Annotated in this window: 72 protein-coding genes, 1 rRNA gene and 1 other annotated feature (1 of these 74 cut by a window edge); of the genes, 3 read left to right on the top strand and 70 right to left on the bottom strand. The window is 48.0% G+C overall.

Annotated features, from left to right (window positions below):
• The 3 genes from FCN15_RS16100 to FCN15_RS16110 all read right to left on the bottom strand — a co-directional run.
• Positions 1–203, bottom strand: a 16S ribosomal RNA gene (locus FCN15_RS16100); the annotation flags it as partial.
• Positions 204–582: 379 nt separating this feature from the next.
• Positions 583–810 (bottom strand): hypothetical protein, encoded by a 228-nt coding sequence (locus tag FCN15_RS16105; RefSeq protein WP_138496019.1) that lies wholly within the window; start codon positions 808–810, stop codon positions 583–585.
• A gap of 140 nt (positions 811–950) precedes the next feature.
• Positions 951–1556 carry a stage II sporulation protein M gene (locus tag FCN15_RS16110; protein WP_138496020.1) on the bottom strand — a complete coding sequence of 202 codons (606 nt, stop codon included), beginning with the start codon at positions 1554–1556 and terminating at the stop codon, positions 951–953.
• 181 nt (positions 1557–1737) lie between these two features.
• On the opposite strand from FCN15_RS16110, the gene pdaB reads away from it, so the two are divergent.
• Both pdaB and gerD read left to right on the top strand, forming a co-directional pair.
• Positions 1738–2550, top strand: a complete 813-nt coding sequence (gene pdaB, locus FCN15_RS16115) for a polysaccharide deacetylase family sporulation protein PdaB (RefSeq protein ID WP_138496072.1) — start codon at positions 1738–1740, stop codon at positions 2548–2550.
• 117 nt (positions 2551–2667) lie between these two features.
• Complete coding sequence (gene gerD, locus FCN15_RS16120) at positions 2668–3471, top strand: spore germination lipoprotein GerD (protein ID WP_420819587.1); 804 nt, start codon at positions 2668–2670, stop codon at positions 3469–3471.
• A 66-nt stretch (positions 3472–3537) separates the two neighbouring features.
• Here the strand turns inward: gerD and FCN15_RS16125 are convergent, their stop codons facing one another.
• The 64 genes from FCN15_RS16125 to FCN15_RS16440 all read right to left on the bottom strand — a co-directional run bounded on the left by FCN15_RS16125 (position 3538) and on the right by FCN15_RS16440 (position 52329).
• Positions 3538–4653, bottom strand: a complete 1116-nt coding sequence (locus tag FCN15_RS16125; protein ID WP_138496021.1) for an Mrp/NBP35 family ATP-binding protein — start codon at positions 4651–4653, stop codon at positions 3538–3540.
• An 82-nt stretch (positions 4654–4735) separates the two neighbouring features.
• Positions 4736–5491 carry an N-acetylmuramoyl-L-alanine amidase CwlD gene (gene cwlD / locus FCN15_RS16130; RefSeq protein ID WP_138496022.1) on the bottom strand — a complete coding sequence of 252 codons (756 nt, stop codon included), beginning with the start codon at positions 5489–5491 and terminating at the stop codon, positions 4736–4738.
• A 70-nt stretch (positions 5492–5561) separates the two neighbouring features.
• On the bottom strand, positions 5562–6731 hold the full coding sequence (gene sat / locus FCN15_RS16135) for a sulfate adenylyltransferase (protein ID WP_138496023.1): 1170 nt from the start codon (positions 6729–6731) through the stop codon (positions 5562–5564).
• A gap of 16 nt (positions 6732–6747) precedes the next feature.
• A complete protein-coding gene (locus tag FCN15_RS16140) occupies positions 6748–7440 on the bottom strand; it encodes a phosphoadenylyl-sulfate reductase (RefSeq protein ID WP_138496024.1) in 693 nt (230 codons plus the stop codon).
• A gap of 286 nt (positions 7441–7726) precedes the next feature.
• Positions 7727–8119 (bottom strand): 30S ribosomal protein S9, encoded by a 393-nt coding sequence (rpsI, locus tag FCN15_RS16145; RefSeq protein ID WP_068698182.1) that lies wholly within the window; start codon positions 8117–8119, stop codon positions 7727–7729.
• Positions 8120–8139: 20 nt separating this feature from the next.
• Complete coding sequence (gene rplM, locus FCN15_RS16150) at positions 8140–8577, bottom strand: 50S ribosomal protein L13 (RefSeq protein WP_138496025.1); 438 nt, start codon at positions 8575–8577, stop codon at positions 8140–8142.
• Positions 8578–8890: 313 nt separating this feature from the next.
• On the bottom strand, positions 8891–9229 hold the full coding sequence (locus FCN15_RS16155) for a TFIIB-type zinc ribbon-containing protein (RefSeq protein WP_138496026.1): 339 nt from the start codon (positions 9227–9229) through the stop codon (positions 8891–8893).
• A gap of 92 nt (positions 9230–9321) precedes the next feature.
• Positions 9322–10101 (bottom strand): tRNA pseudouridine(38-40) synthase TruA, encoded by a 780-nt coding sequence (truA, locus tag FCN15_RS16160; protein WP_138496027.1) that lies wholly within the window; start codon positions 10099–10101, stop codon positions 9322–9324.
• Between the two features lie 129 nt (positions 10102–10230).
• On the bottom strand, positions 10231–10596 hold the full coding sequence (rplQ, locus tag FCN15_RS16165; RefSeq protein ID WP_138496028.1) for a 50S ribosomal protein L17: 366 nt from the start codon (positions 10594–10596) through the stop codon (positions 10231–10233).
• 40 nt (positions 10597–10636) lie between these two features.
• The gene (locus FCN15_RS16170; protein ID WP_138496029.1) at positions 10637–11581 is read right to left on the bottom strand and encodes a DNA-directed RNA polymerase subunit alpha; all 945 of its coding nucleotides are present in this window, start codon (positions 11579–11581) and stop codon (positions 10637–10639) included.
• 130 nt (positions 11582–11711) lie between these two features.
• Positions 11712–12107 carry a 30S ribosomal protein S11 gene (gene rpsK / locus FCN15_RS16175; protein WP_009226663.1) on the bottom strand — a complete coding sequence of 132 codons (396 nt, stop codon included), beginning with the start codon at positions 12105–12107 and terminating at the stop codon, positions 11712–11714.
• Between the two features lie 19 nt (positions 12108–12126).
• Positions 12127–12495, bottom strand: coding sequence for a 30S ribosomal protein S13 (gene rpsM, locus FCN15_RS16180; protein ID WP_138496030.1), 369 nt, complete (start codon positions 12493–12495; stop codon positions 12127–12129).
• A gap of 23 nt (positions 12496–12518) precedes the next feature.
• Positions 12519–12632 (bottom strand): 50S ribosomal protein L36, encoded by a 114-nt coding sequence (rpmJ, locus tag FCN15_RS16185; protein WP_003333770.1) that lies wholly within the window; start codon positions 12630–12632, stop codon positions 12519–12521.
• A gap of 194 nt (positions 12633–12826) precedes the next feature.
• Positions 12827–13042, bottom strand: a complete 216-nt coding sequence (gene infA, locus FCN15_RS16190) for a translation initiation factor IF-1 (RefSeq protein ID WP_007132547.1) — start codon at positions 13040–13042, stop codon at positions 12827–12829.
• Positions 13043–13044: 2 nt separating this feature from the next.
• Positions 13045–13350, bottom strand: a complete 306-nt coding sequence (locus tag FCN15_RS16195) for a KOW domain-containing RNA-binding protein (RefSeq protein WP_138496031.1) — start codon at positions 13348–13350, stop codon at positions 13045–13047.
• A gap of 12 nt (positions 13351–13362) precedes the next feature.
• Positions 13363–14115, bottom strand: coding sequence for a type I methionyl aminopeptidase (map, locus tag FCN15_RS16200; RefSeq protein WP_138496032.1), 753 nt, complete (start codon positions 14113–14115; stop codon positions 13363–13365).
• A gap of 5 nt (positions 14116–14120) precedes the next feature.
• Positions 14121–14765: an adenylate kinase gene (locus FCN15_RS16205; RefSeq protein WP_138496033.1), complete on the bottom strand. Its 645-nt coding sequence runs from the start codon at positions 14763–14765 to the stop codon at positions 14121–14123.
• A gap of 100 nt (positions 14766–14865) precedes the next feature.
• Positions 14866–16164 (bottom strand): preprotein translocase subunit SecY, encoded by a 1299-nt coding sequence (gene secY, locus FCN15_RS16210; protein ID WP_138496034.1) that lies wholly within the window; start codon positions 16162–16164, stop codon positions 14866–14868.
• Positions 16164–16604 carry a 50S ribosomal protein L15 gene (gene rplO / locus FCN15_RS16215; RefSeq protein ID WP_138496035.1) on the bottom strand — a complete coding sequence of 147 codons (441 nt, stop codon included), beginning with the start codon at positions 16602–16604 and terminating at the stop codon, positions 16164–16166. Before rplO ends, secY begins: the two co-directional genes overlap by 1 nt.
• Before the next feature lie 50 nt (positions 16605–16654).
• Positions 16655–16834 carry a 50S ribosomal protein L30 gene (gene rpmD, locus FCN15_RS16220; RefSeq protein ID WP_138496036.1) on the bottom strand — a complete coding sequence of 60 codons (180 nt, stop codon included), beginning with the start codon at positions 16832–16834 and terminating at the stop codon, positions 16655–16657.
• A gap of 13 nt (positions 16835–16847) precedes the next feature.
• A complete protein-coding gene (rpsE, locus tag FCN15_RS16225; protein WP_044482508.1) occupies positions 16848–17345 on the bottom strand; it encodes a 30S ribosomal protein S5 in 498 nt (165 codons plus the stop codon).
• 27 nt (positions 17346–17372) lie between these two features.
• Positions 17373–17741: a 50S ribosomal protein L18 gene (rplR, locus tag FCN15_RS16230; RefSeq protein ID WP_138496037.1), complete on the bottom strand. Its 369-nt coding sequence runs from the start codon at positions 17739–17741 to the stop codon at positions 17373–17375.
• A 79-nt stretch (positions 17742–17820) separates the two neighbouring features.
• The gene (gene rplF, locus FCN15_RS16235; protein WP_138496038.1) at positions 17821–18363 is read right to left on the bottom strand and encodes a 50S ribosomal protein L6; all 543 of its coding nucleotides are present in this window, start codon (positions 18361–18363) and stop codon (positions 17821–17823) included.
• 30 nt (positions 18364–18393) lie between these two features.
• The gene (rpsH, locus tag FCN15_RS16240) at positions 18394–18792 is read right to left on the bottom strand and encodes a 30S ribosomal protein S8 (RefSeq protein ID WP_138496039.1); all 399 of its coding nucleotides are present in this window, start codon (positions 18790–18792) and stop codon (positions 18394–18396) included.
• A 30-nt stretch (positions 18793–18822) separates the two neighbouring features.
• Complete coding sequence (locus tag FCN15_RS16245) at positions 18823–19008, bottom strand: type Z 30S ribosomal protein S14 (protein ID WP_009226651.1); 186 nt, start codon at positions 19006–19008, stop codon at positions 18823–18825.
• Between the two features lie 45 nt (positions 19009–19053).
• Positions 19054–19596 (bottom strand): 50S ribosomal protein L5, encoded by a 543-nt coding sequence (gene rplE, locus FCN15_RS16250; protein ID WP_138496040.1) that lies wholly within the window; start codon positions 19594–19596, stop codon positions 19054–19056.
• 32 nt (positions 19597–19628) lie between these two features.
• The gene (rplX, locus tag FCN15_RS16255) at positions 19629–19982 is read right to left on the bottom strand and encodes a 50S ribosomal protein L24 (RefSeq protein WP_068698219.1); all 354 of its coding nucleotides are present in this window, start codon (positions 19980–19982) and stop codon (positions 19629–19631) included.
• A 78-nt stretch (positions 19983–20060) separates the two neighbouring features.
• Positions 20061–20429 carry a 50S ribosomal protein L14 gene (rplN, locus tag FCN15_RS16260; protein ID WP_068698221.1) on the bottom strand — a complete coding sequence of 123 codons (369 nt, stop codon included), beginning with the start codon at positions 20427–20429 and terminating at the stop codon, positions 20061–20063.
• Between the two features lie 35 nt (positions 20430–20464).
• Positions 20465–20728: a 30S ribosomal protein S17 gene (gene rpsQ / locus FCN15_RS16265; protein WP_068698222.1), complete on the bottom strand. Its 264-nt coding sequence runs from the start codon at positions 20726–20728 to the stop codon at positions 20465–20467.
• Positions 20729–20777: 49 nt separating this feature from the next.
• On the bottom strand, positions 20778–20978 hold the full coding sequence (gene rpmC / locus FCN15_RS16270; RefSeq protein ID WP_108467047.1) for a 50S ribosomal protein L29: 201 nt from the start codon (positions 20976–20978) through the stop codon (positions 20778–20780).
• Positions 20968–21402, bottom strand: a complete 435-nt coding sequence (rplP, locus tag FCN15_RS16275) for a 50S ribosomal protein L16 (RefSeq protein ID WP_068698226.1) — start codon at positions 21400–21402, stop codon at positions 20968–20970. Before rplP ends, rpmC begins: the two co-directional genes overlap by 11 nt.
• 2 nt (positions 21403–21404) lie before the next feature.
• Positions 21405–22070: a 30S ribosomal protein S3 gene (gene rpsC / locus FCN15_RS16280; protein WP_094094345.1), complete on the bottom strand. Its 666-nt coding sequence runs from the start codon at positions 22068–22070 to the stop codon at positions 21405–21407.
• 13 nt (positions 22071–22083) lie between these two features.
• A complete protein-coding gene (gene rplV / locus FCN15_RS16285) occupies positions 22084–22392 on the bottom strand; it encodes a 50S ribosomal protein L22 (RefSeq protein ID WP_420819588.1) in 309 nt (102 codons plus the stop codon).
• Positions 22393–22450: 58 nt separating this feature from the next.
• Complete coding sequence (rpsS, locus tag FCN15_RS16290; RefSeq protein WP_094094347.1) at positions 22451–22729, bottom strand: 30S ribosomal protein S19; 279 nt, start codon at positions 22727–22729, stop codon at positions 22451–22453.
• A gap of 79 nt (positions 22730–22808) precedes the next feature.
• Positions 22809–23639 carry a 50S ribosomal protein L2 gene (gene rplB / locus FCN15_RS16295; RefSeq protein ID WP_138496042.1) on the bottom strand — a complete coding sequence of 277 codons (831 nt, stop codon included), beginning with the start codon at positions 23637–23639 and terminating at the stop codon, positions 22809–22811.
• Between the two features lie 28 nt (positions 23640–23667).
• Complete coding sequence (rplW, locus tag FCN15_RS16300; RefSeq protein ID WP_068698236.1) at positions 23668–23958, bottom strand: 50S ribosomal protein L23; 291 nt, start codon at positions 23956–23958, stop codon at positions 23668–23670.
• Entirely contained in the window at positions 23958–24581 is a 624-nt protein-coding gene (rplD, locus tag FCN15_RS16305; RefSeq protein WP_138496043.1) for a 50S ribosomal protein L4, read from the bottom strand. The genes rplW and rplD overlap by 1 nt, the downstream gene beginning before the upstream one ends.
• A 26-nt stretch (positions 24582–24607) precedes the next feature.
• The gene (gene rplC / locus FCN15_RS16310) at positions 24608–25231 is read right to left on the bottom strand and encodes a 50S ribosomal protein L3 (RefSeq protein WP_138496044.1); all 624 of its coding nucleotides are present in this window, start codon (positions 25229–25231) and stop codon (positions 24608–24610) included.
• A 43-nt stretch (positions 25232–25274) separates the two neighbouring features.
• Entirely contained in the window at positions 25275–25583 is a 309-nt protein-coding gene (rpsJ, locus tag FCN15_RS16315; RefSeq protein ID WP_068698242.1) for a 30S ribosomal protein S10, read from the bottom strand.
• A 425-nt stretch (positions 25584–26008) separates the two neighbouring features.
• On the bottom strand, positions 26009–27199 hold the full coding sequence (tuf, locus tag FCN15_RS16320) for an elongation factor Tu (protein ID WP_138496045.1): 1191 nt from the start codon (positions 27197–27199) through the stop codon (positions 26009–26011).
• 93 nt (positions 27200–27292) lie between these two features.
• A complete protein-coding gene (fusA, locus tag FCN15_RS16325; RefSeq protein WP_138496046.1) occupies positions 27293–29371 on the bottom strand; it encodes an elongation factor G in 2079 nt (692 codons plus the stop codon).
• Positions 29372–29420: 49 nt separating this feature from the next.
• Positions 29421–29891 carry a 30S ribosomal protein S7 gene (rpsG, locus tag FCN15_RS16330; RefSeq protein WP_138496047.1) on the bottom strand — a complete coding sequence of 157 codons (471 nt, stop codon included), beginning with the start codon at positions 29889–29891 and terminating at the stop codon, positions 29421–29423.
• A gap of 47 nt (positions 29892–29938) precedes the next feature.
• Positions 29939–30361 carry a 30S ribosomal protein S12 gene (gene rpsL / locus FCN15_RS16335; RefSeq protein WP_138496048.1) on the bottom strand — a complete coding sequence of 141 codons (423 nt, stop codon included), beginning with the start codon at positions 30359–30361 and terminating at the stop codon, positions 29939–29941.
• Positions 30362–30503: 142 nt separating this feature from the next.
• On the bottom strand, positions 30504–30755 hold the full coding sequence (locus tag FCN15_RS16340; protein WP_138496049.1) for a ribosomal L7Ae/L30e/S12e/Gadd45 family protein: 252 nt from the start codon (positions 30753–30755) through the stop codon (positions 30504–30506).
• 225 nt (positions 30756–30980) lie between these two features.
• A complete protein-coding gene (gene rpoC / locus FCN15_RS16345; RefSeq protein ID WP_138496050.1) occupies positions 30981–34592 on the bottom strand; it encodes a DNA-directed RNA polymerase subunit beta' in 3612 nt (1203 codons plus the stop codon).
• 36 nt (positions 34593–34628) lie between these two features.
• Entirely contained in the window at positions 34629–38174 is a 3546-nt protein-coding gene (rpoB, locus tag FCN15_RS16350; protein WP_138496051.1) for a DNA-directed RNA polymerase subunit beta, read from the bottom strand.
• A gap of 433 nt (positions 38175–38607) precedes the next feature.
• Positions 38608–39207, bottom strand: coding sequence for a class I SAM-dependent methyltransferase (locus FCN15_RS16355; protein WP_138496052.1), 600 nt, complete (start codon positions 39205–39207; stop codon positions 38608–38610).
• 104 nt (positions 39208–39311) lie between these two features.
• Entirely contained in the window at positions 39312–39674 is a 363-nt protein-coding gene (gene rplL, locus FCN15_RS16360; protein WP_138496053.1) for a 50S ribosomal protein L7/L12, read from the bottom strand.
• Positions 39675–39741: 67 nt separating this feature from the next.
• Positions 39742–40251 carry a 50S ribosomal protein L10 gene (gene rplJ, locus FCN15_RS16365; protein ID WP_138496054.1) on the bottom strand — a complete coding sequence of 170 codons (510 nt, stop codon included), beginning with the start codon at positions 40249–40251 and terminating at the stop codon, positions 39742–39744.
• A gap of 61 nt (positions 40252–40312) precedes the next feature.
• Positions 40313–40460 (bottom strand) — a sequence feature (ribosomal protein L10 leader region).
• Between the two features lie 83 nt (positions 40461–40543).
• Complete coding sequence (rplA, locus tag FCN15_RS16370; protein ID WP_138496055.1) at positions 40544–41236, bottom strand: 50S ribosomal protein L1; 693 nt, start codon at positions 41234–41236, stop codon at positions 40544–40546.
• Between the two features lie 137 nt (positions 41237–41373).
• Complete coding sequence (gene rplK, locus FCN15_RS16375) at positions 41374–41799, bottom strand: 50S ribosomal protein L11 (RefSeq protein ID WP_026263624.1); 426 nt, start codon at positions 41797–41799, stop codon at positions 41374–41376.
• Positions 41800–41864: 65 nt separating this feature from the next.
• Complete coding sequence (gene nusG, locus FCN15_RS16380; protein WP_138496056.1) at positions 41865–42398, bottom strand: transcription termination/antitermination protein NusG; 534 nt, start codon at positions 42396–42398, stop codon at positions 41865–41867.
• 23 nt (positions 42399–42421) lie between these two features.
• On the bottom strand, positions 42422–42613 hold the full coding sequence (gene secE / locus FCN15_RS16385; protein WP_068698266.1) for a preprotein translocase subunit SecE: 192 nt from the start codon (positions 42611–42613) through the stop codon (positions 42422–42424).
• Positions 42614–42634: 21 nt separating this feature from the next.
• A complete protein-coding gene (gene rpmG, locus FCN15_RS16390) occupies positions 42635–42784 on the bottom strand; it encodes a 50S ribosomal protein L33 (RefSeq protein ID WP_076176720.1) in 150 nt (49 codons plus the stop codon).
• A gap of 394 nt (positions 42785–43178) precedes the next feature.
• The gene (sigH, locus tag FCN15_RS16395) at positions 43179–43826 is read right to left on the bottom strand and encodes an RNA polymerase sporulation sigma factor SigH (RefSeq protein ID WP_138496057.1); all 648 of its coding nucleotides are present in this window, start codon (positions 43824–43826) and stop codon (positions 43179–43181) included.
• Positions 43827–43985: 159 nt separating this feature from the next.
• Positions 43986–44507, bottom strand: a complete 522-nt coding sequence (locus FCN15_RS16400; RefSeq protein WP_138496058.1) for an NYN domain-containing protein — start codon at positions 44505–44507, stop codon at positions 43986–43988.
• Positions 44508–44513: 6 nt separating this feature from the next.
• Complete coding sequence (gene rlmB / locus FCN15_RS16405) at positions 44514–45266, bottom strand: 23S rRNA (guanosine(2251)-2'-O)-methyltransferase RlmB (RefSeq protein WP_138496059.1); 753 nt, start codon at positions 45264–45266, stop codon at positions 44514–44516.
• 32 nt (positions 45267–45298) lie between these two features.
• A complete protein-coding gene (locus FCN15_RS16410; protein WP_138496060.1) occupies positions 45299–45766 on the bottom strand; it encodes a Mini-ribonuclease 3 in 468 nt (155 codons plus the stop codon).
• Positions 45763–47166, bottom strand: coding sequence for a cysteine--tRNA ligase (gene cysS / locus FCN15_RS16415; protein WP_138496061.1), 1404 nt, complete (start codon positions 47164–47166; stop codon positions 45763–45765). Before cysS ends, FCN15_RS16410 begins: the two co-directional genes overlap by 4 nt.
• A gap of 91 nt (positions 47167–47257) precedes the next feature.
• Positions 47258–47950: a serine O-acetyltransferase gene (cysE, locus tag FCN15_RS16420; RefSeq protein ID WP_138496062.1), complete on the bottom strand. Its 693-nt coding sequence runs from the start codon at positions 47948–47950 to the stop codon at positions 47258–47260.
• Positions 47951–48377: 427 nt separating this feature from the next.
• Positions 48378–49838, bottom strand: a complete 1461-nt coding sequence (gltX, locus tag FCN15_RS16425; RefSeq protein WP_138496074.1) for a glutamate--tRNA ligase — start codon at positions 49836–49838, stop codon at positions 48378–48380.
• A gap of 146 nt (positions 49839–49984) precedes the next feature.
• Positions 49985–50467 (bottom strand): 2-C-methyl-D-erythritol 2,4-cyclodiphosphate synthase, encoded by a 483-nt coding sequence (ispF, locus tag FCN15_RS16430; RefSeq protein ID WP_138496075.1) that lies wholly within the window; start codon positions 50465–50467, stop codon positions 49985–49987.
• Positions 50467–51168: a 2-C-methyl-D-erythritol 4-phosphate cytidylyltransferase gene (ispD, locus tag FCN15_RS16435; protein WP_138496076.1), complete on the bottom strand. Its 702-nt coding sequence runs from the start codon at positions 51166–51168 to the stop codon at positions 50467–50469. Before ispD ends, ispF begins: the two co-directional genes overlap by 1 nt.
• Positions 51169–51243: 75 nt before the next feature.
• Positions 51244–52329 (bottom strand): PIN/TRAM domain-containing protein, encoded by a 1086-nt coding sequence (locus FCN15_RS16440; protein ID WP_138496063.1) that lies wholly within the window; start codon positions 52327–52329, stop codon positions 51244–51246.
• Between the two features lie 188 nt (positions 52330–52517).
• Here FCN15_RS16440 and FCN15_RS16445 point away from each other — a divergent pair, with 188 nt between their 5' ends.
• On the top strand, positions 52518–52913 hold the full coding sequence (locus FCN15_RS16445; protein WP_138496064.1) for a nucleoside triphosphate pyrophosphohydrolase family protein: 396 nt from the start codon (positions 52518–52520) through the stop codon (positions 52911–52913).
• A gap of 101 nt (positions 52914–53014) precedes the next feature.
• Here FCN15_RS16445 and pssA read toward each other — a convergent pair whose 3' ends face one another.
• From pssA to radA, 3 genes are all read right to left on the bottom strand, one after another.
• Complete coding sequence (pssA, locus tag FCN15_RS16450; protein ID WP_138496065.1) at positions 53015–53737, bottom strand: CDP-diacylglycerol--serine O-phosphatidyltransferase; 723 nt, start codon at positions 53735–53737, stop codon at positions 53015–53017.
• A 149-nt stretch (positions 53738–53886) separates the two neighbouring features.
• Complete coding sequence (gene disA / locus FCN15_RS16455; RefSeq protein ID WP_138496066.1) at positions 53887–54963, bottom strand: DNA integrity scanning diadenylate cyclase DisA; 1077 nt, start codon at positions 54961–54963, stop codon at positions 53887–53889.
• 13 nt (positions 54964–54976) lie between these two features.
• Positions 54977–55816, bottom strand: the 3' portion of a protein-coding gene (gene radA, locus FCN15_RS16460) for a DNA repair protein RadA (protein ID WP_138496067.1). The gene runs 528 nt beyond the window's last position; the window shows 840 of its 1368 coding nt (coding positions 529–1368); the start codon falls outside the window, past its right edge; the stop codon is at positions 54977–54979.

Genomic DNA, 55816 nt, shown 5'->3' on the forward strand with positions numbered 1-55816 from the left:
GAATCATGCGACTCCCTTGCGTATCCGGTATTAGCTACCGTTTCCGGTAGTTATCCCAGTCTTGCAGGCAGGTTGCCTACGTGTTACTCACCCGTCCGCCGCTAAGTTAATCGGGAGCAAGCTCCCTCATAACTCCGCTCGACTTGCATGTATTAGGCACGCCGCCAGCGTTCGTCCTGAGCCAGGATCAAACTCTCCATAAAAGTAAAGTTTGTGACTCATTTTGAATCTGACGAGTTGTTACTCGTTATTTATTTCTCACTCGTTGTTCAGTTTTCAAAGATCAAGTTCACTTTCGCTCTTCACCGCATCTCAGCGGCGACTTTTATAATATATCACATTGCCGTTGATATTTGCAAGACTTTTTTTAAAAAGTTTTTTAGATTCAAAAAGCAAGGTTGCTTCTCTTCTCTTAGTTATGATCCTTACAAAATCAACGGTCATTAATTTATCATACAACCTGAATTGCTGTCAACCCCACGAATAGATTGAACTAAAAGAACAGACCCAGTTGTTAAATCAGCTATAAACTCTCCGGTGTAAGCCGGATCGATTCTTTAGTTCAGTCTATTTATTGTCGCCTTATGGCTTAGCTTGTGTACGGGTACGGCGGGCGTACTTGGATAACTCCTTAGAAGGTGCGAAACGGGCATACATGCGAAATACGGTATTATATCGTTTGGCAATTGCGCTGCGGATATCCTGATCGAGTCTCTGGTCACTTAGATCTAGGAGCATTTCGTCGAGTTCTTTGCGGAGCACGTAGTCGAGTTCTCTGCATTCTTTGTCATTAAACAGCATACCCAGCATGGTGTGAATTCCTCCTTAATTGTTAATCCCCGGTACGCTTTGTTTAACCTGCTTCTTGGGCAGATAAACCATATTCGGGAATCGCTTTACTGTTATGCTCATTTTCCTGGTAATTTATGAATCCTGAGGGAAAATTAAAATTAATTTTGCATCAAATGATAAGTAAACGTGCTTTCAATCAAGGCAGCGACTGCCAGCAGGACAACGACCCAAAGGGTGGTTCCGACAGCCGAAGTGAGGAAATTTTTCCACTCCTTGTTTAATGTTCCCGCCTTATTGGGTCTGCCGGAGACCAGCAGAGTTCTCCAAACTAATCCGCCAAATTTGATTCCGTAAGCGCTGGCAATAAGCAGAGCAGGTATTTCAATGATTCCATGCGGCAGCAGTCCTTTGACAATCAGCTGGCTGATGTTCACTCCCGCCTCCCCGCTTGCAGCTACCACAAATCCAAGCGCCATGCCATTCAGCAACAGAAACAGTGCAGGCAGCACACCAAAAAAGGCTCCCAGCCAAATAGCCAAAACACTCTTAGTAACATTGTTAATAAAAATAAAAACAAAAAAGTGCAGCTCAGGCTGAGCGCTTGCCTTCAGACCGCTGCTGACCTGTCTGAGTTTGTCAACTTCCCCTGAAATTAAAGACTGTAGGAAGGCTGTATTGACGGTTCCTAACACGATCCCTGCTGCAAATAAAAGAACTGCGATCAGCATGGACCGCTTATAACGGAGAAGAGGAAATGTAAGCATTTTTGAATTTGTACCTCCAATATTTATTTGGATTCACTGGCTTCCTAAGGATTAAACCTGTTTGGACCTACCTCTCACTCTTTGAAGACAGGACGAGGAGTCATATTGCCAGCCGGTACGAGCATACACTTGTACCAATTGATGTTGCAAATCTGATAACGAGAGGGTGCAGCCGCAGATGATGAACAACTTTTTTTATGTATTCAGCGGAAAAAAAATTAAGCGTTACTTCTTTATTGTCGCAGCCGCTTTGCTGGCAGCAGGGGTCGTCTACATGGAGAGCGACCATATTACGGTATTCTCTGAGAGCAGTCCTTCAGCCGTGTACAGCGTATCAACCGAAAAAAAGGTGATTGCTTTGACGTTTGATATCAGCTGGGGGGACAAGCGGGCTGAGCCCATTTTAAAGCTGCTCAAAGACAAAGGGGTGCAGAAAGCAACCTTCTTCCTCTCCTCGCCATGGAGTCAAACGCACCCTGAAATCGTCAAAGACATTCAGACTCAAGGATTTGAAATCGGCAGTCATGGGCATAAATATGAGAATTACAGCCAGCTCAGCGAAGAGGAGATCGCAAACCAGCTTAAGTCTGCCCATACCATTTTGACCAATTTGACGGGAGAGACACCCAAGCTGCTGCGTTTGCCAAACGGCGATTTCGATAAGAGAGTGCTGCGGATTGCTGACGGCATGGGATATAAAGTGATTCAATGGGATACCGACTCTCAAGATTACATGAACAAAGGCGCTGAAGCCATCGTAAACCGTGTTGTTTCAAAGGCCCATCCGGGGGATATCGTTCTGCTTCATGCCAGCGACATTGCCAAATACACCGAAGAGGCTCTCCCCGCCATTATTGACGAGCTTCGGGCGAAAGGGTATGAGTTTGTGACCGTTTCAGACCTGCTCGACCAGGCTAATACCAAAGGGACTGAAGTTAACGATGAGGCCTGGATCCGCCGTGAATTCGAAACCGCTGCCGGTTTTGGTCTTTAGATTTGATGATGCTTGAGATCCCCAGTCGCTGACTGGGGAGTTTTTTATTCTCAGGAATAATTCAATTTTCCCGTTCGCATACTATTCACAGCATGATGTAAAAAGGAGGAGCGAGCCTTGAAAGCGATCAGTTACTGCAGAACCTTTTGTCTTATCTGTTCCCTTATTCTACCTCTTGCCGCTTGCGGTTCCGAGCAGAGTTCATCCTCCCCCGCCCAAGGGGGATATAAAGAGACCAAGACCATGGTTATTGATATTCTAAAAACAGACGAAGGCAGAAAAGCGATCATGGAATCCCTTACCTCCTCTTCTGGGTCATCAAGCAGCAGCGAGGAATCGGGCTCAAGTTCAAGCTCAGATTCTGGATCCTCCGGAGATTCCGGGTCGGGTGAATCCGGTTCAAGCGGTTCATCTGGTAGTTCGGGGACTTTGGGGATTAAGATGCTGCTGCCTAATCAAAGCTACAACGACGTCCGGTTGGCAGTCAAGGAAACGATAACGGCTCCTGAATACAAGAAAGAAATTGAAAAAATCATGACAGATCCCCAGTTTGCGGGGGATTTTGCCAAGGTTATCAATTCTCAAAGCAAGGATCTTCATCTTCAATTGATCAAAGACCCGACTTATCAAAAGTCCGTGATGGACATCATGAAATCACCCGAGGTTGCCAAAATGTTTCTCGATTTGACCAAAACATCTGACTACCGCAAACAAACGATGACCATTATGCAGGAGGCCATGCAGAATCCGATCTTCAAAATGGAAATTATGGATCTGCTTAGAACGGTAGTTCAGGAGCAGCTGACGCCCGAGGTTGAAAAAAGCAGCCAGCAGAGCTCAGGACAGGAAGGAAGCAAAAGCGGCGGAGAAAGCGGAGGCAGCAACGGCGGCGGTGGCGGCGGAAGCGGGAGCGGAAGTTAGACAGAGGCCGCTTGTCGTTCGAGCTTGTCGTTCGATTATTAGAGAAGAGGAAAAAGGACCGACCATTCAGGTCAGTCCTTTTTTGCATTTTTCGATAATGCTGGCTGCTGCTTCTGCAAAAATCTTTGCTGTATGGGTATCCTCTTTATAGACGGACGGTGAAAAATCAGGCTCGGACAGATGGTTGTCCGGTGCGCCAAGGGGAACTTGAGCGAGCAGTTCAGTATGAAGCATTTCTGCCAAGCGCGCTCCTCCGCCCCGGCCAAAGATATAGTCTTTCTCCCCGCAAGAGGAGCACTCGTAATAAGCCATGTTCTCCACCACACCAAGCAGCTCGTGATCCGTCTGCAGCGCCATAGCCCCTGCTCTGGCCGCTACGAACGCGGCTGTGGCATGTGGAGTGGTCACAATGATCTCTTTGCTTTGAGGCAGCATTTGATGCACATCAAGCGCCACATCACCTGTTCCAGGCGGCAGGTCCAGCAGCAGGAAATCCAGCCCGCCCCAGTTGACATCCTCCAAAAACTGGCGGAGCATCCGCCCAAGCATCGGGCCACGCCAGATGACCGGATTATTTTCACGGACGAAAAAGCCCATCGACATCACTTTCACGCCAAACCGTTCTACCGGCATAATAACGCCGTCCTCAACGCTAGGAGCGTCTTCAATGCCCATCATGTCGGGAATGCTGAACCCGTAGATATCGGCGTCAATCAGCCCGACCCGCTGGCCTTGGCGGGCAAGCGCTACAGCCAGATTCGCGGTAACCGTGGATTTGCCAACGCCGCCCTTTCCGCTGGCCACAGCGATAAAGCTGACTCCGGAGGCTGGATCCATTAGCGGGAGCTTCTCAAGGCCAACTCCATGCCCCTTCAGGCTTCCCCCGCCCGGGCCTACCTCGTCGTCCTGAAGCTGGATTCCGGCCTTCTCACGCTCACTGGCGGAAGCCTCTCTATACCGGATATGAATATCCTCCACACCCGCCTGAGCCAGACGGCTCTTAATTTCATGGTCAAGTCTGCTTCTCAGCTCGTCCGTAAGGTCTGCTGTCACGACGGTCAAAGAAATTCGGTCCTCTTTAATCATCACGTCCCGTATCCACTGCATTTCTACCAAACTTTGCTCCAGATTTGGTTCTGCAACCGGCCTTAGGGCCGCCAATACCCATTCTTTAGTGATCATGAAAGCACACCTCGATTATTCTATAATTCAAGCCCAGGCTTGGTCTATCTGAATGTGCTTACATTATACATGATTCATTTGCTCAAGTGGTAGGTTTTGCTTTCTCGCCTGCTTCGTAGCGAAGAATGCCCTTATAGATGGAGGCAGCGACTTTGCGCTGATAATCCTCGTCACCCAGCAGCTTGGACTCGTCGGGATTGGACAGGAATCCTACTTCAACAAGAACAGAAGGGATCTTCAGCTCTTTAAGCAGGTATACATAATCCGCACTCTTGGCTATGCGGTCTGTATTTTCCAGATTGGTGCGCAGCTCTTCTTGTACCAAATCCGCGAATACCTTGCTCTCCGGATGGCTGGGATGGTAAAACGTCTGGGCGCCTCTCCATTTGTTCGAGGGAATGCTGTTCATATGAATGCTCACCATCAGCTTGGCTTCCTTCTCTTCGATTAACCGCACCCTTTTCTTTAAATCCTCCGTTTTGCGCTTGCTGTAGCCGCTGGTATCGGTATCGGCCAAATCTTTATCATCCTCACGCGTCATATAAACGATTGCCCCCGCCTGCTGCAGATAATCACGCAGATACAGGGCTACGGACAAATTAATCTCCTTCTCAATTGTCCCGTCTTTACTCGATGCCCCGCCATCAGGCCCTCCATGACCCGGATCCAGCGCGATCACTTTGCCAGCCAGCGGCAGACTCCAGTAGTTGGATACCCTCTTGACTGGAACTTCATAAAACAAAATGCCTGCCAGCAGAGTTAGGAGAACGGCCATAAATAGGATCCTTTTAACGTTGCTGACGGAAATCCACAGCGTAACTGTTTTTCTTTGTTTCATAAAAAAAACCACCTCCGTACCCATATAGACTCTAATCATCTATATGGGACAAGGTGGACGAATATACCGCTTAATGTGCGGCTTGCTGGGACATGCCGTTAATAAGCACTTCCGCTACTTCAGGACGTGTAAACTCAGGAGGCGGGCATTGACCGTCTCTAAGCAGAGCGCGTACCTTTGTGCCGGACAGGGTGAGGTGCTCTTCTTTGCCGTGAGGACATGTCTTGCTTGTCCCCATGTTGCCGCATTTCTTGCAGAAGAAGCTGTGTTCGAAGAACAGCGTCGTAATGCCGATCTCCTCAGGCGTGAAGTTGCTGAAGATTTCCTGCGCCTCATAAGTGCCATAGTAGTCGCCTACACCGGCATGGTCGCGCCCTACGATAAAGTGGGTGCAGCCGTAATTTTTCCGCACAAGCGCATGAAAAATAGCTTCCCGAGGGCCTGCATAACGCATGGCTGCCGGGAACACGCCAAGAAATGCACGATTCTGCGGGTAGTAGTTCTCCAGCAGAACAAGATAGCTGCGCATCCGGATGTCCGCAGGTACGTCATCGGATTTCGTTTCGCCGACAAGCGGATTCAGGAACAGCGCATCCACAATCTCCATCGCACTCTTCTGGATATATTCATGGGCACGGTGAACCGGGTTGCGGGTTTGGAAGCCCACAACGGTTCTCCAACCTTTTTCAGCGAAGATCCGTCTAGTCTCAGCAGGGTCGTAGTAGAACTCCTGAAACCGTTCAGGGGTTGGACGATTCAAGACGGTAACCGGACCGCCGACGTATAGAGGTGAGCGTTCGGAAAGCTTTTTCACACCAGGATGCTCAGGATCGTCCGTTTTGAACACCTTGCGCGCTTCTTCCTTCTGATCAACGCTGTAAATGCTTTGAACATCCAGCAAGCCGTAAATAACACCGTCTTCCTGGCCAACAAGAGCGGCCTGCCCGCCGATGGACAGTTTGCCCTTCTCCTCTTCTGTAATTGAAAGGGTAATTGGAATGCTCCACACTGTTCCATCCGCAAGACGCATGTTATTCACGACAGAATGGTAATCTTCTTCATTCAAAAAGCCTGTGAGCGGCGAAAACGCGCCTACCCCGATCAAATCCAAATCCGAAACCGCCCAGCGGCTGACTGCAATTTGCGGCAGGCCTGCTGCTTTGTTCAATAGTTCTTCTCGTTCTGCACCTTCGCTGATTCGATTAACCAATGTACCGCCATGAGGTAAAATTGCCGTCATTTTGTGGATGTCCTCCTTATTTATGCAATCCGCATTCTGTTTTCTCAAAGCCTGACCAGCGGCCCGCTCTTGGATCCTCGCCTGGCATTACTTGACGTGTGCAATGCTCACAGCCGATGCTTGGATAGTTCTGGTCATGCAGAGGATTGTAGAACACATTATTATCACGGATGTAATTCCAAACGTCTTCGGAAGTCCAGTCTGCGATTGGATTAAATTTAACCAGTCCAAACTTAACATCATATTCAATCTTCTTCGCATTAGCGCGTGTAGGCGCCTGATCGCGGCGGATACCCGTAATCCATGCATCATACTGCGACAAAATACGGGTAAGCGGCTCTACCTTACGGATGTTGCAGCAGTTTGTAGGGTCAACCGTCCAAAGCTCTGGTCCGTGCTGCTCAGTCTGCTGTTCAGGCGTAAGCAATGGAGATACACGCACAAAATCAATGTTATAGCGCTCAGCCAATACGTCACGTGTTTGATAGGTTTCTTTAAAATGATAATCGGTATCCAAATAGAAGATGTCCGTCTTCGGGCTAACCTTCTGCAGTAAATCCACCAAAACAACGTCTTCTGAGCCAAAGCTGCAGGCAAAAGTGATATTAGGGAACGTCTCCACAGCGAAGGCAATAATCTCTTCCGCGCTGGCCGTTTCGAGTTTAACCGCTTGCTCAGCGATAAGTTTCTCTTTCTCCATTAAGTTCATACTTCTCTCTCCTTCAGGCTAATTCTTGGCGATTCTATCATACATTAAAGCAAACAAGTCCGACTAAACTAATAAGAATTATAAAAGTAAAGTAACATTCGTATAAAATCCTGTCAATGCTATTTGATAAATTTATCCCAAATTGCAGCCACTCTTTCTCAATTGGGCCTTTGTTTATCTTATTAACGGGCATCCAAATTTGTAACTGTACACTTTAGTTTGTGAAAAACAAAAAAACCCTGGCCATAAGGCCAAGGGCTTTTGAATCCTTGATACACAAGGAATATTAACGTTTGGAGAACTGAGGAGCACGGCGAGCTGCTTTGAGGCCGTATTTCTTACGTTCTTTCATACGTGGGTCACGAGTCAGGAATCCGGCTTTCTTCAAAGCTGGACGGAACTCAGGGTCTGCTTTCAGCAGAGCACGGGAGATACCGTGACGGATTGCGCCGGCTTGACCGGAAATGCCGCCGCCGTTAGCGATAACGATAACGTCGTAGCTGTTCAAAGTTTCAGTAAGGTTCAAAGGTTGTTTTACGATCAGTTTGAGAGTCTCCAAACCGAAATATTCGTTGATATCACGTTTATTGATGACAATGCGTCCTTCACCCGGTACAAGGCGAACACGAGCTACCGAATGTTTACGACGACCTGTCCCATAGTATTGTACTTGTGCCATGAAACTGTCCTCCCTTTTAATTATCCGCGAAGTTCGTAAACTTCTGGTTTTTGTGCTTCATGTGGATGTGCAGTGCCTGCGTATGCTTTCAGTCTCAGCTTCATTTTCTCGCCTTGACGTGTTTTAGGCAGCATGCCGTGTACAGCAGACTCAATCATACGCTCAGGTTTAGTAGCAAGCAGGTCCTGAGCAACTGTCACTTTCAAACCACCTGGGTGCAGGGAGTGACGGTAATATTTCTTGTTTTGCATCTTCTTGCCTGTCAAAGTAACTTTGTCAGCATTGATAACAATTACGAAATCCCCAGTGTCAACATGAGGAGTAAATTGTGGTTTATGTTTGCCGCGGATCAGCGCAGCTGCTTCACTTGCCAAACGACCCAAAGTTTTGCCTTCAGCGTCAATGATGTACCATTTGCGCTCAACTTCGTTTGGCTTCGCCATATAGGTGGTACGCATGAAAAGATCCTCCTTCGTTCTCATCACAAATCGTCTTTTAGTATACGGTCAAATCAAGGTAACCCTTAAATTTTAAACCCGTATATTTATCTTCGTTCGTTGATTATTCATCGTTAGAAAAAGCATGTTGTTAAAACATTTTGTGCACTTCTTGACTCGGGGCCGTGGGATAGCCATCAAGAAACACAACTTATATTCTACAGGATAGAATATAAATACGCAAGTACTTTTAAGTATTTATTCCACCTCAAGAACCCACAGGCATAATCGGCCGATTCAAAAAGCAGAGACATTCTTTTTCAATCAAAAAAATTCAATCAAAAAGATCTCCGAACACATCCAAGACGGACTTTTTCTTCTTAGGCTTATAATGGCCTTGTCCGTGGGAAGAGTTGTATCCTTTGCCCTGCTGATAATAGGGATTCCCTGAACGGCGTTTGTACTCATCGTCATCATCATGGTCACGGTCATAATAACCGCGGCTTTCTGTCCACTCATTAAATGCAGGACGAATCTCGCGGATTCCGCCAAGCAGCTTATCCAGCTCCCCTCGGTCAAGCCAGACCCCTTTGCATTCCGGACACACGTCGATCAATACACCGTCTTTCTGAATTTCCTTCATCCGCACATCGTGACAAACTGGACATTTCATGTAATAGAGTCCTCCTTACCCTTTTTGAGGGAATACGTTAAGGTTAACGGGATGGTTTCAAAAGACTTGTATTGGGCCCCTAAGTTCATCCCTTACAGCTCTATTGCATCATACTCCACACTCCACAGCATTAACCCTTTGCTCTCAGCTGTAGGTCCTGCTGCTTTGCGGTTTACCGCCTCAAGAATGGTTTGTATATCCTCTGGCTTCCGTTTTCCTTCCCCAACCTCAAGCAGCGTTCCCACAATGATACGGACCATATGCTGTAGGAATCCATTACCAGTAAGCATGATATGAATGATCCCCTGCTCATTTGAGCCAGAATATAAAGGTGAGTTATCCACTTCAAGCGCTGCTTCATAGATGGTACGGACGTGGCTGGTTTTAGTGGAATGACGCGAAGCAAACGAAGTGAAATCATGTGTACCGACAAGATAACTGAGTCCTTGACGCATGGCTTCCGTGTCGAGCTTACCGGGATGGTGGAGCTGATAGTTCCTCCAGAACACATCGGGCACCCGGTTACCATTAATGGTATACCGGTAGGTTTTCCTTTTGGCTGAGCGTCTGGAGTGAAAATCAAGCGGCACTTCGTTTGCATCAATTATCCGAATATCTGCAGGCAGACGACCATTTAATGCCATCCTCCAACGTTCAAACGGAATCTTCGAAGACGTAATAAAATGAAACGGCTGCTGGCGTGCATGCACACCGGCGTCCGTCCGGCCAGAGCCATGGATTTTGATGCTTTCTCCCGTTAAGCCCTTTATCGCCTCTTCAATGCAATCCTGTACCGTATTTCCACCCGGCTGCGTCTGGAATCCATAGTAATTCGTACCGTCATAACAGACTGTCATCAGTAAATTGCGCAAATTTATGTCCTCCACAAATTGTTCATCCTCGCTTCAGAGGGAGGTTGAAACAGAAAAACTCTCCGATAGCTGAGCCATGCGGCAGCCGCTACAGAGAGTTTATCATCACAGCCAGGTTAGAAATACAACCTAAGCGCGGTCAACCAGTTCCAGGTAAACGATTGGAGCAGCATCGCCGCGGCGAGGTCCCAATTTCAGGATACGAGTGTATCCGCCTGGACGTTCGTTGTAACGAGGTGCGATATCAGCGAAAAGCTTTTGGATTGCATCCTGCTCTCCGTCGATAGATTCACGACGAACATAAGCAGCTACTTGACGACGAGCGTGCAAGTCACCACGTTTTGCCTTCGTAATCAGCTTCTCAGCGATCGAACGAACTTCTTTAGCTTTAGCCTCAGTAGTTTCGATACGCTCATACAAGAACAAATCTGTTACCAGGTCGCGAAACAAAGCTTTACGAGCGCTGGAGTCGCGTCCCAACTTTTGGTATGCCATCTGTTTTTCCCTCCCTTATCAAAGCTTAGACAGACGAGAATTAGTCTTCCGAACGGAGACCAAGCCCGAGCTCTTGAAGCTTCTCTTGAACTTCTTCCAAAGATTTACGACCAAGGTTACGAACCTTCATCATATCTTCTTCCGTCTTCGTAGTAAGCTCCTGAACGGTATTAATACCTGCACGTTTCAAGCAGTTATATGACCGAACTGAGAGATCGAGTTCTTCAATCGTCATCTCAAGCACTTTTTCTTTCTTGTCTTCTTCCTTCTCAACCATGATCTCTGCATCTTTAGCTTCATCAGTCAAACCAACGAACAGATACAGATGCTCAGTAAGGATCTTGGCACCAAGACTTACTGCTTCTTCCGGACGAATGCTGCCATCCGTCCAAACTTCCATGGTGAGTTTGTCGTAGTTCGTTACCTGTCCGACACGTGTGTTCTCAATAACGTAGTTCACACGGGAAATCGGTGTATAGATCGAATCGACAGGAATGACTCCGATCGGCTGATCCTCACGTTTATTCTTGTCGGCCTGTACGTAACCGCGTCCGCGGTTTGCAAAGATACGCATATGAAGTCTGGAACCAGGACCTAAAGTTGCAAGATGAAGATCCGGGTTCAGAATTTCAACATCGCTATCCGCACGAATATCACCTGCAGTGACAACGCCCTCGCCCTCAGCATCGATTTCGAGCACTTTCTCCTCGTCCGAATGAATTTTGAGCGAGAGAGCTTTCAAGTTCAGAATGATTTCCGTCACGTCTTCCTTTACGCCAGGAATCGTCGAGAATTCATGAAGAACACCATCGATTTGAACCGAAGTTGCCGCAGCACCAGGGAGAGAGGACAACAGAATACGCCGAAGCGAGTTGCCCAGAGTCGTGCCGTATCCCCGCTCAAGCGGTTCAACTACGAATTTCCCATAAGTACCGTTATCGTTAACTTCTACGGTTTCAATTTTTGGCTTTTCGATTTCTATCACTGCATTACCCTCCTTCGAAGCGTCGCTCCTAATGAAACTCTACCTGTGAGTTAAATTTCATGTAGTATGCCTAAACATCCATTGTTACCAAATGATGATGCCGTTATACCACACTAAAGGCTGGCTTCAATTAGACACGACGACGTTTTGGAGGACGGCATCCGTTGTGCGGAATCGGAGTTACGTCTTTAATCATGTTAACTTCGAGACCTGCAGCTTGAAGCGAGCGGATCGCAGCTTCACGGCCGGCGCCAGGACCTTTAACCATAACTTCGACAGTTTTCATACCATGTTCCATCGCAGCTTTAGCAGCAGATTCAGCAGCCATTTGTGCAGCAAATGGAGTAGATTTACGGGATCCTTTGAAACCAAGACCGCCTGAGCTTGCCCAGGAGATCGCGTTTCCGTGCGGATCAGTAATCGTTACAATCGTGTTATTGAAAGTGGAGCGGATATGAGCCACGCCAGATTCAATATTTTTACGGTCACGACGTTTAGTACGTACGACTTTTTTAGGTTTAGCCATTGTCTGTTATCCTCCCTTCTTACTTCTTCTTGTTCGCTACAGTACGACGAGGACCTTTGCGAGTACGAGCATTAGTCTTAGTACGTTGACCACGAACAGGCAGGCCACGACGGTGACGTACACCGCGGTAGCAACCGATTTCCATCAAACGTTTAATATTTAAGGAAATTTCACGACGCAGGTCGCCTTCTACTTTAACCTCTTTGTCGATCGTTTCACGTAATTTGCCCACTTCATCTTCCGTCAAATCCCGAACGCGAGTGTCCGGATTGATGCCTGTTTCAGCCAAAATTTTCTGGGAAGTCGTCTTACCGATTCCGAAAATGTAAGTCAAGGCGATCTCAACGCGTTTATCACGTGGCAAATCCACTCCAGCAATACGTGCCATTTTACGCTACACCCCCTTCTAAATTAACCTTGTTTTTGTTTGTGCTTCGGATTTTCACAAATTACCATAACGTTGCCCTTGCGGCGAATGACTTTGCATTTTTCGCAAATTGGCTTAACAGAAGGTCTTACCTTCATGCTTATTACCTCCTTAAAGTTTCCCATAGAGTAACTGGCCAAAAGCTACGAAATAAGTTTTAGTAAGTAAAACTGGCTTCAAAGCATTTCGCACAGTTCCGCTACGCAAAACTCTCTTCGCGAGCCTTATGAGGCTTCATGAAAGCCCAACTTTAATAGTATACCACAAATCTATTGAAAAGCGGTAATGGAATCTATTTACGATAAGTAATACGGCCTTTAGTCAGATCGTAAGGTGACAATTGTACGACCACTTTATCTCCCGTAAGGATACGAATGAAGTGCATCCGCAGCTTACCAGAAACATGGGCAAGAATTTGATGACCGTTCTCAAGCTCTACTCTAAAAGTAGCATTCGGCAGCGGTTCAATAACCGTACCTTCGACTTCAATGACATCTTCTTTAGCCAAAGTCAGTCTCCTTTCTCTTCGGTTCTAGTATCGGTGAATTGCTGGAACGATATAACTGCATGACGCAATTTTCCGTTCGTAACCCGACCGTTTTCGTTTAAACTGTTTACAACCTCTTCGCTTATCCAGGACGTTAGCTCCAAGTGCTGGAGATTTTTGCGTTTGGCTTGATCAAACTTGCGTTTGTCACCATCCGAAATACGAACAAACTTATCGTCAATCCGTTCGACTATGACTCCATAGGAGCCAGCGTCTTTCCCTTTCAACACCTTAACTAACTGTCCGATTTGCCCATTTCTGATATCCACTAAATACTCCACCTACGCATTCAGCTTTGTGAGTATTTCCATGCCATCCTTCGTCACAGCAACTGTGTGTTCGAAGTGCGCGCATAAAGATCCATCAACGGTCACGACAGTCCAATTGTCCTCAAGCGTTCTAACATAACGCTTACCGGCATTAACCATCGGCTCGATAGCAAGAACCATACCTGGTTTAAGTCTTGGTCCGCGATCAGGAACACCATAGTTTGGAATTTGTGGTTCCTCATGCAGCTTTGTGCCAATGCCGTGACCGACATATTCACGTACTACCGAAAAACCTTCCTTCTCAATATAGGTCTGAATCGCATGAGATATTGTAAACAAGCGGACATCCGGCTTCACAAGTTCAAGCCCGGCATATAAAGAGCCTTCCGTTACATCAAGGAGTTTCTGAGCTTCATCAGAGATGCGGCCAACCGGATAGGTCCAGGCAGAATCCCCATGATACCCTCGGTACTCAGCGCCGATGTCGAACGTGACGATGTCGCCTTCGTTTAACTTACGTTTACCGGGAAATCCATGCACCAATTCTTCATTAACCGAAGCGCAAATGCTGTAAGGAAAACCGTTATAGTTCTTAAAAGATGGCACCGCGTCTTGACTGCGAATGTACTTGTCGGCAATTTCATCAAGTTCTCCCGTCGTAATGCCCGGCTCGATCGCTTGGGCCAAGATCTTATGCGTTTCCGCTACGATCCGCCCCGCTTCTCTCATAAAGCCCAGTTCCGTTTCGGATTTAATGATGATCATTACACTTAACCTCGCAATAAGGATACGATTTGTTCCGAAACCGTTCCTATTTCCTGTTCACCGTTTACTTCACGCAGTAATCCTTTATCTTCATAAAACTTGAGGAGTGGTGCTGTTTTGTTGATATATTCGTCGAGTCGAGTACCCACACTTTCTTCATTGTCATCAGAACGCTGGTACAGCTCACCGCCGCATTTATCACAAACACCTTCCTGTTTAGGAGGATTAAAGATCACATGATAAGTGGTTCCGCAGGATTTACAAATGCGGCGTCCAGTCAGGCGCGCCATCAGTTTGTCGCGGTCCACTTTCAGGTTGATGACATGATCGAGTTGACGGTTTTGTTCGGAAAGCAATTCTTCAAGAGCCTCCGCTTGTGAAAGAGTTCTTGGAAAACCGTCCAAGAGAAAGCCTTTTTCACAATCGGGCTGCTGAAGGCGTTCACGCACAATCCCTACGGTTACATCATCAGGCACCAGCAGGCCTTGATCGATATATTCTTTGGCTTTAAGGCCAACAGGCGTTCCTTGTTTAATCGCCAGACGAAATGCATCGCCTGTAGAAATATGAGGAATACCGAATGTACCGACAATGACTTCAGCTTGTGTTCCTTTTCCTGCTCCAGGAGGTCCCATGAATAGAATGTTCATGTCTTATCGCTCCCTCTCTGAGTAACAGTTGCTGCATGAAACAGCACGAAAGGCGCCAGGCGAGATCAAAACGCACAACCCCGATCCTGGAACCTGTCGCCTACTTCTTAATAAAACCTTTGTAATGCCGTTTGATCAATTGGCTTTCGATCTGCTTCATTGTATCCAATGCTACACCAATGACGATTAGCAGTGAAGTACCGCCGATTTGCACGGATTGAGGAAGTCCAGCCAAAGCTCCGAATACAACCGGAAGGATGGAAACCGCAGCCAGGAAAATCGCGCCGGTCATTGTCAAACGTGACATAACTCGAACCAAGTACTTCTCTGTTGTTTTACCAGGACGGATGCCTGGAATATATCCACCATTTTTCTTCATTTGATCCGCCATTTGAGTCGGATTCATCTGAACGAAAGTGTAGAAGAAAGTAAAGCCAATAATCATAATTACGTACAATACGATACCTAGCGGATCGCTGGTTCTTAAATGTGTGGTAATCCATTTAGCCCATGTGTGAGTCGACCAGAAGTTCGCGATAATAACCGGAAACTGTAGAAGAGACACAGCAAAGATTACTGGAATAACACCCGCCGCATTAATCTTAAGCGGAATGTGAGTGTTTTGTCCGCCATACATTTTGTTACCAACAACACGCTTAGCGTATTGTACAGGGATTTTTCGAATAGCCTGTTGAATGTACACAACCCCAACAACAATCAGAACACAGATAATCAGGATGATCACTGTCTTCATCGTGTTATAGAACGGCTGGCCATCCTTAATGAAATCAGACTTTGCTACCGCTTGGATGTGCTGCGGAATAGCAGCCACGATACCAGCAAAGATGATAATAGATATCCCGTTGCCGATCCCTTTTTCGGTAATTTGCTCACCCAGCCACATTAGGAACGAAGTACCTGCTGTCAATACAATTGCAATTAGAAGATAATCAACAAACGTAGCGTTTGGTACCATCTCCGTACCATACAAGCGGTTAAAGCCGATAGCCATTGCAAAAGATTGAATCAGACCAAGAATAACCGTACCATAACGGGTAAGCTGAGCTGATTTCTTCTTCCCTTGCTCGCCTTGTTTAGCCCATTCAGCCAGCTTTGGGATAACATCCATGGAAAGCAGCTGTACGATGATCGATGAAGTAATATACGGCATGATCCCGAGCGCGAAGATAGAGAAATTCTTTAGAGCGCCTCCGGAGAAGGTGCTTAAAAGACCGAACAGTTCGCTACCGGCATTATTTGTTGTATTAAACACATCTTTATTAACACCCGGTACCGGTACGAATGTACCGATCCGGTAAATAATAAAGATAAATAATGTAAACAGGATCCGGTTGCGGAGTTCCTTCACATGCCATATATTCTTAACCGTTTTAAACATTAGATCACCTCAGTTTTACCGCCGGCAGCTTCGATCTTCTCTACCGCAGATTGAGAGAACTTGTTAGCTTTAACAGTTAGCTTGACAGTGAGCTCACCGTTGCCCAGGATTTTGATTCCGCTTTTTGCGTCTTTCACAATCCCTTGTGCAAACAACAGCTCAGGAGTCACTTCAGTATCCGCAGCAAAGTTGTTCAAAGTATCCAAGTTCACAATCGCGTACTCTTTACGAGTAGGATTCACGAAACCACGCTTTGGCAAGCGACGATACAAAGGGTTTTGCCCCCCCTCAAAGCCAGGGCGAACGCCACCGCCGGAGCGGGCGTTTTGACCTTTGTGACCACGGGAAGAGGTTTTACCCATACCGCTACTTGTACCGCGACCTACGCGTTTGCGTTCTTTGCGGGAACCAGGAGCTGGAGAAAGTTCATGTAACTTCATCGTTCGTTGCACCTCCTTAATTAAGTGTCAGTAGTTCTAAGAAGCTTAAATTAAACTTCTTCAACTTTAACCAGGTGATTTACATGATTGATCATGCCGCGAATTGCAGCATTGTCTTCATGAGTCACGGTTTGGTTGATTTTGCGAAGACCCAAAGTCTTAACAGTAGTACGTTGGTTCTCCGGACGGCCGATCAAACTCCGTACGAGGGTAATTTGAAGTTTTGCCACTTGGATTCCCTCCTTAACCGAGAAGTTCTTCGACGGTTTTACCGCGTAATTTCGCCACATCTTCAGCGCGCTTCAGACGGGACAAGCCCTCCAAAGTTGCGTTGACCATGTTGATGGAATTCGAAGAACCTAAAGATTTTGTCAAAATGTCGCCTACACCAGCCAATTCAAGAACCGCACGAACTGGACCGCCAGCGATTACACCAGTACCTTCAGAAGCCGGCTTCAACAATACGCGGCCAGCGCCAAAGTGACCAGTAACAAGGTGAGGAATAGTTGTGCCAACGAGTGGTACATGAACCAGATTTTTCTTAGCATCTTCGATGCCTTTACGGATCGCATCTGGAACTTCGCCAGCTTTACCGATACCAGCGCCTACCCAGCCTTTGCCGTCGCCGACAACAACGAGAGCGCTGAAGCTGAAACGACGTCCGCCTTTAACTACTTTAGCTACGCGGTTAATATTAACAACTCTTTCAGTCAATTCAAGAGTATTCGGATCTACACGCAAGTCGTTTACCTCCTTTTGAAAAATATCTTAGAATTCAAGCCCTGCTTCGCGAGCAGCGTCAGCCAGCGCTTGAATACGTCCATGGTACAAGTAACCTCCACGGTCAAATACCACGACTTTAACACCTTTATCTTGACCACGTTTTGCAATCAAAGTGCCCACTTTACGAGCGGATTCGACGTTAGCGCCATTACCGATTTCAGAAGCCAGTTCTTTGTCCACTGTAGAAGCGGAAGCCAAAGTTACACCAGCAACGTCATCGATCAATTGTGCATAGATGTGCTTCTCAGAACGGTAAACGTTCAATCTTGGACGCTCAGCAGTTCCTTGAACTTTCTTACGCACTCGCAGATGTCTTTTCAAACGTGCTTTATTTTTATCACCTTTTGTAATCATGAGTTTCATTTCACTCCTTTCGGATTACGATGCAAGCAGACTAACATTAAAAAGCCAGAGGGGGCCGCGGTAAAGAAGATTATTTCTTCTTACCAGCTTTACCCTCTTTGCGGATGATACGTTCGCCTTCGTATTTGATACCTTTACCTTTGTAAGGTTCAGGCTCACGTACGGAGCGGATTTTAGCAGCGTAAGCACCTACGCGCTCTTTGTCGATGCCTTTAACGATAATCTTAGTGTTCGAAGGAACTTCGAACTCAATACCGTCTTCAGGCGTGATTTCAACTGGATGGGAGTAACCAACGTTCAGAACGATCTTCTTGCCGGACAAGCTTGCGCGGTAACCGACACCCACCAGTTCAAGGTTCTTAGAGAAACCTTCTGTTACACCACTTACCATGTTGTTAACAACACTACGTGTTGTACCGTGAAGGGAACGATGCAATTTATTATCAGAAGGACGTTCAATGTTGATGACATTGTCCTCAACTACGACCTTCATGTCTTTATGAAGCTCACGAGTCAAGGATCCTTTAGGACCTTTAACTGTAATAACCGTGTTATTCAGTGTGACATCCACACCACTTGGTACTGTAATTGGTTTGCGACCAATACGGGACATTTGCTGCACCTCCTTGTTTTGTGACGTTTATTACCAAACGTAGCAGACAACTTCGCCGCCGGCTTTAGACTGGCGAGCTTCCTTGTCGGTCATAACACCTTTCGATGTTGAAATGATCGCGATTCCCAAACCGCCGAGTACACGAGGAATCTCGTTGCTCTTCGTGTAAACGCGAAGACCTGGTTTACTGATTCTCTTAAGACCAGTAATAACGCGCTCGTTGTTAGCGCCGTATTTCAGGAAAATACGGATCATTCCTTGTTTGTTATCGTCGATATATTCCGCGTCGCGGATAAAACCTTCACGCTTCAAGATTTCAGCGATTTGTTTTTTAATCGTCGAAGCAGGCATTTCTACAGTTTCGTGACGCACAGTGTTTGCGTTACGAATACGTGTAAGCATATCTGCAATAGGATCTGACATAGTCATTCGTGTAAACCTCCTTCCCGATCTCGTTAATTACCAGCTTGCTTTTTTCACGCCAGGGATCTGGCCTTTATAAGCTAATTCACGGAAACAAATTCTGCAAATTTTGTACTTTTGCAGGACTGAATGTGGACGACCACAACGTTCGCAACGAGTATAAGCTCTTACTTTGAACTTAGGTGTGCGTTGTTGTTTTACTTTCATCGAAGTTTTAGCCACTTTAGCCTGACACCTCCTAAATATTTTCGGAGAATCTTGAATTTATTACTTAACGAAAGGCATTCCAAGTTGAGTCAACAGTTCACGGGATTCTTCATCCGTTTTTGCTGTAGTTACGATAACGATGTCCATGCCACGTACTTTATCAACTTTATCATACTCGATCTCAGGGAAAATCAGTTGTTCCTTGAGGCCCAGTGTGTAGTTACCGCGGCCGTCGAATGCTTTATTCGATACGCCATGGAAGTCACGTACACGTGGAAGCGTTACGTTGAACAATTTGTCCAAGAAGTAGTACATACGATCGCCGCGAAGAGTTACCTTTACGCCGATTGGCATGTTCTCACGAAGCTTAAATCCAGCGATGGATTTCTTCGCTCTTGTGATTACTGGTTTTTGACCAGCGATCAGTTCCATTTCAGCTACAGCTGCATCAAGTACTTTCGAGTTGGAAACCGCGTCGCCTACACCCATGTTGATAACGACTTTCTCGATTTTAGGCACTTGCATTACTGTAGTGTAATTAAACTTTTGAACCAAAGCAGGTGTTACTTCGTTCTGAAAACGTTCTTTAAGTCTTGCTGACATGAATGGTGTTCCTCCTTTCTTACATAAGTGAATTAATCGATCACTTCTCCGGATCGTTTAGCTACACGCACTTTTTTGCCGTTGTCCAATGTTTTGTAACCGATACGAGTTACTTTTCCGCTCTTAGGATCAACGTGCATTACGTTAGAAACGTGAATTGGAGCTTCTTTCTCAATGATTCCGCCTTGCGGGTTGAGTTGGTTAGGCTTCTGGTGTTTCTTCACCATGTTCACACCTTCAACCAGAACGCGGTTCTCACGAGGGTAAGCAGCGATGACGCGGCCTTTTTTGCCTTTGTCTTTACCGCTAATCACGATAACAGTATCTTCTTTTTTAACGTGAAGTTTATTGTTATGAGACTCCAAAATCTTTTTCAGTCTAGGCATCTTCTACACCTCCAATTTATCGGGGTCCCCGAAGCGCTGGGCTTACCATTCGCAGCAAGCCGGACTTTGGGGTGTTGATTAGATAACTTCCGGAGCCAAGGAAACGATCTTCATGAAGTCCTTGTCGCGAAGTTCGCGGGCAACTGGTCCGAAAATACGAGTACCGCGTGGGCTCTTGTCTTCTTTAACAACAACCGCTGCATTTTCATCAAATGCGATATAAGATCCGTCTTTACGACGTACGGAACGTTTAGTACGAACAACAACCGCCTTAACAACATCGCCTTTTTTGACAACGCCGCCTGGTGTTGCTTGTTTTACAGAACAAACGATCAGATCACCAATTTGAGCTGTACGACGTCCAGTACCGCCCAAAACGCGGATACACATCAATTCCTTCGCGCCGGAGTTGTCAGCAACAGCCAAACGTGTAAATGGTTGAATCATTGAAATTTCCTCCTTTCGGTTAAGCTACCGTACAATCAGATAATAACCGCTTCTTCAATAACTTCAGCAAGTCTCCAGCGTTTGTCTTTGGACAACGGGCGAGTCTCAACGATTTTTACAACGTCGCCGATTTTAGCCGTATTGTTCTCGTCATGCGCTTTGAACTTCTTCGTATATTTAATACGCTTGTGGTACAAATCATGTTTCTTGTAAGTTTCAACAGCTACTACGATGGTTTTATCCATTTTATCGCTGACTACTTTACCAATTTGCACTCTGCGGGCATTACGTTCGCTCATGATTGGCCTCCTTCCTGAGTTCGGGTGCTGCTAGTGCAGCTAAGCTATCTTAACTGGTAATCCCAAGTTCTCTTTCACGCAAAACGGTTTTAGCACGAGCTATTTCTCTGCGCACGTCACGGATCCGAGTCGGGTTATCAAGCTGACCTGTAGCCAATTGAAAACGGAGGTTAAAGAGTTCTTCTTTAAATCCGGCAATTTTTTGTTCGATCTCAGCAGTGGTTAAGTTGCGAAGTTCATTAGCTTTCATTTGCTTCACCACCCAATTCTTCACGTTTCACAAACTTTGTTTTGATCGGCAGTTTGTGAGCGGCAAGACGCATCGCTTCACGAGCGATTTCTTCCGATACACCAGCAAGTTCAAACAGGATTTTACCTGGTTTAACAACTGCGACCCATTTCTCTACGTTACCTTTACCGCTACCCATACGAACCTCGAGAGGCTTCTGAGTGATCGGTTTGTCAGGGAAAATCTTAATCCATACTTTACCGCCACGCTTGATATAACGAGTCATCGCGATACGCGCTGCTTCGATCTGACGGTTAGTGATCCATGATGGTTCTGTAGCTTGCAGGCCGAATTCGCCGAAGTTCAGTTCAGTGCCGCCTTTAGCTTGACCTCTAAGACTACCGCGTTGTTGTTTGCGGTGTTTTACACGTTTTGGTACCAACATGATTAGTTGCCTCCTTCCTGAGCAGCTTGTTTCTTAGCCGTAGGAAGAACCTCTCCACGATAGATCCATACTTTTACGCCGATGCGGCCATAGGTTGTATGAGCTTCAGCCGTTCCGTAGTCGATGTCGGCACGAAGCGTATGAAGTGGAACAGTTCCTTCACTGTAGCCTTCTGTACGAGCAATTTCAGCACCGCCAAGACGACCGCTGACTGCTGTTTTAATACCTTTTGCACCAGAACGCATAGTTCTTTGAATCGCTTGTTTCAGAGCACGACGGAAAGAAACGCGACGTTCCAATTGTTGTGCAATGCTTTCTGCGACAAGAATCGCGTCAAGATCTGGAGTTTTGATTTCGGAAATGTTGATGTGAACTTTTTTGCCACCTGCGATTTTAGTAATTTCATTGCGCAGGTTCTCAACTTCGGAACCGCCTTTACCAATTACCATACCTGGTTTAGCAGTGTGGATTGTAACGTTCACACGGTTAGCCGCTCTCTCGATTTCGATGCGAGATACAGCGGATTCTTTCAATTTATTTTTCAGGTGTTCACGGATTTTGACATCTTCCAGAAGAAGATCGCCGAAGTCCTTCCCTGCGTACCATTTAGATTCCCAATCACGGATAATACCTACCCGCAATCCGACTGGATTTACCTTTTGGCCCACACGTTTTCCCTCCTTATTTTTCAGATACCACCAATGTGATGTGGCTAGTGCGTTTGTTGATACGGCTTGCACGACCCATTGCCCGCGGACGGAAACGTTTCATCGTTGGTCCTTGGTTAACGTAAGCCTGAGTAATCACCAATTTATTAACGTCCATAGAATAGTTGTGCTCAGCATTTGCGATAGCCGAGTTCAGCAATTTTTCTACGATCGGAGAAGCTGCTTTAGGAGTATGGCGAAGGATTGCGATAGCCTCGCCCACTTTCTTACCGCGAATCAAATCAACAACGAGTTGAGCCTTACGCGGAGCGATGCGGATCATATTAGCATGTGCTCTTGCTTCCAATTTCGTAACCTCCTCTCATAAAGAAGAACTAGAATTAACGTCTTGTTTTCTTATCGTCGTCCGTATGTCCTTTGTACGTACGTGTTGGCGCGAATTCGCCAAGTTTATGTCCAACCATATCTTCCGTTACATAAACCGGTACATGCTTGCGGCCGTCGTAAACGCCGAAAGTGTGTCCGATGAATTGTGGGAAAATCGTGGAGCGACGGGACCAAGTTTTGATGACAGCCTTCTTGCTGGAAGCTTCCATCTCTTCAACTTTCTTGAGCAGGTACCCATCGATAAAAGGCCCCTTTTTCAAACTGCGACTCATAGGTTAAATCCTCCCTTCGAAACAACTTCAGATGATTTCAAACCGCTCGGTCCACCGGGAAGTTATGCGTAAAAACGCATTACTTCGTACGGCGGCGAACAATGTATTTATCAGAAGCTTTTCCTTTTTTACGCGTTTTGTAACCAAGGGTTGGTTTGCCCCAAGGAGACAATGGAGATTTACGGCCGATCGGAGCGCGACCTTCACCACCACCGTGAGGGTGATCGTTAGGGTTCATTACAACACCGCGAACTTCAGGACGTTGTCCAAGCCAGCGGTTACGTCCAGCTTTACCGATCTTAACGAGCTCGTGGTCTTCGTTACCTACGGAGCCGATTGTAGCGCGGCAAACTTTAAGAATTCTGCGAACCTCGCCGGAAGAAAGGCGAACAGTTACATACTTCTCTTCTTTACCGAGCAATTGAGCTTCTGTACCAGCAGCACGAACGAGTTGTCCGCCTTTACCTGGTTTCAGCTCGATGTTGTGGATAACTGTACCTACTGGAATGTTTTCCAAAGGCAGCGTGTTACCGATTTTGATGTCAGATCCAGGACCGGAAATGACTTGGTCGCCCACTTTCAAGCCTTTAGGAGCGATGATGTAGCGTTTCTCGCCGTCCACATAGTGGATCAATGCGATATTGGAAGTACGGTTCGGGTCGTATTCGATTGTAGCAACGCGACCTGGAATGCCGTCTTTGTTCCGTTTAAAGTCAATGATACGGTATTTACGCTTGTGTCCGCCGCCATGGTGACGAACCGTAATTTTACCTTGGTTGTTGCGGCCAGCTGTTTTGCTCAGCGGCGCAAGCAAAGATTTCTCCGGTACATTTGTTGTGATTTCTTCAAATGTAGAGACGGACATAGCACGTCTTGCCGGGGACGTCGGTTTATACTTTTTGATTGGCACTGTGTTTCCCTCCTAACTTAAAAGAATGTTATACCGATTCAAAGAACTCAAGCGGTTTGCTGTCTGCAGTCAGGGTTACGAATGCTTTCTTCCACTCGGAAGTGTAACCAGAATGACGTCCGTACCGTTTAGGCTTCGCAGGGACGCGCAAAGTGTTTACATTCTTAACTTTGACTTTGAAGATCGCTTCAACAGCTTGTTTGATTTCGGTTTTGTTGGCACGAATGTCAACTTCGAAAACGTATTTCAGGTCACCCATATATTCAGCCGTACGTTCTGTAATCACAGGACGCTTGATAATATCACGAGGATCTTTCATTACGCGAGCACCTCCTCTACCTTCTGAACTGCTTCTTTCGTAATGATCAGCTTGTCGTACGTCAGCACATCAAGAACATTGATGCCGTCAGCTGCAACAAACTTAACCCCTGGAATGTTACGAGCGGAGAGCGCTACGTTATCGTCATAGCTAGGCGCTACAACCAAAGCTTTGCGTTCCACTTTCAGGTTATTAAGGATCGCTGCGAACTCTTTCGTCTTCGGCGCATTAAGCGTCAAAGCGTCAAGCACGATAATTTCGTTGTCGATCACTTTCGAAGAAAGCGCGGATTTGATGGCCAAACGACGAACTTTCTTAGGCAGTTTGAAAGAATAGCTGCGTGGAGTTGGACCGAAGACCACACCACCACCTACCCATTGCGGGGCACGAATGGAACCTTGACGTGCGCGGCCTGTACCTTTTTGTTTCCAAGGCTTACGTCCGCCGCCGCGTACTTCAGAACGTCCTTTAACTTTGTGCGTACCAAAACGAAGGGAAGCGCGCTGCATAACTACAGCATCGTGCAGAACATGAGTATTCGGCTCAATACCGAAAACTGCATCATTCAGTTCAACTTCGCCCACTTGGCTGCCACTTACATTATAAAGTGCTACTTTAGGCATTTTGTGTTCCTCCTTTCTTCAGTCGATTATTTCTTAACCGTTTCTTGGATTTTAACGAAACCGTTCTTAGGACCAGGAATGGATCCTTTAACGAGGAGAACGTTACGTTCTACATCGATTTTAACGACTTCGAGGTTTTGGATCGTTACAGTTTCGTGACCCATGTGTCCTGGAAGGTGTTTGCCTTTAGGAACGCGGTTCGCTTGGATGGAACCCATGGAACCAGGTCTACGATGGTAACGGGAACCGTGAGCCATTGGTCCGCGGCTTTGTCCCCAACGTTTGATAACGCCGGCAAAACCTTTACCCTTAGAAATACCTGTTACGTCAACGAATTCGCCTTCTGCAAAGACATCAGCTTTAATCTCTTGGCCAACTTCATATCCTGCAAGATCAATACCGCGAATTTCACGAACGTAGCGCTTAGGTGTAGAGTTAGCCTTTTTGGCATGCCCTACTTCAGGTTTGTTAGCACTTTTCTCTTTCTTGTCGGAGAAACCGAGCTGTACAGCTTCGTAACCGTCGTTCTCAACATCTTTCTTCTGAAGAACTACGTTCGGGCCTGCTTCGATTACCGTTACAGGAACCACATTACCTTCTGCAGTAAACAACTGGGTCATTCCTAGTTTTTTACCTAAGATACCTTTCATGTTGACACCTCATTCCCTTTACTAATTGACTTACTTCTTATAATTACAATTTAATTTCGATATCCACACCAGACGGCAGATCCAAGCGCATCAAGGCATCCACAGTTTGTGGAGTCGGATTAACAATATCGATCAAACGTTTATGAGTACGTTGTTCGAATTGTTCCCGGGAATCCTTGTACTTGTGTACCGCACGGAGAATTGTAACAACTTGCTTCTCAGTTGGAAGCGGAATCGGTCCGGAAACACCAGCTCCAGAACGTTTTGCAGTTTCAACGATCTTCTCAGCGGATTGATCAAGAATTCTGTGGTCGTAAGCTTTCAAACGAATACGAATTTTTTGCTTTGCCATTTTAGTCCCTCCTTCTATCGCCCAATTTAGTATCGGACATACTCCGTGAAAATTTTCTGACCACTGCCTCATGGCAAAGGGGCCGGGTGTGTCAGTAACCTCTCACATCATCGCAACGTCACAGAACAACATTCATTATTATATAGAAAAGATAGGCGTTATGCAAGCTTATTTTTAAAAAAGCCGAATTAATCTTTGCAGCTAAATATTGCCTTAAGTTTATTAATAAATGAGCTCCGATAATGATGAAGATCCCGGTCTTTTCAGGAGTAAAAAGATTGATTTCATTGTTAACTTATCTATGACCATAAAAAATCCGGTGCTGCCTAAGCAGACACCGGATTCTTCAACTTGCGTTCACAGCACACTGTTACTCTTCACAGCACATTGTTGCATTTATAAAAGATAAGGTTTAGTCAACCTTATTATTTGGAGATTGTAGCTACGGAACCTGCACCTACTGTGCGGCCGCCTTCGCGAATAGAGAACTTAGTTCCTTCTTCGATCGCGATTGGGGAGATCAGGGATACAGTTACAGTGATGTTATCACCAGGCATAACCATTTCAGTACCTTCTGGCAGGTTGATAACGCCAGTTACGTCAGTTGTACGGAAATAGAACTGTGGACGGTAGCCAGTGAAGAAAGGCTTGTGACGGCCACCTTCTTCTTTAGTCAAAACGTACACTTGAGCTTCGAACTCAGTGTGTGGTTTAACAGAAGCTGGTTTAGCCAATACTTGACCACGTTCGATTTGGTTACGGTCAACACCACGAAGCAGTGCGCCGATGTTGTCGCCGGCTTGAGCGGAGTCCAGCAATTTGCGGAACATTTCTACGCCAGTTACAACGGATTTCTTAGTTTCTTCGTGGATACCCACGATTTCGATTTCGTCGCCGACTTTAACAGTACCGCGCTCTACACGACCTGTAGCAACTGTACCACGGCCAGTGATGGAGAATACGTCCTCGACAGGCATCAAGAATGGCTTGTCAACTTCGCGCTCTGGCAAAGGAATGTAAGTGTCGATAGTTTCGAACATTTCAACGATTTTTTGAGCCCATTCGCCATCAGGGTTGTTGAGGGCTTCACGAGCGGAACCGCGAGTGATTGGAGTGTCGTCGCCTGGGAAGTCATATTCGGACAGCAGGTCACGAACTTCCATTTCAACCAGTTCCAGAAGCTCTTCGTCTTCAACCATGTCGCATTTGTTCAAGAATACAACGATGTAAGGAACGCCTACTTGGCGGGACAACAGGATGTGTTCGCGAGTTTGCGGCATTGGGCCGTCAGCTGCGGATACAACCAGGATCGCGCCGTCCATTTGAGCAGCGCCAGTGATCATGTTTTTAACATAGTCGGCGTGTCCTGGGCAGTCAACGTGTGCATAGTGACGAGCAGGAGTTTCGTATTCTACGTGAGCTGTAGAGATAGTGATACCGCGTTCGCGCTCTTCTGGAGCTTTGTCGATTTGGTCGAAAGCTACCGCTGCGCCACCGTATTTTTTGGACAATACAGTTGTGATTGCAGCTGTCAAAGTAGTTTTACCATGGTCGACGTGACCGATAGTACCGATGTTAACGTGCGGTTTATTACGTTCATATTTAGCCTTAGCCATTTTGAACAATTCCTCCTCAAATTTAAGGTTTGTTATGTTTGATCAGAGCGAACGTACCGTTATACAGCACATTCGCTCCGAAAGGAAAAACGATTATTCTCCGCCTTTGTTCTTGGAGATGATTTCTTCAGCAATGCTCTTAGGAACTTCTTCGTAGTGAGACAGTTCCATTGAGAACACGCCGCGTCCTTGAGTACCGGAACGGAGTGTTGTAGAGTAACCGAACATTTCGGAGAGAGGTACTTTGGCACGGATAATTTGAGTACCGCCACGGGAATCCATACCTTCGATACGGCCACGACGGGAGTTCAGCATACCCATAACATCACCCATGTACTCCTCAGGCACTGTTACTTCTACTTTCATGATTGGCTCAAGCAATACAGGCTTACATTTGTCCTTAGCTGCTTTAAGCGCCATGGAACCTGCAATCTTAAACGCCATTTCACTGGAGTCAACATCATGGTACGAACCGTCTACGATAGTGGCTTTAACATCTACAACCGGGAATCCGGCGAGCATACCATTTTTCATAGCTTCTTCAATACCTTGTTGTGCTGGTCCAATGTACTCTCTAGGTACGGAACCGCCGACAACTTTACTTTCGAATTGGCTGCCTGTTCCTGCTTCGAGAGGTTCGAACTCAACCCATACGTGACCGTATTGACCACGACCACCGGACTGACGAACGAATTTACCTTCAACGCGCGCAGGCACAGTGATTGTTTCGCGGTAAGCAACCTGTGGTTTACCCACGTTAGTTTCTACCTTGAATTCACGGCGCATACGGTCGATGATGATATCCAAGTGAAGCTCACCCATACCAGCCAGAATGGTTTGACCTGTTTCTTCGTCTGTGTGAGCGCGAAGGGTTGGGTCTTCTTCTGTCAGTTTGCCGAGAGCAACGCCCATTTTATCTTGGTCGGCTTTAGTCTTAGGTTCAACTGCGATTTCGATAACTGGATCCGGGAAGTTCATGGATTCCAAGATTACCAGATGTTTCTCATCACAAAGTGTATCACCTGTACCTGTATCTTTCAAACCAACCGCTGCCGCGATGTCACCAGCATATACTTCGCTGATTTCTTGACGGCTGTTAGCGTGCATCTGAAGGATACGGCCGATCCGCTCGCGTTTACCTTTTGTTGCATTCAATACGTAAGAACCGGATTGCAAGATACCGGAATATACGCGGAAGAATGTCAACTTACCTACATAAGGGTCAGTCATGATTTTAAATGCCAAAGCCGAGAACGGCTCTTCGTCAGAAGAATGACGAATAGCTTCAGTACCATCCTCAAGGTGACCCTTGATAGCTGGAACGTCAACTGGTGCTGGCAAGTAATCGATAACAGCGTCCAGCATCAGCTGAACCCCTTTGTTACGGTAAGAGGAACCGCAGATTACTGGGAAGATTTTAACTTCAACAACGCCTTTACGGAGCGCTGCTTTCAGTTCTTCGACTGTGATTTCCTCGCCTTCGAGGTATTTCATAGTCAATTCTTCGTCCAGTTCCGCTACTTTCTCAACCAATTCGTTACGAAGCTCTTCGACTTGGTCAAGGAATTGTTCCGGAATTTCAACTTCTTCGATATTTTGACCCAGGTCGTCTTTGTACATAAAGGCTTTCTGAGCAACAATATCAATAATGCCAACGAAGTCGTTTTCTGCACCGATCGGCAGTTGGATCGCAACTGCATTCGCCTGCAGACGTTCACGCATGTCCTTAACTACGTTCAGGAAGTCAGCACCGATAATGTCCATTTTGTTGACATAAGCGATCCGAGGAACGCCATAACGGTCAGCCTGTCTCCAAACTGTCTCAGACTGCGGCTCAACGCCTTCTTTAGCACTGAAAACGCCTACGGCCCCGTCCAATACACGAAGGGAACGTTCAACTTCAACTGTGAAGTCAACGTGTCCCGGAGTATCGATGATATTGACGCGGTGACCCTTCCATTGAGCCGTTGTAGCAGCGGAAGTAATCGTAATCCCGCGCTCCTGTTCTTGCTCCATCCAGTCCATTGTCGCAGCGCCTTCGTGAACTTCACCGATTTTGTGCGTACGGCCTGTGTAGAACAAGATACGTTCAGTGGTAGTAGTCTTGCCGGCGTCAATATGCGCCATGATACCGATGTTACGTGTATTTTTCAAGGAGAACTCTCTTGCCATGAATGGGATCTCCCTTCAAAATTGAAGTATTGGTCTTACAAGCCGAATCCTACCAGCGGTAGTGAGCAAACGCTTTGTTCGCTTCAGCCATTTTGTGTGTGTCTTCACGTTTCTTAACGGAAGCGCCAGTGTTGTTGGATGCATCGATGATCTCAGCAGCCAAACGCTCTTCCATCGTCTTCTCACCGCGGTTGCGGGAGTAGTTAACCAGCCAACGTAATCCAAGGGATGTACGTCTTTCAGGTTTAACTTCGATCGGTACTTGGTAGTTAGCACCACCAACACGACGAGCTTTAACCTCCAGAACTGGCATGATATTCTTAAGCGCTGCTTCAAAAACTTCCATAGGATCGTTACCTGTACGCTCTTGGATCAGGTTGAACGCATTATACAGAATTCTTTGAGCAACACCACGTTTACCGTCAAGCATGATGCGGTTGATCAGGCGAGTAACAAGTTTGCTGTTGTATACCGGATCAGGCAACACGTCTCTTTTTGTAACAGGACCTTTGCGTGGCATGGATATCCCCCTTTCAGAAAAATTCAAATACTTGAGTTATGTTAATCTTAGGATTTTTTAGCTTTAGGACGTTTAGCGCCGTATTTAGAACGGGCTTGCATACGGTTGTTAACACCCGCAGTATCCAAAGCGCCGCGTACGATATGGTAACGTACACCTGGCAAGTCCTTAACCCGGCCACCACGGATCAGCACGACACTGTGCTCTTGCAGGTTATGACCGATACCTGGAATGTAAGCCGTCACCTCTACGCGGTTCGTCAAACGAACACGGGCATATTTACGAAGTGCGGAGTTCGGTTTCTTAGGTGTCATTGTACCTACACGTGTGCAGACACCACGTTTTTGTGGAGCGCTCAGATCAGTAGCCTCACGTTTCAAAGCATTGTAACCACGCTGCAAAGCAGGCGATTTAGACTTCTCAATTTTAGCTTGGCGTCCTTTACGGACTAATTGGTTAATAGTTGGCATTTTTGTTGCCACCCCCTTCCTCGAATTTTAAAAGCTCTTTACAAACCAACATCTTAAGCCCACAGAGCCAGGCGGTTCATAAAAGAACAAAGGAAAAGTTTTTACATCCAGGTTTCCCCTTCTGCAAAAACATTTCAAGCCATTATGGTCTTACAATCGCAGCCATTGCTGCACCAACTTCGATGCCGCATGCCTTGCCCAGATTCTTCATCGTATCGACATAACTAACCTTCACAGATGATTCTTCGCAAAGCGCTACAATCTTTGATGTAATCCGCGGATCTGCATCCTGCGCTACATACACTTCTTCGGCTAGTCCTAACTGAACCATTCGCATGGTTTGTTTGGTGCCGATCCTTACATGAGCATCCTGTAGCCCGTTGTCATTAGACATGGTCAACCCTCCGAAGAAAGACAGGAATTCTCGTACTCACGCACTATGATATATTATCACTTCGTAAAATGGATGTCAAGAACAAGTGAGAGTGTTTTTCGTGCAGATCGTTCTTTTATTCTCCTGATAAAAAAGAAGGCGCAATCCGCTTAGGAGTGCCAATGCCACATTCGTGCCACCAGACTCTAAGCGGTTGCGCCATCAGTCTAAGTCAATAATACGATCTTATTCGACAGAAACCGGCTCTAGGCCTTCTGCCGCTTCTTCATCAATCGATCCTTCAAATTCCACGTTGCGGTAGCGGCTCATGCCTGTACCGGCTGGAATCAGCTTACCAATGATGACATTCTCCTTCAAACCAAGCAGTTTATCCACTTTGCCTTTGATTGCTGCATCTGTCAGGACACGAGTTGTCTCCTGGAAGGAAGCCGCAGACAGGAAGGAGTCAGTTTCAAGCGACGCTTTCGTGATACCGAGCAATACCGGCTTCGCAACCGCCGGCTCATTGCCGGACAGGATCGCTTCTTTATTGGCCATCTCGTACTCATAAAGATCAACAAAGGAGCCTGGCAGCAATTGAGTATCGCCTGCATCAACGATGCGGATCTTGCGCAGCATCTGCTTGATCATAACTTCGACGTGCTTGTCGTTGATTTCTACGCCCTGGTTCCGGTATACGCGCTGAACTTCCTGAAGGATATAGTTCTGTACGCCGCGGATCCCTTTGATGCGAAGAATCTCTTTAGGGTCAATAGAACCGTCGGTAAGCTCATCGCCCGCCTCGATTTCCATGCCTTCGCTGACGCGCAAGCGTGAGCCGTAAGTGACGGAGTATACTTTTGTTTCTGCTTCGCCCTGGACTTCGATTTCACGACGGTCCTTAGCTTCGCGGATTTCTTTGATTACGCCGTCAATCTCACTGATTGTAGCTTGACCTTTCGGATTCCGGGCTTCAAAGAGCTCCTGGATACGCGGAAGACCTTGGGTAATATCGTCTCCGGCAACACCGCCGGTATGGAACGTACGCATGGTAAGCTGGGTTCCCGGTTCACCGATGGATTGAGCCGCGATAATACCAACCGCTTCACCGATCTCAACGTGTTTGCCTGTCGCCAGGTTGCGTCCGTAACATTTCTTACATACACCGTGACGGGCACGGCAGCTGAGCACGGAACGGATTTGCAGCTTCTCAACACCAGCGTTAACGATGGCATTTGCTTTATCCGTATCAATAAGCTCATCGCGATGAATGATAATTTCACCGGTTTCCGGATGACGAATTGTCTCAAAACAATAACGTCCTTCAATACGGTCGAACAGATCCTCAATGATCTCTTTACCGTCCTGAATTCGAGAAACTACGATACCTTTATCGGTTCCGCAATCTTCTTCGCGAACGATAACGTCCTGGGCCACGTCTACGAGACGGCGAGTCAAGTAACCGGAGTCCGCAGTACGAAGCGCGGTATCCGCCAGACCTTTACGGGCACCGTGTGTCGAGATAAAGTACTCGAGGACGGTCAGGCCTTCACGGAAGTTCGCTTTGATTGGCAGTTCGTAGATTCGGCCGGATGGTGTTGCCATCAGACCACGCATACCGCCCAGCTGGGTAATCTGGGATTTGTTCCCCCGCGCTTTGGAATCCACCATGAGCATAATGGAGTTGAAGCGGTCCATCGATTTCATGAGGACGTCCGTCAGCTGATCCTTAGCTTTGGACCAGATATCGATAACACGGTCATACCGTTCTTCATCCGTGATCAGACCGCGACGGTACTGGTTGGTTACTACGCGGACTTTCTCATCAGAGTCGGCCATGATTTGTTTCTTCGCTTCTGGAACCACAACGTCGGACACGGCGATACTAACACCGGCACGAGTGGAATATGTGAAGCCGAGCTGTTTGATTCTATCCAAAATCACCGAAGTTTCGGTTGTATGATACGTTTCGAAGCAGCGCGCGATAATGGAGCCCAGATATTCTTTACCAACCGCGCTTGCGATTGGAGCCGCATCAATCAATTCCTTGACGTTGGCACCTTTTTCATAAATGAAGTACTTCTCAGGTGTACCGTTAAAGAGGTTATCCCGAGTAGCTTCATTGATGTAAGGGAATGTTTCCGGGAAAATTTCATTAAAAATAATTTTACCCACAGTCGTAATCAACAGGGCATCCTGCTGCTTCTCGTTAAAGATCACTTTATTCAAGACTTTAACAGGAATAGCTACACGCGCATGAAGCGCTGCAGCACCACGCTGGTAGGCAGAAACCGCTTCGTTAACGCTGCCCAGAATCATACCGGAACCTTTGGCTTCCTTGTTATCCATAGTCAGATAGAAAGAGCCAAGGACCATATCCTGGGACGGAGTAACAACCGGTTTGCCGTCTTTAGGGTTCAGGATGTTGCCGGAAGCCAGCATCAAAATGCGTGCTTCAGCCTGTGCTTCAGCGGACAATGGAACGTGCACGGCCATTTGGTCACCGTCAAAGTCAGCGTTGTAAGCTGTACATACGAGCGGATGCAAACGGATTGCGCGGCCTTCAACCAGAATCGGCTCAAACGCCTGGATCCCGAGACGGTGAAGCGTAGGGGCACGGTTCAGCAGAACCGGATGCTCCTTAATTACTTCTTCAAGGACATCCCAAACTTCAGGGCTTACGCGTTCTACTTTACGCTTGGCACTCTTGATGTTATGAGCGAGTCCTTTATTTACAAGCTCCTTCATTACAAACGGCTTGAACAGTTCCAAAGCCATTTCTTTCGGGAGACCGCATTGGTACATTTTCAGATAAGGACCTACGACGATAACGGAACGGCCGGAATAGTCAACCCGTTTACCGAGGAGGTTCTGCCGGAAACGTCCTTGTTTACCCTTCAGCATATGGCTGAGGGATTTCAAAGGACGGTTACCAGGGCCCGTTACCGGACGGCCGCGGCGGCCATTGTCGATCAAAGCGTCAACCGCTTCCTGCAGCATCCGTTTCTCGTTCTGAACGATGATGTCCGGAGCGCCAAGATCAAGCAGACGCTTCAAACGGTTGTTCCGGTTGATTACGCGGCGGTACAAGTCGTTAAGGTCAGACGTTGCAAAACGTCCACCGTCCAGCTGTACCATCGGACGCAGTTCCGGAGGGATGACCGGAAGCACGTCAAGAATCATCCATTCCGGCTGGTTGCCGGAGCTCTTGAACGCTTCGATGACTTCGAGGCGCTTGATTGCCCGGTTCCGGCGCTGTCCTTGAGCTGTGCGGAGTTCCTCTTTCAGGAACTCCAGCTCTTTATCGACATCCAGATCCTGCAGCAATTTCTTCACCGCTTCAGCACCCATGCCAGCCTGGAACCCGTAGCCGTATTTCTCACGGTAGCTGCGGTATTCTTTTTCAGACAGGAGTTGTTTCTTCTCAAGCGGCGTATCACCAGGATCGGTAACTACATAAGATGCAAAATAAATGATCTCTTCCAGCGATCTTGGGGACATATCCAGAGCCAGACCCATACGGCTAGGAATCCCTTTGAAATACCAGATGTGAGATACGGGAGCTGCCAATTCAATGTGGCCCATGCGTTCACGGCGCACTTTCGCACGCGTAACTTCTACGCCGCAGCGGTCACAGACAACGCCTTTATAACGGACGCGTTTGTATTTACCGCAATGACATTCCCAGTCTTTTGTAGGGCCAAAAATCTTCTCACAGAAGAGCCCTTCTTTTTCCGGCTTCAGTGTACGATAGTTAATCGTTTCCGGTTTCTTAACTTCTCCGCGGGACCAAGAACGAATTTTTTCTGGGGAAGCAAGCCCAATTTTCATAAACTCGAAGTTGTTGACGTCCAACAAGGAGCATCCCTCCTTAACCAAGTCCTGATTTATACTCTATTCTACGCTGACTTCCGCGCCTTCCAGATTCAAGCTCAGCTTATCGCCGGCTGCATCATCTTCATCATCCAGTTCCTTCATCTCGATCTCTTCTTCGTTCTCGCTCAGGATCTTAACGTCCATACCCAAGCTTTGAAGCTCTTTGATCAATACTTTGAAGGATTCCGGTACGCCTGGCTCCGGTACATTCTCACCTTTAACGATGGACTCGTACGTCTTAACACGTCCTACCACGTCATCGGATTTAACAGTCAAAATTTCCTGCAGAGTGTACGCAGCACCATAAGCTTCCAGCGCCCAAACCTCCATCTCACCAAAACGCTGTCCGCCGAACTGGGCTTTACCGCCGAGAGGCTGCTGCGTAACGAGAGAGTAAGGACCTGTGGAACGGGCGTGAATCTTATCATCGACCATGTGCGCCAGTTTGATCATATGCATGACGCCAACCGTCACTTCACGCTCGAACGACTCACCAGTACGTCCATCATACAAAATGGTTTTACCGTTTCGCTGCATGCCGGCTTCTTCCATGGTGTCGAATACGTCATATTCGTTCGCCCCGTCAAATACCGGAGTTGCCACGTGGATACCAAGCTTCATAGCAGCCATACCAAGGTGAATTTCAAGCACCTGACCGATGTTCATCCGCGATGGTACGCCCAGCGGGTTGAGTACAACCTGTACTGGTGTTCCGTCCGGCATGAACGGCATATCTTCTTCCGGCAAAATACGCGCAACGACACCCTTGTTACCGTGACGTCCGGCCATTTTATCGCCTTCGGAAATTTTACGCTTCTGCGCAATGTATACACGTACCAGCTGGTTTACGCCTGGAGGCAGCTCATCGCCGTTCTCACGGGTAAACACCTTAACGTCAACAACGATCCCGTCCGTACCATGCGGTACCCGCAGAGAGGTGTCACGCACTTCACGAGCTTTTTCACCAAAAATCGCATGCAAGAGGCGTTCTTCAGCCGTCAGTTCAGTAACCCCTTTAGGCGTTACTTTACCAACGAGAATATCGCCAGCGGCAATCTCGGCACCGATGCGGATAATACCGCGTTCGTCGAGGTTGCGAAGCGCTTCTTCCCCAACGTTAGGGATATCGCGCGTGATTTCTTCAGGCCCAAGCTTGGTATCACGTGCTTCGGATTCATATTCTTCAATATGAATGGAAGTATAAACGTCTTCTTTAACGAGCTTCTCGCTCAGCAGGATCGCATCCTCGTAGTTGTAGCCTTCCCAAGTCATAAAGGCCACGACCACGTTGCGTCCCAGTGCCAGTTCGCCCATTTCCGTGGATGGACCGTCTGCAAGGATATCTCCTTTTTTGACAAATTCCCCACGCTTGACGATTGGACGCTGGTTGATGCATGTGCCGTGATTCGAACGTTTAAATTTGTGTAATTTATGTTTAATGATGTCGCCTTTGACTTCTTTGCCGTCTACCATTTCTACACGGCGGAGCCAAACTTCGTCCGCTGTAGAGCGCTCGATGACACCATCATATTTGGAAACCAGACAAACGCCGGAATCTTTCGCGGCTTTATGTTCCATCCCGGTTCCGACAAGCGGAGCTTTAGGAATCAAAAGCGGAACGGCCTGCCGCTGCATGTTCGATCCCATGAGGGCGCGGTTGGAGTCGTCATTTTCAAGGAACGGAATGAGCGCTGTCGCTACGGATACAACCTGTTTAGGGGAGATATCCATGTAGTCAACGCGGTCACTAGGCATCGTCAAGATATTGTCGGACTGCTTGTTATAACGGACGATAACCATCTCATCCTTAAACTTGCCTTCCTCGGTAAGCTCAACGTTCGCCTGAGCGATTACATAGTTGTCTTCTTCATCGGCCGTCAGGTAAGCAATTTGCTTGGTTACTTGACCTGTCTTCGGATCTACCCAGCGGTACGGTGCTTCAATGAAGCCATACTCATTAATACGGGCAAAAGTAGACAGAGAGTTGATCAGACCGATGTTCGGACCTTCCGGTGTCTCGATCGGACACATACGGCCATAGTGGGAGTGGTGAACGTCCCGTACTTCCATGCCCGCACGTTCCCGTGTCAGACCGCCAGGTCCGAGTGCAGAAAGACGGCGTTTGTGCGTAAGTTCAGCAAGCGGGTTCGTCTGGTCCATGAACTGGGACAGCTGCGAACTGCCAAAGAACTCTTTAATAGATGCAATTACAGGACGAATGTTGATCAATGCTTGCGGCGTAATCACATTCGCATCCTGGATGGACATTCTTTCGCGAACCACACGCTCCATACGGGACAATCCGATACGGAACTGGTTCTGCAGAAGCTCGCCCACAGAACGCAGACGGCGGTTGCCCAAGTGGTCAATATCGTCAGTGTTGCCGATCCCGTGCAGCAGGTTAATGAAATAGCTGATCGAAGAAATGATATCCGCAGGCGTGATATGCTTAACGGATTTATCAATGTTGCGGTTAGCGATTACCTTAACCACTTTGCCGTCTTCAATCGGCGAGAAGATATCAATCGTTTGAAGAGGCACATCTTCCGCCCCAAGAACACCGTTAGCCAAGTGGTAATCTTTAAAGCTTACCCCTTGCTCCAGCAGAGGAAGGATCTCATCCAGCAGACGACGGTCCACCAATTGACCTGCTTCGGCAATAATTTCACCTGTTGTAGTGTCGATCAGGGATTCAGCCAGGCGCTGGTTGAACAAACGATCTTTAATGTGCAGCTTCTTGTTAATTTTATAGCGGCCTACATTAGCCAAATCGTAACGCTTTGGATCAAAGAAACGAGCGACAAGCAAGCTCTTCGCATTCTCTAATGTCGGCGGTTCGCCCGGACGAAGACGTTCGTAAATCTCAATCAAGGCCTTCTCCGTGGAATCCGTGTTGTCCTTATCCAAAGTGTTGCGAATATATTCATCATTGCCGAGCAAATCCAGAATTTCAGCATCTGTGCCAAAACCAAGTGAACGCAGCAATACAGTTACAGGTATTTTACGCGTACGGTCGATCCGGACATAAATGATGTCCTTAGCGTCCGTTTCGAGCTCCAGCCATGCGCCGCGATTCGGAATTACTGTAGCGGTGTACGTTTTTTTGCCGTTTTTATCGACTTTCGTACTGAAATAGACGCTTGGGGAGCGTACCAACTGGCTGACAATAACCCGTTCTGCGCCATTGATAACGAATGTGCCGGTTTCTGTCATCAGCGGGAAATCCCCCATGAACACTTCTTGCTCTTTGACTTCGCCGGTTTCCTTATTAATGAGCCGAACTTTTACTCTAAGCGGCGCTGCATACGTCACGTCGCGTTCTTTCGCGTCGTCTACGGTATACTTCGGTTCGCCTAGGCTGTAATCGATAAATTCCAAGACCAAATTGCCTGTGAAATCCTGAATTGGCGAGATGTCCTGGAACATTTCCCGCAATCCTTCCTCCAAAAACCACTCGTAAGATTTCTGTTGGATCTCAATCAGGTTCGGAATTTCGAGAACCTCGTTAATTCTTGCATAACTCCGCCGAGTGCGTCGACCATATTGAACAAGATGTCCTGCCAACTTAAACTCACCCCTCATGTCTACTCACTTAAAAATACATTGCGAACCCGTGTTTGTACGCTTATAATAAAACCCATAAACGGATTCTACAAACAAGCAAAAACGGCTTTACGACCTATAATTTAGGCCGACACCCGTTTTAGTGTCCGGAAGACAAACCTCATCCCCCGGCAAATAAAAAGCCCCTACCCGATACTTCGAAGAAAGAGCATATTGATTCCGCGTCACCTTCGACGGAATCCCCCATATTCAATAGATTTGCCCAAAATGTACATATTATACGTAAACAAGCGCCGAATTATACGCCGCCGTATAAAATATGCTTGACATCTTCACAAACTAAAGACATAGAGGGCATCCTAATGCTGACATTTTATAATAATACCATGTGCCCATATATAAGTCAACGATTTTCAGAAAAAGTCAAGAAGATTTATTTTACAGCTTTGAAAATTCGATATCCCTTCTCTTTCGTGACTTCTTCAACTGAACTGAAATGCTGTTCCAGTTTGTCCTTGGCGGAAGGTGCACCTTGTTTCTTTTGAATAACAACCCAAAGAGCTCCCCCAGGCTTTAACCGCTTATAAGCTCCTTCAAATACGGCATGCACCACCGCTTTTCCAGCGCGAATCGGCGGGTTGGTCAGTACTACATCAAATTTCTCGATTTCTGGAACACTCGAGTAGATGTCGCTCTGCAAAACGGTAATGTTCGTAATCCCGTTAGCTTTTGCATTCTCCTCAGCCAGTGCAGCAGCCCGTTCGTTCACATCAATCATAGTGACATGTCCTTGCGGCGCTAATACCGCTGCAGCCAGGCCGATCGGTCCATAACCGCAGCCCACATCCAGAATAAGAGCTTGACTGCCAATTTCCATAGCCTCGATTAAAACCTTACTGCCGAAGTCCACTTCCTGCTTGGAAAATACACCGGCATCACTCGTGAATCGGAATTTGCGTCCACGAAGAACGGCTTCTATGATCCTTCTGTCATGAGCGGCTTCCGGCCTGCTGGAATAATAGTGATCCGCCATTGTTGACCTCCAACAAAGTATAGTCGATTCGCTTGTTAGATATCAGCGCTTATAAAAACAAACCCCTTGAAGACTCAAGGGGTTTGTCTATTAGAAGGAAGAAATTATTTAACTTCTACAGTTGCGCCTGCTTCTTCCAATTTAGCTTTAGTAGCTTCTGCATCCTCTTTGGATACTTTTTCTTTCAATGGTTTTGGAGCGTTGTCTACCAGGTCTTTAGCTTCTTTCAGACCAAGACCAGTGATTTCGCGAACCACTTTGATAACGTTGATCTTGGAAGCACCAGCGTTAGTCAAGATTACGTCGAATTCAGTTTGCTCAGCAGCTTCAGCTGCTGCGCCGCCGCCTGCTACTACAACTGGAGCTGCAGCAGTTACGCCGAATTCTTCTTCGATTGCTTTAACCAGTTCGTTCAGTTCAAGAACTGTCATACCTTTAATTTCTTCCAAAATTGTTTCTTTGCTCATGAGTTAAACCTCCATTATATTAATAAAATTTATTTGTTATTACGCTACGAAGTTTATACCAAGCCGCTTACGCGCTTGCTTCGTCTTCGCCTTTTTCTGCAACGGCTTTGACTGCCAGCGCAAAGTTGCGAACTGGAGCTTGAAGCACGCTGAGGAGCATGGAAAGGAGACCTTCGCGGGAAGGAAGATCAGCCAGCGCTTTGATTTGATCAACGCCAACTACACGACCTTCAACAATACCACCTTTGATTTCCAAAGCATCATTCTTCTTAGCGAAATCGCTCAGAATTTTTGCAGGCGCGATAGCATCTTCAGCACCGAAGGCAATTGCAGTAGGACCAGTCAGAACTTCATCCAGCTCTGTCAGTTCCGCAGCTGCAGTCGCACGACGAACGAGTGTGTTCTTCAATACTTGAAACTCAACACCCGCTTCGCGAAGCTGCTTACGCAGTTCCGTAACTTGGGAAACATTCAGACCACGATAGTCAGCAACAACTGTAGTTGTGCTGGCTTTCAGCTTGGAAGCTACCAGCTCAACCGCCGCCTGTTTGGACTCGATTACTTTTGCGTTTGCCAAATTGTACACCTCCTATAAAGATTACTTAATCCGCAAGACATTTGCTTCTCTCATGAAGCTCCGGGATATGAAAAAGACCTTCACAGTAGAACTGCGAAGGTCTGATGATTCATCATTTGCGAAGCAAATTCCGAACTTATATCACAACACCTCGGTAGGAAATTAAGCCTTTCGGCACCTACTGTCTACGGTAAGCATATTCGATTATCATGAAATCAATGCAACCATTACAGTATAGCAGGGAATGACCGAATCAGTCAACCCTCATTCCTTAGCCGAAGCCTGGGAATAATTATCTGTAAACGGAAGTAGCAACGCGGACGCTTGGTCCCATCGTCGAAGAAACGGCGATGTTCTTCAAGTATACGCCTTTAGCCGCTGCAGGTTTTGCACGGTTCAGTGCATCAATCAGAGCTTTGAGGTTGTCGTTCAGCTGTTCTGGGCTGAAAGAAACCTTTCCGATTGGAGCATGAATTTGGCCTGCTTTGTCCAGACGATACTCGATTTTACCTGCTTTGATTTCTTGAACGGCTTTCGTTACATCAAATGTAACTGTGCCTGCTTTAGGGTTAGGCATAAGGCCTTTACCGCCGAGAAGACGGCCCAATTTACCAACTTCGCTCATCATGTCCGGTGTAGCTACGCAGACATCGAACTCGAACCAGCCTTGTTGGATTTTGTTGATCATGTCTTGATCGCCTACGAAGTCAGCGCCAGCAGCTTCCGCTTCTTTTGCTTTCTCGCCTTTAGCGAATACCAGAACGCGTTGTGTTTTACCAGTGCCATGAGGCAGGACAACGACACCACGAACGGCTTGGTCTTGTTTACGAGGGTCAACGCCCAGACGTACTGCAGCTTCAACAGTTTCGTCGAATTTAGCAGCAGCCGCCTTCTTCACAAGCTCAACAGCTTCTGAAGGCTCATAAGTTGCTTCGCTGTCAATCAGCTTGGCAGCTTCAAGGTATTTCTTACCGTGTTTAGCCATGAAATGTTCCTCCTTGTGTGGTATTAGCGGAAATTCCTCCCACTAGCTTCAAATTAATAATCGCTAGGAAGCGAATATAATTTGAAGGCAACTCGGTTGATATATTCAACAACTCGGTTGCTTAACAAACTCCAAGATTAGTCTTGGATTGTGATACCCATACTGCGGGCAGTACCTTCAACCATACGCATAGCTGCTTCAACGGAAGCTGCGTTAAGGTCAGGCATTTTCTGTTCTGCAATTTGACGAACAGTATCGCGGTTAACAGTTGCTACTTTCTTCTTGTTAGGTTCACCGGAACCCTTCTCGATTTTAGCAGCTACACGAAGCAATACTGCAGCCGGTGGAGTTTTCGTAATGAAAGTAAAGGAACGGTCTTCAAATACGGAAATTTCAACCGGAATAATCAAACCAGCCTGGTCAGCTGTACGAGCGTTAAACTCCTTACAAAAAGCCATGATGTTAACACCTGCTTGACCGAGAGCCGGACCTACTGGAGGAGCTGGATTCGCTTTACCCGCAGGAATTTGCAGTTTTACCACTTTAATTACCTTCTTAGCCATGTAAGACACCTCCTTGACCTAGTAATGCAGAGCAGGAATACAAACCTCTGCATAAAACCATGTTGCTATAGCTTTTCGACTTGAGTGTAGTCAAGTTCAAGCGGGGTTTCCCGGCCAAACATGTTGACATGAACTTTAACCTTGCTCTTATCGGTAAGCACTTCTTCAACAGAACCGACAAAATTGGCGAATGGACCAACTTTAATCCGTACAGATTCTTTGATCTCGAATTCAATTGTCGGCTTAGGTTCTTGCATACCCATGTGATGAAGAATCTGTTCCACTTCCTCAGGAAGGAGCGGAGTCGGTTTAGAGCCGGAGCCTGTCGAACCAACAAAACCGGTTACTCCAGGCGTGTTGCGGACAACATACCAGGAATCGTCAGTTTGGATCATTTCCACCAAGACATAACCAGGGTAAACTTTGCGCATGACAGTCTTCTTCTTACCGTCTTTGTTCACCACTTCTTCTTCCATCGGAACAAGAACCCGGAAAATCTTGTCTTCCATGCCCATAGACTCGACACGTTTCTCCAAATTGGCTTTGACCTTATTCTCATACCCGGAATAGGTATGAACTACATACCATCTTTTTTCCATATCAAGCCACCTAAGGACCCTTCTTAAATTATCGCTTCGATCACAGCGGAGATACCGATGTCAATAACCCAAAAGTAAACGGCGACAACCACAATTGTACCCAGCACAATCAGCGTGTAATTCGTCAACTCTTTACGATTGGGCCAGCGAACCTTTTTAAGTTCAGCCCAGCTTTCGGAGAAAAAAGAAAACATCGACTTGAAACTGCGTTTCATGCGCGACTACACCTCCACAGACTATCTGGTTTCGCGATGAGGAGTTTGCTCGTTACAAAACTTGCAAAATTTCTTCATCTCCATGCGGTCAGGGTGGTTACGCTTGTTTTTAGTTGTCGTGTAGTTTCTTTGTTTGCAATTCGTACAAGCCAACGTAATAATTACCCGCATGATGTGCACCTCCCGAAGACATCTTTATCAAGATAGAAGTCTCTAAATAATCCGGATGAACCGGCAAAAGCAGGTCCTCATTCAGCGCGGTATAGATAAGAAAATAGGGAACTTGCAACTATACTTTCTTATCCATGCCAAACAAGCATGAATTTAGGCCTACTCAAAACACTTTATCACAATTTCAATGCCCATGTCAACGAAAGAATTAGACCTTCAAATGCTGGCAGGGCTTGAGACAAAGCTGCATTTCCATCAATCTCCTGGGCTGATCGACGCACCATTTTTCAAGTATGGACGCTATTCACCGGAATTAAACCACTACCTTGCTAAAAATAAAAAAAGACCCGGTATCGAGTCCTTTCCTAAACGATTATATTCTATTGAATTTCATCTATATTCCGTCCCGCACCTCAAGATAACGTTCCAGCTTGCGCTTCACCCGCTGTAGTGCATTGTCGATTGATTTCACGTGCCGCTTTAAATCTACCGAAATTTCCTGATAGGATCGTCCATCCAGATAAAGCATCAGCACTTTCCGCTCAAGGTCGCTTAAAATCTCGGACATCTTATCCTCAAGACCTGTAAACTCTTCCTGGTTAATGATCAGTTCTTCCGGGTCGCACACCTGGGAGCCGCAAATGACATCCAGCAGAGTCCGGTCGGAATCTTCATCATAAATAGGCTTGTCCAAGGAAACGTAAGAATTCAGAGGGATATGCTTCTGCCTTGTGGCCGTCTTGATCGCCGTAATAATCTGGCGCGTAATGCAAAGCTCGGCAAACGCTTTGAAAGAAGACAGCTTATCTCCCTTAAAATCACGAATTGACTTATAAAGGCCAATCATTCCCTCTTGAATAATATCTTCCCTGTCCGCCCCTATCAGGAAATAGGATCTTGCTTTGGCACGGACAAAACTCCGATATTTGTGAATCAGGTACTCCAGAGCCTCGCTGTCTCCGCAGCGAACCGACTCTACAATATCTTCGTCACTTAGGATCTCATATTCTGATGTTATGAATAAGTTGAGGTCGACGCTCAATACAATCCCTCCGGCCGCAACGCACGGTGCTCCGTCACTCTAGTCAAGTATACGACCAGTATAAATGGAGAGCGCATACAGCGTCAACCACAAAAGTCCTAAATTCTGTCAGGTCGAACTTTGTCAAGGGCATCTGGAAGGAGTATTTAAAATTGAATTTCATTGTCTGCGCAAGCGTTCCAGTTCCATGAGCGTCTCCGGAGAGAGCTTGCCGGCTACCGTATTTCTTTTTGAAATGAGGCCGTCTTCGACAATTTTCTCCTTTAATTCCCGTTCGTTCTGTACCAGCATGGTTTCCAGATCCCGGGCCGAAAGCCGCAGGGCTCCCTGCCCAAAGATGACGTGCTGCTCAATCATGTCACTTGTAGCCACATAAATCCGCCGGAGCCGGTTGCTCATCTCGCCCACGAGCCGTTCGATGCATTCGTCGGCGGTTTCTTTTTCCTTTGTAAAGAAGATCTGCACTTTCCGCTGTTTGAACGATTTGCCTAGGCCCGGTACCTGATACGCATCAAACACCGCAATCACTTTCCAGCCGGAGAAGGCCTGAAAGTCAGCCAGCCGCTCCAGCAGTCGGTCCCTGGCCTCCTGCATGCCGATTTTGGCAAGCCCGGACAGTTCAGGCCAAGCGCCGATCATATTGTAGCCGTCTACGAGGAGCACGTTCTGCACCTCTACCATAAGACATTAGCTCTGCGCACGCCGGCGCAGCACTTCATACATGACCACTCCTGCGGCAACTGACGCATTAAGCGAATTTAATTGTCCGGCCATAGGCAGCTTGACCAGAACATCGCATTTCTCTTTGATGAGTCTGCCCATGCCCTTATTCTCATTACCGATAACGACCGCTACGGGACCTGTAAAAATATTGGTGTCATAAATGCCCTCGTGCGCTTCGACATCTGTCCCGACGACCCATACCCCTGCTTCCTTCAGCTGGTCAATCGTTTGGGCAAGATTGGTGACCCGGGCTACCGGCACATATTCCACAGCTCCCGCCGAAGTCTTGGACACAGTAGCTGTTATCGATGCGGAGCGGCGTTTTGGAATAATGACGCCATGCACGCCTGTACATTCAGCCGTACGGAGAATAGAGCCCAGATTATGCGGATCCTCGATTTCGTCCAGCAGCAGCAGAAACGGCGGACGGCCGGACTTGCTGGCAGCGTCGAGCAGATCTTCCACTTCCACATAGGCATAAGGGGCAACCTGTGCGACAACCCCTTGGTGCTGCAGATCAGGAACCATTTGATCCAGCCTGCGTTTGTCGACCGTCTGCGTAATAATTCCGAGCTTCTTTGCTTCCGCAATAATCGGAGCTGTCAGATGCTTCTGGGCTCCTTCAGCGATCCATATTTTATTAATTGTGCGGCCTGCTCTCAAAGCTTCCAGCAGCGAGTGCTTGCCGCCAATCCATTCTTGTTGTTCTTGTTCCATTCGTATTTCCTCCCAAAATGATAAGCTTCCGTTTATTCTCGCATTTCCGTTTCGAGCAGCTTCATTCCCTGATCCAAGAGCAGCTGCAGCCGTTCATGCCGGCCGCTGTAATATAAGAAGCCAACCAAAGCCTCAAAGGCCGTTGCATGGCGGTAATCGATCACGTCGGCATTCTTCGGCACGCTTCCCGACTTCGCATTCCGGCCCTGACGGACCACGTCCTGTTCTTCTTCAGTCAGCTGCGGACCAATAAGCGCCAAGAGCTTGGCCTGTGATTTCGCTGAAACGAAACGGGTAGCCTGCACATGTAAATGATGCGGCTTCAATTTCGGGCGGGAAATCAGATATTGACGTACAGCTACTTCAAATACTGCGTCTCCGATGTAGGCCAGTACAAGCGGTGGCAGCAGCCTGACAGGCTTGGACGCCTGGTAGGGAAACCAAAGAGACAGCGGCGGAATGCCGCTGTTCTCTCCTTGATAGGAACCGTCGCCCGTCATTTGCGGCGCCACCGGATCCCTTGAGTCGTATCCTCAAGCACAATTCCCTGCGCGTCCAGCTGGTCGCGGATTTCGTCCGCTCTGGCCCAGTTCTTCGCTTTGCGCGCTTCGGTGCGTTCGGCAATCAGCCGTTCGATTTCTTCGCTTGGCAGCTCTTCGATTTCATGCTCATAGACCCGAAGTACGCTGTTCATCTCGTCAAACACGGCGAGTGCGGCGAGCAGATCCGCCGGTCTGCAGTGCGCCTGATGAAGGAGCAGATTGACTTCGCTCACCCAGTCAAAGACAGCTGTGATGGCATCCGGTGTGTTAAAGTCGTCCTGCATCTTCTCATGGAACTGCTGCAGGATGCCGTCCAGCTTGGCCTTGAACTCATGGGTTGCCTCGTTGGCATCTCCCTCCTGACCGTTCAGACGGTGCTTCACATTGCCGACCGCAATCGCAATCCGCTCCACGCTGCGCTCCGCCTGATCCATCACCTCATCCGTATAGTTCAATGGATTGCGGTAGTGACCTGACAGCATAAAGTAGCGGATAGCCGTACGTTTGTATTGTTCACGCAGATCTTTAACCAAAACTCCGTTGCCGAGGGATTTGGACATCTTTTCCCCGCTGATATTGATGTATCCGTTATGCATCCAGTAGCGCGCGAGCGGTTTGCCGGTCAATGCCTCCGACTGTGCGCATTCGCATTCATGATGCGGGAACTGCAGATCCTGGCCGCCGCCATGAATATCCAGCGTATCGCCCAGCAGGCTGCGGGCCATGGCCGAGCATTCAATATGCCAGCCCGGACGGCCGTCTCCCCATGGGCTGGACCAGGAAATCTCGCCTGGCTTTGCCGCTTTCCAGAGGACAAAATCCTCCTGATGCTCCTTACGGGCATCCACATCAATCCGAATGCCGAACTGCAGCTCTTCGATATTCTGGCCCGACAGTTTCCCGTATTCCGGGAATTTAGCCGTCCGGTAGAACACGTCCCCGCCGTTCTCGTAGGCATAGCCTTTGTCAACCAGCTCGGAAATAAAGTCGATGATCAGTCCCATGTTCTCCGTTACGCGCGGGTTTGCCGTTGCACGGGGAATACCGAGACCGTCCAAATCCTCGTAATACGCCTTGATGAACCTATCGGCCACCTCTGGGACCGTAGTATTCATTTCTTTGGCTACGCGGATCAGCTTGTCGTCCACATCTGTAAAGTTCACTACGTAGTTAACCTTGTAAGAAAGATTTTCAAGATAGCTGCGAACCACGTCAAAGAAGATCATCGGACGGGCGTTGCCGATATGGATATAACCGTAAACCGTCGGTCCGCAGACATACATAGCCACCTTCCCCTCTTCCTGGGAGGTGAAAACTTCTTTTCTTCTAGACATCGTATTATAAATTTGAAGAGCCATTCCAGCATCACAATCCTTTCGCGCGGCACTTTGCCAATACCGTCTCACTCGTAAAGATGTTGTTCCCCATTGTATCCTTAAACCAGCCAGGTCATTCTGAGTGACCGGAAGGAACCTTTGCCGCCTCTTTCGCTTCCGATTCTTGTTCTTCAAGCCGGCTGCGCAGATCGAGCACCTGCGTCCGGAGTCTGTCAATTTCCCTGTTCATGCTTTGCAGCGCTTCGATAATCGGATCGGGCAGCTCCTGATTCAAGCGGTCTGTCCGCTTGCCGCCCTGTTTGACCACTTTGCCCGGGATGCCTACTACGGTTGTATTTGGCGGAACCTCCTGGAGCACAACGGAATTGGCACCAATATTGCTCTGATCCCCAACCTTAAAGGAACCCAGCACCTTGGCTCCCGAGCCGATAACGACATTGTTGCCGATAGTCGGGTGGCGCTTTCCCTTCTCTTTGCCGCTCCCCCCAAGCGTTACCCCCTGATAGAGAACGACATCATCCCCGATGACACAGGTTTCCCCAATCACCACACCCATGCCATGATCAATAAATAAGCGTTCGCCGATAACGGCCCCCGGGTGGATTTCTATGCCTGTGAAGAACCGGCTGGCCTGCGAAATGATCCTTGCAACCGTATACCAGCCTTTTTGGTAAAATTTGTGTGCGATCCGGTGGTTCCATATGGCGTGCAGTCCCGAATACGTAAACACAACCTCAAACCATCCTCTGGCTGCAGGATCATTTTCAAAGACAGCTTGGATATCGGATTTGAACGACTTAAACATACCTGACCCTCTCCTTGTCTGATCCCATGTAGAAACCTATCTTTCTCTCTGCATATAAAAAACGCCCCCGCAGCATCATGCTGCAGAGACGTTAACCACGCGGTCCCACTCTGCTTATCTCCAGAAATAAAGAGATCAACTCAAGTGTCCTTAACGGGGACAAGGCGGCCCACTCTACGGGTAAACAGGAAATACCGATGCAAGTCAAATTCCTGCGCCTTCAAGCGGCAGCTCCCAGGTGCATTTCAGCCGTGCGCTTCCCGGACAACTCTCAGCCTGGCAGCTTCCGCAAAGAATCCGCCGGTCATCCTCTCTGTATGGTGCGTCAACAGGCTTACTTCTCCTGTTCATTGCTGGTGCGATATGATTACGTATGCATTCATCTTACTCAAAAGATTTCCATATGACAAGAACCGGGACCCGGCTTTTAACCTTTAATTTGAGATTTCAGGCGGTCGAGCACCTTCTCTTTGCCCAGCAAATAAATAGTCTGATTCAAATCACGGCCGTGCATTTGACCTGTCAGGGCCACGCGGATCGGCATAAACAGCTGTTTGCCTTTAAAGCCGGTCTCCTTCTGAACTTCTTTGATCAGTGCCGCAATCTGCGAAGCATTGAATTCTTCGGAAGCGGTGAGCTTATCCAGAAAGGCCCGCAGTACTGCAGGCACCTGCTCTTCAGCCAAAATAGCCGCAGCTTCAGTCTCCAGCTCCAAATGGGTGCGGAAGAACAAATCCGACAGGGCCACGATGTCTGAAGCCGCCGTCATCTGCTCCTGGTACAGCGCTGCAAGATCCTCAGCCCACTGCTGCTGCTCGGGCGCAAGCTCCTGCGGCAGACGGCCGGCCTGCTGAAGATGCGGGATGGCCAGATCGGCAATCCGCTTCGGATCGGCATTTTTAATATAGTGATTGTTCAAATGCGCCAGCTTGTTGGAGTCGAATACCGCCGGGCTGCGCGACAGCCGTTTTGCGTCAAAAATTTCAATTAACTGCTCACGCGTGAAAAATTCCTCTTCCCCTTCCGGCGACCAGCCGAGCAGGGAAATAAAGTTGAACATCGCTTCCGGCAGATAGCCGAGCTTGTCGTACTGCTCAATGAACTGGATGATCGACTCATCGCGCTTGCTGAGTTTCTTGTGATTCTCGCCGACGATCAATGTCATATGCGCGAATACCGGCGGCTCCCAGCCAAACGCATCATAGATCATCAGCTGCCGCGGCGTGTTGGACACATGGTCTTCACCGCGCAGCACATGGCTGATCTTCATGAGATGATCGTCAAGGACGACCGCAAAGTTGTAAGTCGGGATGCCGTCCTTCTTCACAATGACGAAGTCACCGGAGATATCCGATTCTACGCTGATCGTGCCTTTAACGAGGTCATCCCATGTAAAAGTACGGCCCTGGGGCACGGTAAACCGAACGCTCGGCACGCGGCCTTCCGCTTCATAAGCGGCACGCTGCTGCGCCGTCAAATGGCGGCATTTGCCCGAGTAACGCGGGGTTTCACCGCGCTCCTGCTGACCTTCCCGCTCCGCTTCCAGTTCTTCTTCCGTACAATAGCACTTGTAAGCAAGGCCGCGGTCCAGCAGATCCTGCCAGTATTCCTTATAAATATCCAGACGTTCTGTCTGGCGGTAAGGACCGTAATCCCCGCCGACATCGACACTTTCATCCCAGTCCATGCCCAGCCATTTGAGATATTTCAGCTGGCTTTCTTCCCCTCCGGCCACATTCCGCTTCACATCGGTATCTTCAATGCGGATAATGAATTTGCCGCCTTGGCTGCGGGCAAACAAATAGTTAAACAATGCGGTTCTGGCATTGCCGATATGTAAATGTCCTGTCGGACTCGGTGCATAACGTACCCGTAACTCGCTCATCAGATATGTCCCCTCCATAATGACAAATTTCTGCAGTAAAAGTAATTTCAGCAATAAAAGTAATTTCAGCAATAAAAGTAATTTCAGCAATAAAAGTAATTACCCGGCATCAGCGCATCTACGCCTGAAATCCCGGGTTCATTTCACGATCATAGCACATCTTGAACAAGACAGACAATACACTGGGCCGCAATCCCCTCGCCCCGTCCGGTAAAGCCGAGCTGCTCCGTCGTAGTCGCTTTGACATTGACGTTTGCCGGATCGGTCTTTAAAGCCCCCGCAATAATCTCCACCATCTGCGGAATGTACGGCGCCATCTTCGGACGCTGCGCAATAATCGTAGCATCCAGGTTGCCGAGCTTAAGCCCCCGCTTCTCCACCATCGCCCATACCTGCTCCAGCAGCTTCAGGCTGTCTGCATCCTTAAAAGCCTGATCGGTATCCGGAAAATGCCGGCCGATGTCTCCCTCGCCGATCGCGCCCAGAATAGCGTCGCTGACCGCATGAAGCAGCACATCTGCGTCCGAATGGCCGAGCAGCCCTTTTTCATAAGGAATCGTTACCCCGCCAATGATGCAAGGTCTCCCCTCCACCAGCTGATGCACGTCAAAGCCTTGTCCTACCTTGATCATCATTTATCCTCTCCCTGCCGCTCCCGCTTGGACCGGATAAACGCTGCGTAATCCAGATCCTCGGGTGTTGTAATTTTAATGTTGGAATAATCGCCGTCCACAAGCTTCACCTTCATGCCGAGCCGCTCGGCCAGCATTGAATCATCGGTGCCTGTAAAACCGTCCGCCTTGGCCTGTTCGTGAGCCCGCATCAGCTCAGAACGCCGAAAAGCCTGTGGGGTCTGAATGGCCCACAAGCTCCGCCGGTCCGGTGTAGCACTTACATAACCCTCCGCATCCGCAACCTTTACGGTGTCCTTGACGGGAACAGCCAGTACCGAAGCCCCGCTGTCCAAGGCTCCTTCAAAGCACGAACGAATAAGAGCGCCGGACACAAACGGACGGACTCCGTCGTGCACAAGCACCCATTCCGCCGTCAGCTCCTGCAGCCCTTTATATACTGAATCCTGACGCTCCGCGCCGCCGGAAATGACCCTCGTCACCTTGCTTAGCCCAAAGCTGTCTACCCACTGCCTGCAGCGGTCAATATCCTGCTGGCCGGTCACCAGTACAATTTCCGATACCAGCGGTTCCTTCTGGAAAACCTCAAGCGTATGTACGATGATCGGTTTACCGTCCAGATGCAGATACTGCTTGCTTTCGGACGTTCCCATACGTGTTCCGCGGCCAGCGGCCACAATAACTACCCCAGCCTGCCGCATCGCTGCTGATTCCGCCAATGGTATCCCTGCCCTGTTCTATATGATGTAGGAATTGCCTTCATCCATCATACCTTGTTATTGGGCTTTTTCCAACAGTTTCGGTTTCGCAAAAATCATCCGTCCTGCAGAAGTCTGCAGCACGCTGGTCACCAGCACTTCCGTAATGGCGCCGATATAATCGCGCCCGCCTTCAACGACAATCATCGTGCCGTCATCCAGGTATGCAACGCCTTGGCCGTACTCCTTACCGTCCTTGATGACCTGCACCATAATTTCCTCGCCGGGCAGCACCACCGGTTTGACCGCGTTAGCCAAATCGTTAATGTTCAGCACCGATACGCCCTGCAGCTCGCACACTTTGTTCAGGTTGAAGTCATTGGTTACCACTTTGCCGTGAAGCAGCTTGGCCAGTTTGACCAGCTTGCTGTCGACTTCCGAAATTTCCTCGAAATCGCCTTCGTAGATCAGCACCTGCACATCCAGTTCCTTCTGGATTTTGTTCAGGATATCAAGCCCTCTGCGCCCGCGGTTCCGCTTTAACAGATCCGAGGAATCAGCGATATGCTGCAGCTCCTCCAGCACAAACTGCGGAATAACGATCGTGCCTTCAATGAATCCTGTTTTGCAGATATCGGCGATCCGGCCGTCAATAATGACGCTGGTATCCAGAATTTTGTGTTCATGCGCCGGCTTCTCTTCCGTTTGGACAGCATTCCATTTTCCCGATTTCCAGAAAGAACCCAATTCCTCCTTCTTCTCCAGACCAACGCGCAAACCCGCATAACCAAGCAGGCAGGCTGCAGCCAGGCGAACCCAGTCACTCATCTCTCCAAGCCAGGTTGTAGCCGGGTACAAAAGAATGGAGATAAGAAGTCCCGCCATCAGCCCTGCTGCTCCAGCGGCAAGCTGATCCATCGGTTGACGCGCAAGGGACGTAATGCCGGAAAGCACACGGTTGGAGATCATGTTGGCAAAAATCGAAAAGATCAACAAGAACAAACAAGCTCCTGCAGCAGCAAAAATAAGATGAACAACCCATTCATTCATAGAATCTATAGCATTTTTGAAGGACTGCGGAAAAAGTTGATATGCAGTTTCATTGGTATATCCTGCCCAGGCTCCGCATACGCCTGCGATAATTTGAAAGGCTCTCTTTAACATGGAGTCCTTTCACCTCCTTTTTGTTACTCAGTATGAACCAAATGCTGGAATTTCAATCCGGCAGTCAGCAAATAATTTTTCAAAAGGAGGAAAAGGTCCGCAGAAAGCCCCGATCGTTTTTGGTTGAAAATGGTTTTAGGCGTGGACTATAATAAATGCAACTTCATAAGGTAAAGGTGGATGGAATAATGAGCGCATTAACCTTACAGTCTTTTCAGGAACAAGTCTCCGAATTGCTGCTCCGTCACCGCAGTCTGCTGGATGTCCTCTCCAAAAATGGCCAAAGCAGCTCTTCGGTCAACCGGGCTGTTGTTAAAGCGGTAACGGAATGCGGCTGCATTGAGCTCCATGCAACCAAGCAGATTTTTGAACCGGAAATGGGCCTCGAGCAGGCCAAAGAAGTCGTGGGCAAGCATGTGCACGGCCAATTGTGTGATCAATGCCGGGAGGCCATCAGCAGCGAGCTGGGCCGGAGTTTATTTTACATGTCCGCACTCTGCAACCTGCTGGATATCAATATGGACGAGGTCGTAGAGAAGGAATCCAGGAAATGCAGCACTTTAGGATTGTTTAACTTATCTTAAAAAAATCACCATAGACGGAATCTTCAGAAACTTCCGCAATAACGCGCAATAACAAGAAGCCGCCCGGATTCCGGACGGCTTCTTTCACTTGATATGAAAAGTTATGAGTTCTTGGAACGGTAAACCTCTTCGGAGGAAGCATTTTTGCGTTTGAACAAACGTTCGACGTTCTGCTTGAACCCGTAGAGGGCATAAAGGACAAGCGGCACAAAGATCAGCTTGGAAAGCTCCTCCGGGAATTTAACTGCAATGATAATCGCAGCAACGACAATCCACGGGGCAATCCACACCGCTTTGCGCGGCAGGCCGATTTTCTTGAAATTCGGATAACGGACCGTGCTGACCATCAAATAGGACAAGAGCAGCATGGCGACGATAAAGTACGGAGCGCCGATCTCCTTATGAAATAAAGACAGAGTGGCAAGTACACTGCCTGCTGCCGGAATAGGCAGACCGACAAAGTATCCTGGAATCCCCGGCCGGACGTTAAAACGTGCCAGGCGAAGTGCGCCGCACATAGGAAAGATGGCGGTGACGATCCAGGCCAGCGCTGTGGGGACGCTGTGGAACGAAATGCTGTACATGATCATCGCCGGCGCAATCCCGAAGGAGATCACGTCAGACAACGAGTCCAGCTCCTTGCCAAATTCACTCTGACAGCCCAGCGCTCTTGCCGCACGGCCATCAAGCCCGTCAAGCAGCATGGCGACAATAACCATGATGGCCGCTAAGCTGAATTTTCCGCTTTGTGTCAGCATGATCGCGATCATTCCGAGAAACAAGTTACCAAGCGTAAACATGTTCGGAATTGATTTAGTTATCATTTCTTCACCTCTGTATTATTGTTTCCCAAACAAGCCGAATTCAATATCATACCCTCCGGCGTCGGCTGGAAAACCAGCATCTGCTGGAATAACCTTACATCTTATACAACTTAATGCCTAAATGACCGCATCCATGTATTTTAGATGAATCAGATTTGCCTGTCAATAAATACCTGCTCCTGCAGGCGTTTAAGTCCTTCTTTTATCGCATTGGCCCGTGACTCCCCGATTCCATCCACTTCATCCAGCTCTTCGATGGTAGCCATCATGACGCCCGGCAGATGGGCAAAGCGTTCCACCAGATTGTGAATAATAACATTTGGCAGGCGCGGAATCTTGTTCAGAATCCGGTATCCCCGGGGTGCGATGATTTCTTCAGATGTCGCGGATGCAGCAGGATAACCCAGAAGACGGGTAATATGGTGGGTATCAAGAAGCTCATCATCACTGGAACGCTTAAGCCCGATAATGATCTCCCGGATCGCGTCATCTTCATCTTCTTTGGCATAGTCCTTATAAAGCAGCCAGGCTTCTTCTTCCATATTGCTGACCAGCTCTTCCATCTGCATGCTGATCAGCCGCCCTTCCGTTCCCAGCTCATTTATGAACCGTTTGATTTCAAGCTTCACGCGGATGACCATTTCCACCCTCTGAATGACATTAATCACCTCAGGCAGAGTAACCAGTTCTTCGAATTCGGATGCTGACAGATTCGTCAAAGCCTGATTGAGCACGGATCTATATTTTTCAAGCGTCTGAATCGCCTGGTTGGCTTTCGTCAGAATGACACCGATCTCTTTCAAGGCATACCGCAGCCCACCCTGGTACAAGGTAATAATATTCCTCCGCTGGGAAATGGAAACGACCAGCTTCCCCGTCTGTTTGGCTACCCGCTCGGCAGTACGGTGCCGGATTCCCGTTTCCGAAGATGCGATAGACGAATCGGGGATCAGCTGCGTGTTCGCGTATAAGATCCGCTTTAAATCCTCGCTCAATATGATGGCCCCATCCATCTTGGCAAGCTCATATAAATAGTTGGGGGAGAAGTCGCAGTTGATAAAGAATCCGCCCTCCACTACCTCCATTACTTCTGGGCTGTAGCCAACGACAAGCAGTCCGCCGGTTTTCGCCCGAAGCACGTTCTCAAGCCCATCCCGAAAAGCGGTCCCCGGAGCGACAAGCCTTAGCAGGTCATTCATTTTATCCAGCTGATTTGGTTCCTTCATTCCTTCTTGCCCCCTAATTTAACGCGGCCGACAGCGCCTCAGCAACCGTATTTACGCCAATAACCTTTATTTCTTTGGGACTGCTCCAGCCCTTCAAGCTCTTCTCCGGTAAAATCACCCGCTTAAAGCCAAGCTTTGCCGCTTCCTTCACCCTCTGTTCGGCCCGGGACACCGCCCGGACTTCCCCTGTCAAACCGATTTCGCCAAAGATCACGTCATCCGCCTTGGTAGGGACATCCCTGAAGCTCGACGCAATGCTGACTGCAATCGCCAGATCTACAGCCGGCTCATCCAGCTTTACGCCCCCCGCCACATTCAGGTATGCGTCCTGGTTCTGCAGGAACATTCCCATCCGTTTCTCCAGCACAGCAATAATCAAATTCATCCGGTGGAGATCCACTCCGGTACCCATTCGTCTTGGCGCCGGAAAATGAGTTGCCGCAATCAGCGCCTGCAGCTCAACCAGCATCGGGCGGGTGCCCTCCATGCTGGCCACTACCGTGGACCCGGCCGCACCTGCCGATCTCTCCGATAAGAACAGCTCGGAAGGATTGGAAACCTCCGTTAGACCCGACTCGTTCATTTCAAAAATTCCGATCTCATTCGTGCTGCCAAACCGGTTCTTCACCGCACGCAGCAGCCGGTACGTATGGTGACGCTCGCCTTCGAAATATAGCACGCAGTCCACCATATGCTCCAGCATACGCGGGCCCGCTATCGCTCCTTCTTTAGTAACGTGGCCAACGAGCACCGTCGCTATTCCCTGACCTTTAGCTATGCGCATAAACCGCCCGGTGCACTCCCTCACCTGAGAGACGCTTCCCGGGGCACTCGTTATTTCCGACAAATACAC

The organism is Paenibacillus pinistramenti, from assembly GCF_005869875.1.
Taxonomy (GTDB): domain Bacteria; phylum Bacillota; class Bacilli; order Paenibacillales; family Paenibacillaceae; genus Fontibacillus; species Fontibacillus pinistramenti.

Excerpts from the sequence above, each read along its gene's own strand:
- FCN15_RS16105 (WP_138496019.1), bottom strand. The coding sequence starts at position 810 with ATGCTGGGTATGCTGTTTAATGACAAAGAATGCAGAGAACTCGACTAC.
- FCN15_RS16110 (WP_138496020.1), bottom strand. The coding sequence starts at position 1,556 with ATGCTTACATTTCCTCTTCTCCGTTATAAGCGGTCCATGCTGATCGCA.
- pdaB (WP_138496072.1), top strand. The coding sequence starts at position 1,738 with ATGAACAACTTTTTTTATGTATTCAGCGGAAAAAAAATTAAGCGTTAC.
- FCN15_RS16125 (WP_138496021.1), bottom strand. The coding sequence starts at position 4,653 with ATGATCACTAAAGAATGGGTATTGGCGGCCCTAAGGCCGGTTGCAGAA.
- cwlD (WP_138496022.1), bottom strand. The coding sequence starts at position 5,491 with ATGAAACAAAGAAAAACAGTTACGCTGTGGATTTCCGTCAGCAACGTT.
- sat (WP_138496023.1), bottom strand. The coding sequence starts at position 6,731 with ATGACGGCAATTTTACCTCATGGCGGTACATTGGTTAATCGAATCAGC.
- FCN15_RS16140 (WP_138496024.1), bottom strand. The coding sequence starts at position 7,440 with ATGAACTTAATGGAGAAAGAGAAACTTATCGCTGAGCAAGCGGTTAAA.
- rpsI (WP_068698182.1), bottom strand. The coding sequence starts at position 8,119 with ATGGCACAAGTACAATACTATGGGACAGGTCGTCGTAAACATTCGGTA.
- rplM (WP_138496025.1), bottom strand. The coding sequence starts at position 8,577 with ATGCGTACCACCTATATGGCGAAGCCAAACGAAGTTGAGCGCAAATGG.
- FCN15_RS16155 (WP_138496026.1), bottom strand. The coding sequence starts at position 9,229 with ATGAAATGTCCAGTTTGTCACGATGTGCGGATGAAGGAAATTCAGAAA.
- rplQ (WP_138496028.1), bottom strand. The coding sequence starts at position 10,596 with ATGGCATACCAAAAGTTGGGACGCGACTCCAGCGCTCGTAAAGCTTTG.
- rpsK (WP_009226663.1), bottom strand. The coding sequence starts at position 12,107 with ATGGCTAAACCTAAAAAAGTCGTACGTACTAAACGTCGTGACCGTAAA.
- rpsM (WP_138496030.1), bottom strand. The coding sequence starts at position 12,495 with ATGGCACGTATTGCTGGAGTGGATTTGCCACGTGATAAACGCGTTGAG.
- rpmJ (WP_003333770.1), bottom strand. The coding sequence starts at position 12,632 with ATGAAGGTAAGACCTTCTGTTAAGCCAATTTGCGAAAAATGCAAAGTC.
- map (WP_138496032.1), bottom strand. The coding sequence starts at position 14,115 with ATGATCATCATTAAATCCGAAACGGAACTGGGCTTTATGAGAGAAGCG.
- FCN15_RS16205 (WP_138496033.1), bottom strand. The coding sequence starts at position 14,765 with ATGAACATTCTATTCATGGGACCTCCTGGAGCAGGAAAAGGAACACAA.
- secY (WP_138496034.1), bottom strand. The coding sequence starts at position 16,164 with ATGTTTAAAACGGTTAAGAATATATGGCATGTGAAGGAACTCCGCAAC.
- rplO (WP_138496035.1), bottom strand. The coding sequence starts at position 16,604 with ATGAAGTTACATGAACTTTCTCCAGCTCCTGGTTCCCGCAAAGAACGC.
- rplR (WP_138496037.1), bottom strand. The coding sequence starts at position 17,741 with ATGATTACAAAAGGTGATAAAAATAAAGCACGTTTGAAAAGACATCTG.
- rplF (WP_138496038.1), bottom strand. The coding sequence starts at position 18,363 with ATGTCCCGTATTGGTCGCAAACCAATTACAGTACCAAGTGGTGTGGAT.
- rpsH (WP_138496039.1), bottom strand. The coding sequence starts at position 18,792 with ATGACTATGTCAGATCCTATTGCAGATATGCTTACACGTATTCGTAAC.
- rplE (WP_138496040.1), bottom strand. The coding sequence starts at position 19,596 with ATGTCAGCAAGACTTAAAGAACGTTTTCAGAACGAAGTAACACCTGCT.
- rplX (WP_068698219.1), bottom strand. The coding sequence starts at position 19,982 with ATGCCTAGACTGAAAAAGATTTTGGAGTCTCATAACAATAAACTTCAC.
- rplN (WP_068698221.1), bottom strand. The coding sequence starts at position 20,429 with ATGATTCAACCATTTACACGTTTGGCTGTTGCTGACAACTCCGGCGCG.
- rpsQ (WP_068698222.1), bottom strand. The coding sequence starts at position 20,728 with ATGAGCGAACGTAATGCCCGCAGAGTGCAAATTGGTAAAGTAGTCAGC.
- rpmC (WP_108467047.1), bottom strand. The coding sequence starts at position 20,978 with ATGAAAGCTAATGAACTTCGCAACTTAACCACTGCTGAGATCGAACAA.
- rplP (WP_068698226.1), bottom strand. The coding sequence starts at position 21,402 with ATGTTGGTACCAAAACGTGTAAAACACCGCAAACAACAACGCGGTAGT.
- rplV (WP_420819588.1), bottom strand. The coding sequence starts at position 22,392 with ATGATCCGCATCGCTCCGCGTAAGGCTCAACTCGTTGTTGATTTGATT.
- rpsS (WP_094094347.1), bottom strand. The coding sequence starts at position 22,729 with ATGAGTCGCAGTTTGAAAAAGGGGCCTTTTATCGATGGGTACCTGCTC.
- rplW (WP_068698236.1), bottom strand. The coding sequence starts at position 23,958 with ATGAAAGATCCTCGTGATATTATCAAGCGTCCTGTGATTACAGAACGT.
- rplD (WP_138496043.1), bottom strand. The coding sequence starts at position 24,581 with ATGCCTAAAGTAGCACTTTATAATGTAAGTGGCAGCCAAGTGGGCGAA.
- rplC (WP_138496044.1), bottom strand. The coding sequence starts at position 25,231 with ATGAAAGGTATCTTAGGTAAAAAACTAGGAATGACCCAGTTGTTTACT.
- rpsJ (WP_068698242.1), bottom strand. The coding sequence starts at position 25,583 with ATGGCAAAGCAAAAAATTCGTATTCGTTTGAAAGCTTACGACCACAGA.
- tuf (WP_138496045.1), bottom strand. The coding sequence starts at position 27,199 with ATGGCTAAGGCTAAATATGAACGTAATAAACCGCACGTTAACATCGGT.
- fusA (WP_138496046.1), bottom strand. The coding sequence starts at position 29,371 with ATGGCAAGAGAGTTCTCCTTGAAAAATACACGTAACATCGGTATCATG.
- rpsG (WP_138496047.1), bottom strand. The coding sequence starts at position 29,891 with ATGCCACGCAAAGGTCCTGTTACAAAAAGAGACGTGTTGCCTGATCCG.
- rpsL (WP_138496048.1), bottom strand. The coding sequence starts at position 30,361 with ATGCCAACTATTAACCAATTAGTCCGTAAAGGACGCCAAGCTAAAATT.
- FCN15_RS16340 (WP_138496049.1), bottom strand. The coding sequence starts at position 30,755 with ATGTCTAATGACAACGGGCTACAGGATGCTCATGTAAGGATCGGCACC.
- FCN15_RS16355 (WP_138496052.1), bottom strand. The coding sequence starts at position 39,207 with ATGGCGGATCACTATTATTCCAGCAGGCCGGAAGCCGCTCATGACAGA.
- rplL (WP_138496053.1), bottom strand. The coding sequence starts at position 39,674 with ATGAGCAAAGAAACAATTTTGGAAGAAATTAAAGGTATGACAGTTCTT.
- rplA (WP_138496055.1), bottom strand. The coding sequence starts at position 41,236 with ATGGCTAAACACGGTAAGAAATACCTTGAAGCTGCCAAGCTGATTGAC.
- rplK (WP_026263624.1), bottom strand. The coding sequence starts at position 41,799 with ATGGCTAAGAAGGTAATTAAAGTGGTAAAACTGCAAATTCCTGCGGGT.
- nusG (WP_138496056.1), bottom strand. The coding sequence starts at position 42,398 with ATGGAAAAAAGATGGTATGTAGTTCATACCTATTCCGGGTATGAGAAT.
- secE (WP_068698266.1), bottom strand. The coding sequence starts at position 42,613 with ATGAAACGCAGTTTCAAGTCGATGTTTTCTTTTTTCTCCGAAAGCTGG.
- rpmG (WP_076176720.1), bottom strand. The coding sequence starts at position 42,784 with ATGCGGGTAATTATTACGTTGGCTTGTACGAATTGCAAACAAAGAAAC.
- FCN15_RS16400 (WP_138496058.1), bottom strand. The coding sequence starts at position 44,507 with ATGGTAGAGGTGCAGAACGTGCTCCTCGTAGACGGCTACAATATGATC.
- rlmB (WP_138496059.1), bottom strand. The coding sequence starts at position 45,266 with ATGGAACAAGAACAACAAGAATGGATTGGCGGCAAGCACTCGCTGCTG.
- FCN15_RS16410 (WP_138496060.1), bottom strand. The coding sequence starts at position 45,766 with ATGACGGGCGACGGTTCCTATCAAGGAGAGAACAGCGGCATTCCGCCG.
- cysS (WP_138496061.1), bottom strand. The coding sequence starts at position 47,166 with ATGGCTCTTCAAATTTATAATACGATGTCTAGAAGAAAAGAAGTTTTC.
- cysE (WP_138496062.1), bottom strand. The coding sequence starts at position 47,950 with ATGTTTAAGTCGTTCAAATCCGATATCCAAGCTGTCTTTGAAAATGAT.
- ispF (WP_138496075.1), bottom strand. The coding sequence starts at position 50,467 with ATGATCAAGGTAGGACAAGGCTTTGACGTGCATCAGCTGGTGGAGGGG.
- ispD (WP_138496076.1), bottom strand. The coding sequence starts at position 51,168 with ATGCGGCAGGCTGGGGTAGTTATTGTGGCCGCTGGCCGCGGAACACGT.
- FCN15_RS16440 (WP_138496063.1), bottom strand. The coding sequence starts at position 52,329 with ATGTTAAAGAGAGCCTTTCAAATTATCGCAGGCGTATGCGGAGCCTGG.
- FCN15_RS16445 (WP_138496064.1), top strand. The coding sequence starts at position 52,518 with ATGAGCGCATTAACCTTACAGTCTTTTCAGGAACAAGTCTCCGAATTG.
- pssA (WP_138496065.1), bottom strand. The coding sequence starts at position 53,737 with ATGATAACTAAATCAATTCCGAACATGTTTACGCTTGGTAACTTGTTT.
- disA (WP_138496066.1), bottom strand. The coding sequence starts at position 54,963 with ATGAAGGAACCAAATCAGCTGGATAAAATGAATGACCTGCTAAGGCTT.